The 57,671-nt window shown below is 31.3% G+C and carries 65 protein-coding genes, 2 pseudogenes and 1 other annotated feature (1 of these 68 running past the window's edge); of the genes and pseudogenes, 15 read left to right on the top strand and 52 right to left on the bottom strand.

Translation table 11 applies throughout. The features are described 5' to 3' along the window. From BN1865_RS04860 to BN1865_RS04820, 9 genes are all read right to left on the bottom strand, one after another. Window positions 1-472, bottom strand: the 5' portion of a protein-coding gene (locus tag BN1865_RS04860; protein WP_050636134.1) for a MerR family transcriptional regulator. Its footprint begins 446 nt before the window's first position; the window shows 472 of its 918 coding nt (coding positions 1-472); the start codon lies at window positions 470-472; the stop codon falls past the left edge of the window. Between the two features lie 45 nt (window positions 473-517). Further along, window positions 518-709, bottom strand: coding sequence for a hypothetical protein (locus BN1865_RS04855; RefSeq protein WP_050636133.1), 192 nt, complete (start codon window positions 707-709; stop codon window positions 518-520). Window positions 710-730: 21 nt separating this feature from the next. Further along, window positions 731-1,342, bottom strand: coding sequence for a phosphatase PAP2 family protein (locus BN1865_RS04850; protein WP_050636132.1), 612 nt, complete (start codon window positions 1,340-1,342; stop codon window positions 731-733). Beyond that, complete coding sequence (gene epsC / locus BN1865_RS04845) at window positions 1,314-1,850, bottom strand: serine O-acetyltransferase EpsC (protein WP_050636131.1); 537 nt, start codon at window positions 1,848-1,850, stop codon at window positions 1,314-1,316. Before epsC ends, BN1865_RS04850 begins: the two co-directional genes overlap by 29 nt. Before the next feature lie 70 nt (window positions 1,851-1,920). Next, window positions 1,921-3,345 (bottom strand): MATE family efflux transporter, encoded by a 1,425-nt coding sequence (locus BN1865_RS04840; RefSeq protein ID WP_050636130.1) that lies wholly within the window; start codon window positions 3,343-3,345, stop codon window positions 1,921-1,923. A gap of 42 nt (window positions 3,346-3,387) precedes the next feature. Then, complete coding sequence (locus BN1865_RS04835; RefSeq protein ID WP_050636129.1) at window positions 3,388-4,074, bottom strand: phosphatase PAP2 family protein; 687 nt, start codon at window positions 4,072-4,074, stop codon at window positions 3,388-3,390. Then, window positions 4,074-5,090 carry a glycosyltransferase family 2 protein gene (locus BN1865_RS04830; RefSeq protein ID WP_050636128.1) on the bottom strand — a complete coding sequence of 339 codons (1,017 nt, stop codon included), beginning with the start codon at window positions 5,088-5,090 and terminating at the stop codon, window positions 4,074-4,076. Before BN1865_RS04830 ends, BN1865_RS04835 begins: the two co-directional genes overlap by 1 nt. Window positions 5,091-5,099: 9 nt before the next feature. Beyond that, on the bottom strand, window positions 5,100-6,260 hold the full coding sequence (glf, locus tag BN1865_RS04825; RefSeq protein ID WP_232780332.1) for a UDP-galactopyranose mutase: 1,161 nt from the start codon (window positions 6,258-6,260) through the stop codon (window positions 5,100-5,102). A gap of 34 nt (window positions 6,261-6,294) precedes the next feature. After that, window positions 6,295-6,849, bottom strand: coding sequence for a GNAT family N-acetyltransferase (locus tag BN1865_RS04820; protein WP_050636127.1), 555 nt, complete (start codon window positions 6,847-6,849; stop codon window positions 6,295-6,297). A gap of 200 nt (window positions 6,850-7,049) precedes the next feature. Between BN1865_RS04820 and BN1865_RS18565 the strand changes: the two genes are divergently transcribed. Continuing rightward, window positions 7,050-7,442 (top strand): helix-turn-helix domain-containing protein, encoded by a 393-nt coding sequence (locus BN1865_RS18565; protein WP_050636126.1) that lies wholly within the window; start codon window positions 7,050-7,052, stop codon window positions 7,440-7,442. After that, window positions 7,442-8,449 (top strand): ISNCY family transposase, encoded by a 1,008-nt coding sequence (locus BN1865_RS04810; protein WP_050636125.1) that lies wholly within the window; start codon window positions 7,442-7,444, stop codon window positions 8,447-8,449. The genes BN1865_RS18565 and BN1865_RS04810 overlap by 1 nt, the downstream gene beginning before the upstream one ends. Before the next feature lie 75 nt (window positions 8,450-8,524). Here BN1865_RS04810 and BN1865_RS04805 read toward each other — a convergent pair whose 3' ends face one another. Both BN1865_RS04805 and BN1865_RS04800 read right to left on the bottom strand, forming a co-directional pair. Beyond that, entirely contained in the window at window positions 8,525-9,430 is a 906-nt protein-coding gene (locus BN1865_RS04805; RefSeq protein ID WP_050636124.1) for an exonuclease domain-containing protein, read from the bottom strand. Further along, entirely contained in the window at window positions 9,427-10,017 is a 591-nt protein-coding gene (locus BN1865_RS04800; protein WP_050636123.1) for a ribonuclease H1 domain-containing protein, read from the bottom strand. Before BN1865_RS04800 ends, BN1865_RS04805 begins: the two co-directional genes overlap by 4 nt. A gap of 116 nt (window positions 10,018-10,133) precedes the next feature. Here BN1865_RS04800 and pepT point away from each other — a divergent pair, with 116 nt between their 5' ends. Continuing rightward, entirely contained in the window at window positions 10,134-11,369 is a 1,236-nt protein-coding gene (pepT, locus tag BN1865_RS04795) for a peptidase T (protein WP_050636122.1), read from the top strand. A gap of 28 nt (window positions 11,370-11,397) precedes the next feature. Next, complete coding sequence (locus BN1865_RS04790) at window positions 11,398-12,288, top strand: diacylglycerol/lipid kinase family protein (protein WP_050636121.1); 891 nt, start codon at window positions 11,398-11,400, stop codon at window positions 12,286-12,288. A 21-nt stretch (window positions 12,289-12,309) separates the two neighbouring features. Here the strand turns inward: BN1865_RS04790 and BN1865_RS04785 are convergent, their stop codons facing one another. The 9 genes from BN1865_RS04785 to BN1865_RS04745 all read right to left on the bottom strand — a co-directional run bounded on the left by BN1865_RS04785 (window position 12,310) and on the right by BN1865_RS04745 (window position 18,872). Next, the gene (locus BN1865_RS04785) at window positions 12,310-12,504 is read right to left on the bottom strand and encodes a PspC domain-containing protein (RefSeq protein WP_050636120.1); all 195 of its coding nucleotides are present in this window, start codon (window positions 12,502-12,504) and stop codon (window positions 12,310-12,312) included. Then, on the bottom strand, window positions 12,504-13,292 hold the full coding sequence (locus tag BN1865_RS04780; protein WP_050636119.1) for a DUF4097 family beta strand repeat-containing protein: 789 nt from the start codon (window positions 13,290-13,292) through the stop codon (window positions 12,504-12,506). The genes BN1865_RS04785 and BN1865_RS04780 overlap by 1 nt, the downstream gene beginning before the upstream one ends. A 1-nt stretch (window position 13,293) precedes the next feature. Further along, complete coding sequence (locus BN1865_RS04775) at window positions 13,294-14,040, bottom strand: DUF1700 domain-containing protein (protein WP_050636118.1); 747 nt, start codon at window positions 14,038-14,040, stop codon at window positions 13,294-13,296. Further along, the gene (locus tag BN1865_RS04770; RefSeq protein ID WP_050636117.1) at window positions 14,033-14,359 is read right to left on the bottom strand and encodes a PadR family transcriptional regulator; all 327 of its coding nucleotides are present in this window, start codon (window positions 14,357-14,359) and stop codon (window positions 14,033-14,035) included. The genes BN1865_RS04775 and BN1865_RS04770 overlap by 8 nt, the downstream gene beginning before the upstream one ends. Before the next feature lie 75 nt (window positions 14,360-14,434). Beyond that, the gene (locus BN1865_RS04765) at window positions 14,435-15,175 is read right to left on the bottom strand and encodes a helix-turn-helix transcriptional regulator (RefSeq protein WP_050636116.1); all 741 of its coding nucleotides are present in this window, start codon (window positions 15,173-15,175) and stop codon (window positions 14,435-14,437) included. A 176-nt stretch (window positions 15,176-15,351) separates the two neighbouring features. Next, window positions 15,352-16,233, bottom strand: coding sequence for an ROK family protein (locus BN1865_RS04760; RefSeq protein ID WP_050636115.1), 882 nt, complete (start codon window positions 16,231-16,233; stop codon window positions 15,352-15,354). Between the two features lie 69 nt (window positions 16,234-16,302). After that, the gene (locus tag BN1865_RS04755; RefSeq protein WP_050636114.1) at window positions 16,303-17,538 is read right to left on the bottom strand and encodes a metallophosphoesterase; all 1,236 of its coding nucleotides are present in this window, start codon (window positions 17,536-17,538) and stop codon (window positions 16,303-16,305) included. A gap of 77 nt (window positions 17,539-17,615) precedes the next feature. After that, window positions 17,616-18,242, bottom strand: a complete 627-nt coding sequence (locus BN1865_RS04750; RefSeq protein ID WP_050636113.1) for an HAD family hydrolase — start codon at window positions 18,240-18,242, stop codon at window positions 17,616-17,618. Between the two features lie 117 nt (window positions 18,243-18,359). Next, complete coding sequence (locus BN1865_RS04745) at window positions 18,360-18,872, bottom strand: nitroreductase family protein (RefSeq protein ID WP_050636112.1); 513 nt, start codon at window positions 18,870-18,872, stop codon at window positions 18,360-18,362. A 195-nt stretch (window positions 18,873-19,067) separates the two neighbouring features. On the opposite strand from BN1865_RS04745, the gene BN1865_RS18705 reads away from it, so the two are divergent. After that, complete coding sequence (locus tag BN1865_RS18705; RefSeq protein WP_232780331.1) at window positions 19,068-19,298, top strand: helix-turn-helix domain-containing protein; 231 nt, start codon at window positions 19,068-19,070, stop codon at window positions 19,296-19,298. Here BN1865_RS18705 and BN1865_RS04740 read toward each other — a convergent pair. Together BN1865_RS04740 and BN1865_RS04735 are read right to left on the bottom strand one after the other, a co-directional pair. Continuing rightward, entirely contained in the window at window positions 19,291-19,509 is a 219-nt protein-coding gene (locus BN1865_RS04740) for a YciI family protein (RefSeq protein WP_198527237.1), read from the bottom strand. The genes BN1865_RS18705 and BN1865_RS04740 overlap by 8 nt on opposite strands. A gap of 295 nt (window positions 19,510-19,804) precedes the next feature. Then, window positions 19,805-20,688 (bottom strand): annotated as a pseudogene (locus BN1865_RS04735) (virulence RhuM family protein). A gap of 583 nt (window positions 20,689-21,271) precedes the next feature. On the opposite strand from BN1865_RS04735, the gene BN1865_RS04730 reads away from it, so the two are divergent. Genes BN1865_RS04730 through BN1865_RS04720 form a run of 3 tightly spaced genes read left to right on the top strand, consistent with a single transcriptional unit; the run spans window position 21,272 to window position 23,164 of the window. Continuing rightward, window positions 21,272-21,730: a helix-turn-helix domain-containing protein gene (locus BN1865_RS04730; RefSeq protein ID WP_232780330.1), complete on the top strand. Its 459-nt coding sequence runs from the start codon at window positions 21,272-21,274 to the stop codon at window positions 21,728-21,730. Then, entirely contained in the window at window positions 21,699-22,430 is a 732-nt protein-coding gene (locus BN1865_RS04725; RefSeq protein WP_050636110.1) for an ABC transporter ATP-binding protein, read from the top strand. Before BN1865_RS04730 ends, BN1865_RS04725 begins: the two co-directional genes overlap by 32 nt. Continuing rightward, window positions 22,427-23,164 carry an ABC transporter permease gene (locus BN1865_RS04720; protein WP_050636109.1) on the top strand — a complete coding sequence of 246 codons (738 nt, stop codon included), beginning with the start codon at window positions 22,427-22,429 and terminating at the stop codon, window positions 23,162-23,164. Before BN1865_RS04725 ends, BN1865_RS04720 begins: the two co-directional genes overlap by 4 nt. A 20-nt stretch (window positions 23,165-23,184) precedes the next feature. Here BN1865_RS04720 and BN1865_RS04715 read toward each other — a convergent pair whose 3' ends face one another. Continuing rightward, complete coding sequence (locus BN1865_RS04715; protein WP_050636108.1) at window positions 23,185-24,237, bottom strand: FUSC family protein; 1,053 nt, start codon at window positions 24,235-24,237, stop codon at window positions 23,185-23,187. Between the two features lie 146 nt (window positions 24,238-24,383). Here BN1865_RS04715 and BN1865_RS04710 point away from each other — a divergent pair, with 146 nt between their 5' ends. Continuing rightward, a complete protein-coding gene (locus tag BN1865_RS04710) occupies window positions 24,384-24,818 on the top strand; it encodes a MarR family winged helix-turn-helix transcriptional regulator (RefSeq protein ID WP_050636107.1) in 435 nt (144 codons plus the stop codon). Between the two features lie 119 nt (window positions 24,819-24,937). On the opposite strand, the gene pflA is transcribed toward BN1865_RS04710, so the two are convergent. From pflA to BN1865_RS04695, 3 genes are all read right to left on the bottom strand, one after another. Next, entirely contained in the window at window positions 24,938-25,696 is a 759-nt protein-coding gene (gene pflA / locus BN1865_RS04705; RefSeq protein WP_050636106.1) for a pyruvate formate-lyase-activating protein, read from the bottom strand. A gap of 64 nt (window positions 25,697-25,760) precedes the next feature. Next, window positions 25,761-28,013 (bottom strand): formate C-acetyltransferase, encoded by a 2,253-nt coding sequence (pflB, locus tag BN1865_RS04700; RefSeq protein WP_050636105.1) that lies wholly within the window; start codon window positions 28,011-28,013, stop codon window positions 25,761-25,763. A 272-nt stretch (window positions 28,014-28,285) separates the two neighbouring features. Beyond that, window positions 28,286-28,630, bottom strand: a complete 345-nt coding sequence (locus tag BN1865_RS04695) for a PTS transporter subunit EIIB (RefSeq protein WP_050636104.1) — start codon at window positions 28,628-28,630, stop codon at window positions 28,286-28,288. Between the two features lie 80 nt (window positions 28,631-28,710). Between BN1865_RS04695 and BN1865_RS04690 the strand changes: the two genes are divergently transcribed. Next, the gene (locus BN1865_RS04690; RefSeq protein ID WP_050636103.1) at window positions 28,711-29,916 is read left to right on the top strand and encodes an FtsW/RodA/SpoVE family cell cycle protein; all 1,206 of its coding nucleotides are present in this window, start codon (window positions 28,711-28,713) and stop codon (window positions 29,914-29,916) included. On the opposite strand, the gene BN1865_RS04685 is transcribed toward BN1865_RS04690, so the two are convergent. Together BN1865_RS04685 and BN1865_RS04680 are read right to left on the bottom strand one after the other, a co-directional pair. Further along, a complete protein-coding gene (locus tag BN1865_RS04685) occupies window positions 29,913-30,746 on the bottom strand; it encodes an RluA family pseudouridine synthase (RefSeq protein ID WP_050636102.1) in 834 nt (277 codons plus the stop codon). The two genes, BN1865_RS04690 and BN1865_RS04685, sit on opposite strands and share 4 nt — an antisense overlap. Beyond that, entirely contained in the window at window positions 30,743-31,519 is a 777-nt protein-coding gene (locus BN1865_RS04680) for an NAD kinase (protein ID WP_050636101.1), read from the bottom strand. Before BN1865_RS04680 ends, BN1865_RS04685 begins: the two co-directional genes overlap by 4 nt. 77 nt (window positions 31,520-31,596) lie before the next feature. On the opposite strand from BN1865_RS04680, the gene BN1865_RS04675 reads away from it, so the two are divergent. Next, window positions 31,597-32,157: a CYTH domain-containing protein gene (locus tag BN1865_RS04675; protein WP_050636100.1), complete on the top strand. Its 561-nt coding sequence runs from the start codon at window positions 31,597-31,599 to the stop codon at window positions 32,155-32,157. A 6-nt stretch (window positions 32,158-32,163) separates the two neighbouring features. Here the strand turns inward: BN1865_RS04675 and BN1865_RS04670 are convergent, their stop codons facing one another. From BN1865_RS04670 to spx, 4 genes are all read right to left on the bottom strand, one after another. After that, window positions 32,164-33,039 (bottom strand): YitT family protein, encoded by an 876-nt coding sequence (locus tag BN1865_RS04670; RefSeq protein WP_050636099.1) that lies wholly within the window; start codon window positions 33,037-33,039, stop codon window positions 32,164-32,166. Beyond that, complete coding sequence (locus BN1865_RS04665; protein WP_050636098.1) at window positions 33,036-33,776, bottom strand: copper homeostasis protein CutC; 741 nt, start codon at window positions 33,774-33,776, stop codon at window positions 33,036-33,038. Before BN1865_RS04665 ends, BN1865_RS04670 begins: the two co-directional genes overlap by 4 nt. Window positions 33,777-34,205: 429 nt before the next feature. Next, on the bottom strand, window positions 34,206-35,162 hold the full coding sequence (locus BN1865_RS04660; RefSeq protein WP_050636097.1) for a N(4)-(beta-N-acetylglucosaminyl)-L-asparaginase: 957 nt from the start codon (window positions 35,160-35,162) through the stop codon (window positions 34,206-34,208). Between the two features lie 206 nt (window positions 35,163-35,368). Further along, window positions 35,369-35,824 carry a transcriptional regulator Spx gene (gene spx / locus BN1865_RS04655; RefSeq protein ID WP_050636096.1) on the bottom strand — a complete coding sequence of 152 codons (456 nt, stop codon included), beginning with the start codon at window positions 35,822-35,824 and terminating at the stop codon, window positions 35,369-35,371. A gap of 104 nt (window positions 35,825-35,928) precedes the next feature. Beyond that, window positions 35,929-36,129: a binding site (T-box leader), on the top strand. A 36-nt stretch (window positions 36,130-36,165) separates the two neighbouring features. Between spx and trpS the strand changes: the two genes are divergently transcribed. Further along, a complete protein-coding gene (trpS, locus tag BN1865_RS04650; RefSeq protein ID WP_050636749.1) occupies window positions 36,166-37,155 on the top strand; it encodes a tryptophan--tRNA ligase in 990 nt (329 codons plus the stop codon). Window positions 37,156-37,191: 36 nt separating this feature from the next. Here trpS and BN1865_RS04645 read toward each other — a convergent pair whose 3' ends face one another. The 5 genes from BN1865_RS04645 to BN1865_RS04625 all read right to left on the bottom strand — a co-directional run bounded on the left by BN1865_RS04645 (window position 37,192) and on the right by BN1865_RS04625 (window position 39,969). Further along, entirely contained in the window at window positions 37,192-37,767 is a 576-nt protein-coding gene (locus BN1865_RS04645) for a flavodoxin family protein (protein WP_050636095.1), read from the bottom strand. Next, window positions 37,760-38,404 carry a TetR/AcrR family transcriptional regulator gene (locus tag BN1865_RS18920; RefSeq protein WP_050636094.1) on the bottom strand — a complete coding sequence of 215 codons (645 nt, stop codon included), beginning with the start codon at window positions 38,402-38,404 and terminating at the stop codon, window positions 37,760-37,762. The genes BN1865_RS04645 and BN1865_RS18920 overlap by 8 nt, the downstream gene beginning before the upstream one ends. Window positions 38,405-38,525: 121 nt before the next feature. Beyond that, window positions 38,526-38,852 carry a hypothetical protein gene (locus BN1865_RS04635; protein WP_050636093.1) on the bottom strand — a complete coding sequence of 109 codons (327 nt, stop codon included), beginning with the start codon at window positions 38,850-38,852 and terminating at the stop codon, window positions 38,526-38,528. Continuing rightward, window positions 38,849-39,313, bottom strand: coding sequence for a helix-turn-helix transcriptional regulator (locus BN1865_RS04630; RefSeq protein ID WP_050636092.1), 465 nt, complete (start codon window positions 39,311-39,313; stop codon window positions 38,849-38,851). Before BN1865_RS04630 ends, BN1865_RS04635 begins: the two co-directional genes overlap by 4 nt. Window positions 39,314-39,402: 89 nt before the next feature. Further along, complete coding sequence (locus BN1865_RS04625) at window positions 39,403-39,969, bottom strand: hypothetical protein (RefSeq protein WP_050636091.1); 567 nt, start codon at window positions 39,967-39,969, stop codon at window positions 39,403-39,405. 184 nt (window positions 39,970-40,153) lie between these two features. Here BN1865_RS04625 and BN1865_RS04620 point away from each other — a divergent pair, with 184 nt between their 5' ends. After that, window positions 40,154-40,993 (top strand): undecaprenyl-diphosphate phosphatase, encoded by an 840-nt coding sequence (locus tag BN1865_RS04620; protein ID WP_050636090.1) that lies wholly within the window; start codon window positions 40,154-40,156, stop codon window positions 40,991-40,993. Between the two features lie 15 nt (window positions 40,994-41,008). Here the strand turns inward: BN1865_RS04620 and BN1865_RS04615 are convergent, their stop codons facing one another. From BN1865_RS04615 to BN1865_RS04575, 9 genes are all read right to left on the bottom strand, one after another. Continuing rightward, window positions 41,009-41,323 carry a hypothetical protein gene (locus tag BN1865_RS04615; protein ID WP_050636089.1) on the bottom strand — a complete coding sequence of 105 codons (315 nt, stop codon included), beginning with the start codon at window positions 41,321-41,323 and terminating at the stop codon, window positions 41,009-41,011. 10 nt (window positions 41,324-41,333) lie between these two features. Beyond that, window positions 41,334-41,711, bottom strand: a complete 378-nt coding sequence (locus BN1865_RS04610; protein WP_050636088.1) for a RidA family protein — start codon at window positions 41,709-41,711, stop codon at window positions 41,334-41,336. 76 nt (window positions 41,712-41,787) lie between these two features. Then, complete coding sequence (locus tag BN1865_RS04605; RefSeq protein ID WP_050636087.1) at window positions 41,788-42,567, bottom strand: MurR/RpiR family transcriptional regulator; 780 nt, start codon at window positions 42,565-42,567, stop codon at window positions 41,788-41,790. Next, window positions 42,533-43,321, bottom strand: coding sequence for a MurR/RpiR family transcriptional regulator (locus BN1865_RS04600; RefSeq protein ID WP_050636086.1), 789 nt, complete (start codon window positions 43,319-43,321; stop codon window positions 42,533-42,535). The genes BN1865_RS04605 and BN1865_RS04600 overlap by 35 nt, the downstream gene beginning before the upstream one ends. Before the next feature lie 90 nt (window positions 43,322-43,411). Further along, window positions 43,412-44,314 (bottom strand): ROK family protein, encoded by a 903-nt coding sequence (locus tag BN1865_RS04595; protein ID WP_232780329.1) that lies wholly within the window; start codon window positions 44,312-44,314, stop codon window positions 43,412-43,414. After that, window positions 44,311-45,705 carry a 6-phospho-beta-glucosidase gene (locus tag BN1865_RS04590; protein ID WP_050636085.1) on the bottom strand — a complete coding sequence of 465 codons (1,395 nt, stop codon included), beginning with the start codon at window positions 45,703-45,705 and terminating at the stop codon, window positions 44,311-44,313. Before BN1865_RS04590 ends, BN1865_RS04595 begins: the two co-directional genes overlap by 4 nt. Continuing rightward, complete coding sequence (locus BN1865_RS04585; protein WP_232780328.1) at window positions 45,695-46,687, bottom strand: alpha/beta hydrolase; 993 nt, start codon at window positions 46,685-46,687, stop codon at window positions 45,695-45,697. The genes BN1865_RS04590 and BN1865_RS04585 overlap by 11 nt, the downstream gene beginning before the upstream one ends. Further along, a complete protein-coding gene (locus BN1865_RS04580; RefSeq protein WP_050636084.1) occupies window positions 46,672-47,760 on the bottom strand; it encodes an SGNH/GDSL hydrolase family protein in 1,089 nt (362 codons plus the stop codon). The genes BN1865_RS04585 and BN1865_RS04580 overlap by 16 nt, the downstream gene beginning before the upstream one ends. Further along, window positions 47,744-49,057 (bottom strand): PTS sugar transporter subunit IIC, encoded by a 1,314-nt coding sequence (locus BN1865_RS04575; RefSeq protein WP_050636083.1) that lies wholly within the window; start codon window positions 49,055-49,057, stop codon window positions 47,744-47,746. Before BN1865_RS04575 ends, BN1865_RS04580 begins: the two co-directional genes overlap by 17 nt. A gap of 156 nt (window positions 49,058-49,213) precedes the next feature. On the opposite strand from BN1865_RS04575, the gene BN1865_RS04570 reads away from it, so the two are divergent. Next, window positions 49,214-50,359 (top strand): helix-turn-helix domain-containing protein, encoded by a 1,146-nt coding sequence (locus BN1865_RS04570; protein ID WP_050636082.1) that lies wholly within the window; start codon window positions 49,214-49,216, stop codon window positions 50,357-50,359. A 20-nt stretch (window positions 50,360-50,379) separates the two neighbouring features. On the opposite strand, the gene BN1865_RS04565 is transcribed toward BN1865_RS04570, so the two are convergent. The 3 genes from BN1865_RS04565 to BN1865_RS04555 form a co-directional block, all read right to left on the bottom strand. Next, a complete protein-coding gene (locus BN1865_RS04565) occupies window positions 50,380-51,279 on the bottom strand; it encodes an ROK family protein (RefSeq protein WP_050636081.1) in 900 nt (299 codons plus the stop codon). Between the two features lie 4 nt (window positions 51,280-51,283). Then, window positions 51,284-52,375 carry a DUF871 domain-containing protein gene (locus BN1865_RS04560; RefSeq protein WP_050636080.1) on the bottom strand — a complete coding sequence of 364 codons (1,092 nt, stop codon included), beginning with the start codon at window positions 52,373-52,375 and terminating at the stop codon, window positions 51,284-51,286. Window positions 52,376-52,493: 118 nt separating this feature from the next. Continuing rightward, window positions 52,494-53,987, bottom strand: coding sequence for a hypothetical protein (locus tag BN1865_RS04555; RefSeq protein WP_232780327.1), 1,494 nt, complete (start codon window positions 53,985-53,987; stop codon window positions 52,494-52,496). A gap of 179 nt (window positions 53,988-54,166) precedes the next feature. Here BN1865_RS04555 and BN1865_RS04550 point away from each other — a divergent pair, with 179 nt between their 5' ends. Then, a complete protein-coding gene (locus BN1865_RS04550; RefSeq protein WP_050636078.1) occupies window positions 54,167-55,330 on the top strand; it encodes a helix-turn-helix domain-containing protein in 1,164 nt (387 codons plus the stop codon). Between the two features lie 4 nt (window positions 55,331-55,334). Here BN1865_RS04550 and BN1865_RS04545 read toward each other — a convergent pair whose 3' ends face one another. The 3 genes and pseudogenes from BN1865_RS04545 to BN1865_RS04535 form a co-directional block, all read right to left on the bottom strand. Continuing rightward, window positions 55,335-56,069, bottom strand: a complete 735-nt coding sequence (locus tag BN1865_RS04545; RefSeq protein WP_082189900.1) for a GDSL-type esterase/lipase family protein — start codon at window positions 56,067-56,069, stop codon at window positions 55,335-55,337. A gap of 152 nt (window positions 56,070-56,221) precedes the next feature. Then, window positions 56,222-57,016, bottom strand: a complete 795-nt coding sequence (locus BN1865_RS04540) for a hypothetical protein (RefSeq protein ID WP_050636077.1) — start codon at window positions 57,014-57,016, stop codon at window positions 56,222-56,224. 139 nt (window positions 57,017-57,155) lie between these two features. After that, window positions 57,156-57,671, bottom strand: a pseudogene (locus BN1865_RS04535) (polysaccharide biosynthesis C-terminal domain-containing protein); the annotation flags it as partial.

Below are 57,671 nucleotides of genomic sequence, written 5' to 3'. Positions count from 1 at the left end.
AGAATTGCCCAGATAAAAATGAAATGATTAAAGTTAATAACCACATGATTCCTACTGATTCTCGTTGAAATTCAAAATGAATCAATTCATTATATTCATCAGTATCATATAATTCAATTGTATCATTAACTGCCTTATAAGCTTCATCAATTGAATATTGATCATTAAATACATCATTTGCATAATCCAAATAACTTTTCTTCATTTCAATGAAATGAATATCTTTATCATATTCTTTTTTCTTTTCTTGAAATAATTCATAATGATGATTCATTAAAATATCTTCTATTTCATTTAAAGAAAATTCTAATTTTCTTAAAAAACATATTTTCCCTATGATTTCAATTTGCTTTAAGTCATATTCTCGATAACCTGACATATTCCTTGTCGGATGAATTAATCCTTTTTCTTCATATATTAATAATGCTTTTCTTGTCATACCATATTTTTCTATGACTTCTTTTATTGTCACGCTCATCACCTCATACTTATATTAAACCTATCCCTCAGGGATAGGTCAAGATATTATTCCAATATTTCCTCTTTTTGTATTCCATAAATCTAATAATCTTTGAATATAATAAATAGTCATTTTTTCATACCATTCTCCTGTCTTTAAATCAACCAAACAAAAGAGATTATTTTCTCTTTCTACAATCGTTAAATCATAATAATAAAGACTGGATTGTATATCAACATCAATAGACATAAAAATACCCCCTGTTTTATTCTATGAACATGGGAGTATTTTATGATATTTAAGAAATGGAATCACTGTACATAATGAAGTTATAGAAAATAAAAATCCCCCAATAACATCACTTGCAAAATGAACACCCAAATAAATACGTGTCACACCAATCATGAGAGGAAAACACATCATAAAGATTGAAAATACCTTATGTTTCTCCCACAATAAATAAGCAATCATACCAAAGACAGCCATTGATGTCATAGCATGAGCGGAAGGAAAACTATAACTTGTTTCCTTCACTAAATGAACAACTGTTGGTCTTGGTCTTGCAACAAGATATTTAATCACCTGATTCACAATCGCCATCAATGCTACATGAATACTTATTAAACAGCCTTTTTGAAAATGAATTACAAGACAAATCAAGCAAATCAAAACAATTCCAACAGTTGATCCTAAAAAAGTCACAGCAATCATAAAACTTGTCATTGTATCACTTTGCAAAGTATGAATCACCTGATAGATATATTGATCCATGATTGTTAATTTTCCACTGACAAAAAGTCCTAAATAAATAATCAAAAGTATCCATGATAAAATCATATATTGATATTTTATCCTATAAGTCTTTATCAACTCTAATACCATTTTCTTTCACAATTCTTCCTGGTACTCCAACAACTGTACAATTTGGTGGAACATCCTTTAACACAACTGAAGAAGCTCCAACAATACTGTTATCTCCAATTGTCACATCACCTATAATTTTTGCCCCAGCTGAAATCATCACATTATTATTTAATGTTGGATGTCTTTTGACCTTATGTTCACCAGTTCCAACACCACCTAATGTTACACCCTGATATAAGATACAATCATCACCAATAATTGTTGTTTCCCCAATCACAACACCCATTCCATGATCAATAAAAAATCTTCTACCGATGGTTGCTCCTGGATGAATTTCTATCCCTGTTAAAAATCTAGCAAACTGACTTAAAAAACGTGCTAACATTTTCAAATGAGCATTCCATAAAAAATGATTAATACGATAAAAAAACATCGCATGTAGCCCTGGATAATTCAAAATAACATTCACTCTATTTCGAGCAGCTGGATCCATCTCTAATATTCTTGATATCAAACTCTTTTCCATCACTCTCACCCCTTTGTTTTACATATTTAACCACAAATATGCAAAAGAAACAATTTAAGTTATAATTTTTTTATTCTCCAATTATTTCATCTGGCTTCTTTAATTCCTTGCGATAAAAACGAATAAACATAAATGTTGTAATACAAGCTGCTAAAATATCTGACACAGGTTCTGCAAATAAAACTGCAAAAACACGTGATCCATCATGAACCATTGGAGCAATCGAATGGGACATCATTGTTGCAAATCCACTACCACCTAATAAATAAGGGAAAACATAAATTAAAGGAATTAATAAAATAATTTTTCTTGTAATAGCCATCCAAACAGAAACTTTTGCCTGCCCAAAAGCCATAAATGCCTGTTGACATGCAATCTGTGCCCCAAACATTCCTGCCCCTATTAAAAAGATACGTAAAGCCCATGAAGAAAACTGAATTGTTTGTGCATCACTTGCAAAGATTGAAACAAAGAAAGATGAAAAGAACATTGCAATAAAACTTGCAGCAAAAGCAAAACCTAAACATAATTTAAACATTAAATGAAAGGTTTCTCTTACACGTGTATAATTTCGTGCTCCATAATTATAACTTAAGATTGGCTGTGCTCCCTGACAAAGACCCTGAAGAGGCAATGTAATAAACTGCCAGATACTCATTAAAATAGCCATTGTCGCAACTGCCATTGTTCCACCATAAATAAGTAACTGATTATTAAATGAGATCTGTAACAGACTTTCAGTTGCCGTTTGAACAAATGGTGAAATTCCTAACGCTACGATTGAAAAAGCAATATGCAACTTCGGTACGAGATATTTTTTTCTAATCTTAATAATACTTTTTGTTCCAAACAAGAAAATCAATACCCAAACAGCGGAAGCTCCCTGAGCAATAATTGTTGCGAGAGCAGCACCAGCAACTCCCATATCAAAAACAAAGATAAAGAGAGGATCCAAAACAATATTAATAATAGCACCAATAACAACAGTATACATTCCCATCTTAGCAAATCCCTGAGTGTTAATATAAGCATTCATTCCTAATGTAATTTGAACAAAGATTGTTCCTAATGCATATATACTAGTATATGAAATTGCTGGCACAATGGTTTCTTCATTTGCCCCAAAGATATACAATAATGGTTCATGGAAAAAAAGAATAATAAGCGTTAAAATAATCCCAACAATAATCAATAATACAAAACTATTGGTCATAATTTCTTCAGCTTTTTCTTTTCTTTGTTCACCCATTTTAATCGCACATAATGGTGCCCCACCAACACCAACCAATTGCGTAAAAGCACTCACAAAAGTGACAATTGGTAAAGCTACTGATAAAGCAGCCATAGCAACAGTTCCATTATGCATTTGACCAATATAAATACGATCAACAATGTTATATAAAATATTCACTAGCTGTGCAATAATTGATGGAATAGCAAGTGAAAATAATAATTTTGATATTTTTTCATGAGCTAAATTCTGATTTGTAGCCATAAATTTCCTCCTTTTTGAAAACATAAGAAAACAGGTAAAGACTTACCTGCTTACTTTGCTAAAGTTTTTAGATAATCGTGGTCTTTTTTCATCAACCCGCTCTTCAATCTTAAACACATCTAATTTATAAATGAGAATATAGAGAACGATAGCCAGTACCCCAGCTGAAACAGCATCTAAAATAGAATGTTGTTTAATAAACATTGTTGAAAGAGTAATCATTAATGCTGACCCATTCGCAAATATTTTCATAAAATATGAAGAGTGAAAATCCTGACATTTGACAAGTGCAATTGCACAACCAATAGAATTAAAAACATGGATACTTGGAAATACATTTTGACTCTTATCAGCTGTATAAATAAAATTCACAAGGAAAGTAGATAAAGGACTTCCCTGAATATTGAAAGGACGATGATCAAAACTCGTTGGATAGACTGTAAAGACAATTAAACATATTGTCATACCAATAAATAAGAATGCAACACATTTATAAAAGTCCTTTTTATGAGTAAAAAATAAATAAGCAATAGTTCCAGCAACAAAGAGGAACCAATAAACATATGGATAGATAAACCATGATACAAAAGGAATAGCCTGATCTACTGTTGTATAAATATCATGAAAGCCCATGTTTCCTCTTTGTTGAAGACCAAAATACCATGGTAAATAAATAATAAAATAAAGAAAAACCCATGCATGTTTATATTGTTCTAATATTTTTTTCATTAATTAAACCCAAATAACTTTCTAGATATACCATATCCTGTTGTAATCAATTTCTTACCTACAAAACTATCCATTTCCATAAGAGATCCCAATGTTGTATGTTTCACAGCTTTATATAATTCTGGATTTTTCATCTTTAAATACAACCATAAATCATCTCTTTTTTGAAGATGTTCAGGTGTTCCTGACTTCACCAAAAGAACTGTTGAAACAGTTGTAATCATAGTTAAATATTTAACCATATAATTACGTAATTTACGACTCTTTAACTGCATAACATCGCAACAATCAATCATCATCTTATTTACTTTAATCTGTTGATCAATACGTGAAATCATGACTTTTTCATTCACTGATTGATCTTCTCTACCAATATAATAACGATATAAATCTACATTTAAATAATATAATGTCACAACATAAGGAAGTGGCTGATAAACAAATAAGTTATCAACATAGAATGTATGTTTAGGTAATTCTAAATTACAATTTCTTAAAAGTTGTGTACGATAAATAACACTATGCATTAATAAATTCTGCTGTGGATAAAAATGCTTGATATCATACCATCTAAAAGTTCTATTTTGTGGTAATGCATTTGTATATTTAATCACACTTGATTTATTTTCACTTGGTTTTTCATAAACATAATTTGCTATTAACATATCAACATCATTATCTTTTTCATGTAATTGTTTAATTGTTTCTAAAACTTTAACAAGTGCTGACTGATCAAACCAATCATCACTATCTAAAACTTTAAAATATAATCCCGTTGAATTTTTAAGTCCAGTATTGACAGCCTGACCATGACCACCATTTTCCTGATGAACACATTTGATAGTTTCTGGATATAATGCTGCATACTCATCACCAATACGTGCCGTTTCATCCTTTGAACCATCATCAACAATAATCACTTCTACATCATCTTTTAAAATAAGACATGATTCAATGGCCTTATTCATATATTCCTGTGAATTATAACAAGGAATGGCAACACTTAAATATTTCATAATGTCCTCCTATAATTGTTTTGTTAAAGCTAAAGCTTCTTCGACAATTCCATCAATATTATAATATTTATATTGAGCTAATCTTCCTAATAAATGAAAACGAGAGAATGGTTTCACCATATCAACATATTTTTGATGCATTGCTATATTTTCTGAATTTAAAATAGCATAATATGGAACTTGGCGATTATCCTTATAAACTTCTGGATATTCTTTAATAATTGTTGTTCCATCGATGACCTGTCCAGTCAAATATTTAAATTCAGTAATACGCGTATAATCCTCACTGACTGTATAATTAACAACCCCTTTAGATTGATAATAATCCTCAGGGTAATGTTCAAAATCAAAACGTAATGAACGATAAGGCAATTGGCCTAACTGATTATCAAAAAATTCATCAATCGCACCAGTAAAAATAATTTGCCCTGTAAATTCCTGATTTTTATAATAAATTTTATGATGATCAAAATCAAATGTAAGATCCAACTTAGCATCCCTATTCAGTTCTATTTCAATATTTTCATGATCAAGCATATTTTCAAATAACTTTGTATAACCTTCTAATGGCAATCCCTGATAAGTATCCTGAAAATAACGATTATCATATGAAATCAATACAGGAACACGTGCTGTGACGCTTTGATCAACTTCTTCAGGTTTTTGGTTCCATTGTTTCATTGTATATTTTAAGAAAATATTTTCATAAACATATTGAGCCACTTCCTGAATACCTACAGAATCACTCTTTTGTAATTCTAAAATAGGAACTCTTGCATTTTCACCATATGTATCAATCAATTCCTGTTTGAGAAGTTGTCCTTTTTCCTCTCCAAAAACAATCATCAAAGTATTCAAATTAAAAGGAATCGGAATAATTTTCCCATAAACATTCCCAACAACTTCATGACTATAATCATACCACTTTGTAAAACGTGATAAAAAATCATAGACTTCTTTATTATTTGTATGAAAAATATGTGGCCCATATTTATGGACTAAAACACCATACTGATCATATTCATCATAACAATTTCCACCAATGTGGTTTCTCTTTTCAATAATTTTAACTTTATGCCCTCTCTCTGCCAAGACACGTGCAACACTACTTCCAGCAAAACCACTACCTATAATTAATGTATCCACTTTCTCACCTCTAGTTTCTATCATACCATATTCTCTATCACTTGAACATACTGTTTTCTTATATCAATTCAAAATATGTTGATGAAAGCAATGAAAATGGAATAACTTCCTGAACATCATTCTTATCACCAATTGATTTTTCCATCCAAATCACATCATGCCATTTTTCAAATTTATAACCTACCTGATGAAAACATCCAATCAATTCAAATCCAAATTTCTGATGAAATTTTTCACTCTTTTCATTTGGATAAGTAATACAAGCATAAACATTTTGAATATGCATAGCTTGTAAAATATTGAATAATTTTTCATATAATGCTTTTGCGATAGATTTCCCGTGATAATCTTCATCTAAATAAATAGACAATTCACTATCCCATAGATAAGCATGTCGTTCACGATATAATGATGCATAAGCATACCCAACAATACGTCCATCCATTTCTGCTACTAAGTAAGGATAATTCTCAAGTGTTTTTTTGATTCGTTTTGCCATCTCTTCAACTGAAGGAATCACATATTCAAAAGTAATATTTGTATTCTTTACATAGGGTGCATAAATTCTTTGAATATCTTTGGCATCACTGACTTTAGCCACTCTTATGTTCATCTTTTCCACCTCTAAAATCTTTTCAATTATACATCAAAATAAACATTGGTGCAATGTTACAATACAAAAGATTTTCTTAAGTCTAATTCAAATATGATAATGTCTTAATATATCAAAGTTGATTTTGTCTCAATAAGTTAAATAATTAATTTGAATTTATGTTACACTATAACCTCAATGTTTTACTCCAGGAGGTTATGATGAGAAAGGTTGATTTAAGAATGAATGAAGATAAGAAATATAGAATTATTAAAAAGCTTGTCGAATCAAATGGCAATAAGAAAAAGGCTGCCATGAAACTGAACTGCTCTACCAGAACTATCAACAGATTGATTTTCAAATACAAAGAAATGGGAAAGGAAGGCTTTGTTCACGGCAATCGCAATAGGCTTCCGGCTTCCACTATTTCTTTTGCTCAAAAAGATTTCGTCAAGAAAATTTATGTTGCCGAGTATTCTGATGCCAATTTCTCACATTTCACTGAAATCCTGAATGAGGACTTTGGTATTTCTGTTAGTGATACAACTATTCATAAATGGCTTAGAGAAGAAAATGTCCTTTCTCCCAAGGCTCACAAAAAAAAAGAAAAATAATGAAGAAAATACTGAAAGCTGAGCAGAAATCCACCTCTTCTCAAAAGGTTCAAAATGAGATAAAGCTGGCAATTGCCACTATTGATGACAACAGTGCTCATCCCCGCAGACCAAGATCCAAGTATTTTGGTGAAATGATTCAAATGGATGCCTCATCCTTTGAATGGATTTCCGGTCAGATCTGGCATCTCCATTTAGCTATTGATGATGCATCCGGAGAAGTTGTTGGTGCCTACTTTGATTTCCAGGAAACTCTTAAGGGCTATTATAACGTTCTTTATCATATCCTTATCAATTATGGCATACCTGCTATGTTCTACACTGATAGACGGACTGTGTTTGAATATAAAAGAAAAAACAATGCCCTTGATGACGAGGATACCTTTACACAGTTCTCCTATGCATGTCATAACCTTGGCATTGAAATAAAAACAACGAGCATCGCTCAAGCCAAAGGCAGAATAGAAAGACTTAATCAGACATTTCAGTCTCGTCTGCCTGTTGAATTAAGACGTGCTCGTATCACCAGCATAGAGGACGCCAATGAATTTTTAAAATCCTACCTAAAAAAATTTAATGGTCAGTTCGCTCTATGCCTTAATACTACCAAATCCGTCTTTGAAAAACAACCAACTTTGGAAGAAATCAACTGCACTCTTGCAGTCCTCTCACCAAGAAAGATTGATTCAGGTCATAGTATTCGCTATAACAACAAGATTTATCTGCCAGAATCCGAGAAGGGGATCCCATTTTACTTCAAAAACAAATCAGATTGTATAGTTATAGAGGCATTTGATAAAAATCTCTATGTCAATGTGCTTGATAATATCTATATCATGAAGGAAGTCCCTCAGCATGAAGTTCACTCAAAAGAGTTTGATGGTGAAATCGAGAAACCAAAACAAAAGAAAAAATATATTCCCCCAATGAATCATCCATGGAGGATAGACAATATTTTACAATATCATGCAAAACAAAAGCACCAGTATTATGGTGCTAATGTTTAACTATTTTTGAGACATTTTCAAAATTGATTGACATGTTACAATACAAAAGATTTTCTTAAGAAAAAAGAAACAAATTTATTTTTTTGTTTCTAATAACTTTAAATATTCACTTTCATGTACAATTCGTAAATCTTGTCCTTGTTTCATCAACTGCAATGCTTTTTTAACCTTTTTATTTTCTTTTCCAAAACGAACTTTATGATACCCCTCTTTACCAATAACCAGATAATTTGTTTGAGTACTCACTTGATGAGATGGTAATCCACTGACTTGCTTTGTTTTCTCTTCAAGAATTTCTTTAGGCATTGATAGTTTTCCTGTAAAACACACCGATTGATGATATAACAGTGCATCTTCTCTTTGAACCATATTTAAAAGCTGGGGTGCAACTTCAGCTGAAATAATATTACGATAGTAATTTTCTTTCATTTCTCCAAAATCTAAATGAAATTTTTGATGTAATTCTAAAATATTTTCACAATTTTCATGTTTCATCATTTCAATTAATAATTGCGCACAAGCCAATGCATCATCTAAAGCCTGATGAGCCTGAAATTCAAAGCCAATCATTTGAGATAATTCTTTTAAATTATATTTATGTAATTGGGGATAGACCAGATGAGCTAAAACATTTGTACACGACATTTTCAGTTGTGGATAAGGAATTTTATTTTGTTTGCAGGCAGCTCGTAAATTCATCATATCTCCTTGAATATCATGAGATACAACAATGGTATGTTCAAAATATTCTTTGATGTCTTGCCACACTTCACAAAATGTTTTTTCTTTATAAAGGGATTTAGGTTTGATTTGATGGACTTTATAACGATAACTATCATAACTTAAATTTTTTGGTTTAATTAATGAATAGTACGTGGAAACAATTTCTGTATCAACAACTTCTACGATTCCAATGGCACAAATACTGGCAGGATCTTGATTTAAAACTTCAATATCAAAAACAGTTATTCTATCACTCATTGAATCCCAACAGCCTTTTTCGCTAAAGTATCTGCCATTTCATTATAGAAATCACCACTATGTGCTAGCACTTTAAAAAACACAATCTTGATTTGTTGACGACTTTCCTGAATAAACTGCTGATAAGCAATTGTTCCTGGCTTATTGGCTTTCCATTCCTGATTCGCCCATTTTTCAATTCCTGCATAATCATAATAGATACATATCAGTGGATAATGGTGTTCAATGGCATATTGAATGGCTCTATGTGCTCCAGCGATTTCTCCCGCCACATTACGCATAGAAACATGATCAGGATGATTGCCTTTACCATAATACTTCGCTAACACTTCCTGCCCATGTAAGATAACACATCCATATCCATATTCTTTGGTCTTTTGATTATAGCTTCCATCTACATAAGCAATTAATCCATCTTGGTCAACATTAATGGCTGAATTCTCTTCTAAATATTGTTGTGCTTCTTTCTGGCTGGCAAATGATTTATACACTGCCCCTTTAAAACCTTTGACTTGTATCTCACATTCACCCCAAGAAGAAAAGATACCCGTCTGTCTCCCTTTTTTAACTGCATAATATTTACCCATCGTTAAAACCTCCATGCTCCATTATAATGATTAATATCACTTTTGGCTAGTATAATTACAATTATATTGTGGTCAAATTCAATAATTGATATAATATGAGAGAAAGGAAGACCAATATGAAAATAGAAAATAGATTTTTAAAATATATAAGTTTTAACACACAATCTGATCCTTACTCTACAACTTCTCCTTCTTCTACAAATCAAAAAGAATTAGCTGAATTTTTAGTAGAAGAAATGCGTATCTTAGGATTAGTCAATGTACAAATGAATGAATATGGTATTGTCTATGGAACAATACCTTCAAATAATCACCATCAAGGTGATGTTATAGGTTTTATTGCTCACATGGATACATCTCCTGATGCCAGTGGTGACAATATTCATCCACAAATTATTAGAAATTATGACGGTCAGAAAATTACACTCAATCCAACAACTTCTTTAGATCCTCAAGAATTCACTGATTTAAAGAAAGTCATTGAACATGATATTATAACAACCGATGGAACAACTTTGCTTGGTGCTGATGATAAAGCTGGGATTGCTATTATTATGAGTATGGCTGAGTATATGTTTAAACATCCTGAATTTAAGCATAATGATATTCAAATTGCTTTTACGCCTGATGAAGAGGTGGGACGTGGAACAGAACATTTTGATTTAGCTATTTTTAATGCAGATTATGCATATACAGTTGATGGTGGCGATATCAATGAATTTTATTTTGAAAACTTTAACGCTTATCAGGTTTTGGTTGATATCACTGGAAAAAGTATTCATCCAGGCTATGCTAAAAATAAAATGGTCAATGCTTTAGAAGTCGGTATTGAATTTGATCAGCTTTTACCACTGAATCGTCGTCCTGAATATACAGAAGGATATGAAGGTTTTCATCATCTTAATCATATGCAGGGAAATTGTGAGAAAGCTCATCTGGAATATATTGTACGAGATCATCATTTTTTAGAACTTAAAAATCAGCTTAATGATTTTAAACGTATTCAAGCTTATTTAAATAGTCGTTATGGTTATGAATTAATTAATATCACAATGCATGAACAATATTTAAATATGAAAGATGTTCTTGTTGATCATTTATATATTGTTGAACAAGTTGAATTAGCAATGCAGGATGTAGGTTTGAATCCAACGATTGTTCCTATTCGAGGAGGAACTGATGGGGCTAGACTCTCATTTGAAGGTTTACCTTGTCCAAATATCGGAACGGGTGGTTTTTATTGTCATGGACCTTATGAATTTGTTTCCATAACAATGATGAAAAAAGGTGTTGAATTATTATTAAGGCTTATTAGAAATAATGTTTATAATAAAGCAGATATGCCTTTTTAATACTATATAATCCAGGGAGGTGTTGATAATGAGATGTTTATTTATTGTGAATCCAAGTTCAGGAACAAAAACAATTCAAAAAAAGCTTGATCAGATGATTGGTCAAATGATCTTACAACAAATTGTCAATCATGTTGATGTCTTTTATACGCAACAAAAAAATGATGCTCTTGATAAATGTTTATCCTTACAAGATGAAGATTATGATTTTATCATTAGTGTTGGTGGTGATGGAACAGTTAATGAAATTATTAGTGGGATTGTTAAAAAGCATCTCAATATTCCTCTTGCTATTTTACCAGGTGGAACTGTTAATGATTTTGCTAATCATTTGAAATTACCACATACAACTGATCAATTTATTGAAATGATGAAACATAGACATATTATGAAAGTTGATGTTGGTCAGGTGAATGATGGTTATTTTGCTAATGTTATTGCTGGTGGAATGTTTAGTGACATTAGTTTTCAAGTGAGTAAAGCTGATAAAGAACGTTTTGGTCCATTGGCTTATTATATCAGTGGAATACGACAGTTACCATCACAGTTAAATACATCCTTGCATTTAAAAGTCAAAACAGAAAAAGAAGAATTTGAAGAAGATGCAAGACTTTTCATGATTACAAATACTTCACAAGTTGGTGGATTTAAAGATATTACGCCACATGCTGATATTCAAGATGGTGTTATGGATTTATTAATTATTAAAAAATGTTCACCTGCTGAAATGATTGCTATATTTAAAGATTATAAATTAAATACACATGAAAAAAATCCTTTTGTTAAATACGTACAAGCAAAAGATATAACAATTGAATGTGATAAGGATATTATCTATGATGTTGATGGAGAAGAAGGAACAACTTTTCCTATTCATGTATGCGTAAAAAAACAATCACTTCACGTGATTGTTCCCTAAAGTTATCGAAAGATAACTTTTTTATTGATATGGATTTTTTGGAATAATAATTGCACCTACTAAATAAGCCAATAAACCTGATCCCCAACCAAAAATCAAGACAACTGCAATCAATCTCACTATTGTTGGATCAATATCAAAATATTCTGCAATTCCACCACATACACCACAAATCATAACATCTCTTTTTGATCTATATAATCTTTTACTATTCATTATAAATCCTCCATTTCTACATTGACATTTCCTAAACCACAATCAATATCTAATTCTATTTTACCATCTGAATCATAAGACTCACGATCAGCAATACCTGAGTATGATGAATCTCCAACACGAACATGTCCTAAACCAACACTTACACGTTTGTGGAAATCAGCTTGACGACCACGTAAATTTAAATTCACATCACCAGCACCAACATCTACATTCACTTTCTTTTGCACTGTTGCATCTTTTATTTTTGTTTGCCCCATAGCAGTGTTCAGTTTTAAATCATTGCATTCTAAGCGATTCACTTGTAAACGACCTGCTGCTGTATCTATTTTCACTTCATTAGCAACCAAATCATGGACTGATAAATCACCAGCACTCATATCAATTTTAACAGTCTCTAAATCCTTTTTTTCAGGAATATAGATATCTATTATAGCACTCTCATAATGGCGATTTAACCAATAATGAGGCTGCTCAATCACTATTTTATCACCTTTTTGAAAAATATCAAACCCACTATATACTTGACGCGCTGTAATTTTTATTCTATCTATATCCTGACTTTGATGAAATTGAACAGTTCCTTTATGAATCTGAATTGAAAGTTCATCAATATCATAAGAAGCAACAAAATCTTTATAACTCATTTCACTTGCACTCCATCTTAAATTCAAACGACTCAAAAATCCAACTTCACCTAATTCACTTAATCCACCTATACTTAATCCAGCAAAAATCAAACAAACTCCTATCAAAAAACTTATTAATACTTTATATATTGTTTTCATATTATGCTCCCCTTGGATGGAATATTTTACTTAATCCATCAGCAATCGCATTCACTATTGTTGGAATACAATCTTTAAAAAACCAAGATGCTATTTTTCCAAAAATCGTTCCCAATCCTGCTAAAAAACATCCAATTCCCATATATATTAATCCTGCACCAGGCATTGAAAACAAATAGAAGATACCCATCATAATAAAGATAAATGCTAAAATATGAAATAAGAAAGTTAAAATCCAAAAACCAAATATAAAACATAGAAAAACAATCAACACCGAAAAACCAATTCCAAACAAACCAAACGCTCCACCAAAAATCCCTTTAAAAAGACCTATAAAAGAAAATGAGAAAGGTACACATGCCAAGACAGCCAAAACAATCAATATTAATCTATCTCTTGAATCCATTTCATTCCATCTATTACGAACATGACTTTCCTTTTGTGAAGATGTTTTCTTTTTCTTCTCTTTTTTATCTACATCAATCACTTCATAATTTTTTGAGTAATCATCATTAGAAAAGCCACTGCTACCAGCATAGATATGTTCATCAAAATGACCTTTTAAACCATCTTTAATAATCGCTGCAACACGTGCAGGATCCCCTAATTCACTGATAACCTTTTGTTCATTCTCTTGACCTGCTTCATCAAAATAATTTTCATAAAATGCCATCGCTTCTAGACGTTCATCTTCATTAATGTCCTGCAGTAAAAACTCTAATTCCCTCATAAATTGTTTTCTATCCATTTTGATATCCCCCATCAAATAAATTATTGATTTTTAAAGTATAATCATGCCATTCTCGTTTGTACATATTCAATTGAACAACTCCTGTAGCTGTAATTTTATAATAGCGACGATTTCTACCTTGAAATTCCTGATCATAACTTTCCAAACATCCATCTTTTAATAGCCGTCTCAAAACTGGATAAAGTGTCGATTCACTGACACTAATCACAGCCTGAACATCTTGGGTAATTTTATATCCATATGTTCCTTCTTTTTCTCTTGATACGACCGAAAGCACAACTGCATCCAATAAGGCTGCACCAGTATTAAATATCATTCAACCACCTTCATTTCATATAATACTATACGACATATAATATTATATGTCAATACTCTAAAGAAAAAAACTTCTTTAGAAGTTTTTTCGATGATCAATATATTGTGCAATGGCATAAAAACACGGAATTGTTAAGAAAATGACCCATGTTGGATGCCACATAAACTTTGTAAAACCAACCCATAAAAAAATCATAACCGCTAAAATAGGATATGCAAAATAACTAAGTTTTCTTTTTTTCACGGCAGTCACAAAACTATAAATCAATGGAATAATGAACAAAATAATCCAAGCAGGATGCCATAACCCTGTTAATAATCCATAGATAAGATACCCTAAAAATAATATGACTCCAAATGGAAAATCATAACGATGTTCATGTTTAAACTCTTTCCAGTCATCATGATCATATTGTTTTCCATTAATATAAACGCCTTGTTCATCAATATCAACTTTATCACCATGTTTTTCATGAACATGAATACCTTTCCATGACACATGCACTTCATCCCCATCTTCCTCTTTAACATGGATACCATCAAATCCAACATGAACATATTTAGAATTATCTGTTTCATTCGTTTGATCATTGTTCTTTTCTTCTTGAGCAGTTGGTTCATGCAATAATAATTCATCTAAAGAGATACCATAAAGTTTTGCTAATTCAATTAAATTATCAGTATCAGGTGATGCCTCTGCTCGTTCCCATTTACTGACTGCCTGTCGACTAATACCTAACTCTTGAGCTAACGCTTCTTGAGATAAACCTTTCTCTTTTCTTAATTGTAATAATTTATTTGCGATTTCTATATTCATAAATAATTCCTCCCTAAGCACCCCTATTATAATGTAATAATCTCAGTTGCGACCACCCATTTCAGGTTGAAACAAGGAAACTATTGGTTGCGAAAGCCATATTTCTTATGTTTTATTGATATTTTTACATTATTTCCCTGGAAATGACGCAGTAAAAGAAAAAGGGATTTTCTCCCTTATCTTTCTTTAGCAAGCTTAGCAAGAGCTAATGCTCCACAAACGCCAGCATTATCCCCTAATCCAGGATAAACGATATAATCTTTAATTTTATCTGTTGTGATTTCATCTTTTTGTACATAACCATTTAATCTTTCTTGAAGATAACGATGAATCATTGGAAATAATTGTTTTTGATGCATAACGCCTCCACCCAAAATAATCTTCTTAGGTGAAATTGTCAAAATATAAATAGCCAATGCCTGAGCAATATACCATGCCTCTAAATCCCATGCAGGATGATCTTCAGCCAATTCACTACCTTTTACACCCCATCTTGCTTCAATAGCAGGACCAGCAGCTAACCCTTCAAAACAAGTTCCATGATAAGGACATTTTCCAGCATAATGATCATCATCTCTCACTGTCATCATCATATGTCCCATTTCAGGATGCAACAAACCATGAACAAGATTTCCTTCCACGATAGCACCGCCACCAATTCCAGTTCCAATTGTTAAATACAAAGCACTATCCAATCCTTTTGCTGCACCAAAATAAGCTTCACCTAAAGCAGCACCATTAACATCTGTATCAAATCCAATTGGTAAGTCAGGATAATGTGCTTGAATAGCACCTACAATATTATAATTTGTCCATCCTGGCTTAGGTGTTGTTGTAATATACCCATATGTTGGACTCTTTAAATCTGGATCAATCGGTCCAAAACACCCTAATCCTAACGCTTCAATATCTTTACCATCAAAAAACTTAAAAATATTTTCTACTGTTTCTTCAGGTGAAGTTGTTGGAAAAGCATCTCTTTCAATAACATGACCATTTTCATCACCAATGGCAACAACAAACTTTGTTCCTCCTGCTTCAATTGCTCCTAATCTCATTTCTTTTTCTCCTCCTTCACTACCTCGCATTTATTTTATCATGTTTATATATAAATAAAAAGCACTATATTATGAAAACTTTAATGTCAAATTCTGTGAAGATTCCTTCTCATTTAACATACTCTCTAAATATTGACGATAAAAACTATCTAATCCCATCTGTTTATCATAGAAATAAGAATAACCTGCCATATTCTTTATTTCATCAATATGTTCATTCATCTCACCGGCAAAGAAATAACGATTTGCTTTCACTAAAACATCTAACATAGCATCACGTCTTTTTTGATCCTTAACAGTTTCAAAAGATTCCATAAAGCGATTTCTTGACACTTCATCAAAATATTGATTTGCATCTTTTGATATTTTTAAAGAATGAGTCTGATAATTCATAGCTGTTGCATTGAGTTCTACAATTCCATATTGTAATGGGGCATCTAATAAAGATGATGAAGCAATATCATAGATTGTATTTGCTTTTTTTATATTTTGACAATGAATATGTCCACTGAAAACAAAAGGAACATGATATTGCTCAAATAATTCTATTATCTTTTGATTATCCCTAATTGTATATCCTCGATTTAACAATTCATTATGATCTACTAAATTATGATGCATCGCAATAAGAGGACGACGATTTTCTTTTTCAATCTGACCTAGTTCTGTTTGTAACCATGAATATGTCTTTTCGCTTAACAGTCCACCTATATCCAATGCTGTTTGTGTTGTCTGTTCATGAGATGTTGTATCCAACATAACCAATGAATAATCGTCATTCAAATCAATACGATAACTCAATGAATTTTCATGTTTATTAACAGCTATATCATATCCTAAATCCTGATAAATATTTTCAAAATCCTTAGCATCTGTTTTTGCAACTTCCATATAGTCATCTTTACCATAACCTTTTGCATTGATATTATCTACATCATGATTACCAGGTAAAACCGCAACATGAATGCCCTCATCTTTTAACTTCATTAAATGCTCTGCCAATCCCTGATGACTACCTTTTTCACCATTAAAAGATAAATCACCAGTCAAAATAATCAAATCTGGTTTTTGAATTTTCATTTCAGCAACAAATGCATCTAAAATCTTATCAGCATATGTTACCATCTTTCCATCACTATACATCATACTTTCTTCAAACCATTCACATTCTTGATAATAATCTTTTAAAAAATAGTGAATATCACTTGCAATAACAAGTTTTAATTCCTGATGAGCAACCAAAGGCTTTTGAACACAAGCACATAAAAGCATCAAAGTCACAATCATACTTATTATCTTTTTCATTTTCTCACCCCATTCATGATGTTATCAATTTTTGAAGTTTAAAGGCTGTCTTTTCATCAGAATCTTATATCTCTATTTTATAGTAATTCCAATAAATCAAGTGGTTGTTCAAAAACAAATGCTGCATCTTTCATTTCCTCTTTATTAACATTTCCCCACTTTGCATATCCAAAATCAATATGTGCATTTAAAGATGCCAATTCATCTGATTTTGCATCACCAATATAAATCGCTTCTTCAGGATTCACTTGTAATCTTTTTAAACATTCTAATAGCGGTTGGGGATCTGGTTTATGTTTATCTGTATCATCTGCCAATATTGTTGCCTGCATATATTTATCTAACCCTTTTTCTACCATATCAATTTGGTATTGTTCTTTTGTTTTGGCTGAAACAACTGCTTGAATAATACCTGCCTTTTCAAACTGCTTAAAGACTTCTTCAAATCCATCATAAAGTGATGCCCCTTCTTCATATTCATTGACATACTTTACCCATCTTTCATAAGTTTTTTCTTTATCCTGAATATGGAGTTCCTCCATGACCTTCATTCCGGGATAAGAGGCAAACTTTAAAACATCCTCAAAAGACCAATCTTCTCCTAGTTCTTCTTTTATAATTTTCATTAATGGATACATATTCATATTTAATGTATTTAAAACTGTTCCATCAATATCATATATAATCGCTTTATACTTTTTCATTATCATTTCCTATCCTTTTCTTTATTTTCATATAATCCTTTACAAACAACACACATATTTTCAAGACGCAAAAACAGTTGAAGATATCAATCAACTGTTCAAAATAACGCATCTATCTTAAACATAGAATACTCTACCTGTCTTGATTTCTGTTTTTTCTTTCTCTTCTTTAGCATATCCAAGAATACAAAAACCGATGCCTTCAACCTCTTCTTCAATACCCCAGTCCTTCAAAAGTTGCTGACCTTCCTCACTAGCAAAAATTTCCTTAGCACGATGTATCCAACGTGAATCAATTCCCATTGCCCATGCTGCATTCATAAGATTTCCCATAGCAAGACTGCCATCATAAAGATAAGTTCCTTCTTTTTTTGCAAGCACAATAATAACATCCCGAGCTCCATAGAATGGATCAAATGGCATATTCGCAATTGCCCCATTCATATCAGATAATTTTTTAACCATATCCTGATGCGTCACTACCACAAATCGTGGCGTTTGCAAATTCATACCAGAAGGTGCATTCAATCCAGCAGCAACAATCTCATCAATCAATTCTTTAGGAACATGTTTTGTCTGATAACTCTTACAACTTTTTCTATTTATTAAATTTTTTACTGTTTCATTCATCCAAAATTCCTCCTTGTTTATCTATAGAATAATTATACTGCTTGATGATTTTGTTCACAAGCAAAAGAGCACATTCATTTTTTTATATAAAATGAATGATTGTGTCAATCAAACGTAACAAAAGTTGTTATTGTGGGTTGGTGGATTCATCTCAAAAGTAGTATATACTTATAGATATAGGGAGGTATGAAAAATATGATTAGTAAGAATTTAATGTTTTTATTAGAAGATGTTGCTGAAAAAATTGGTAGCTCTCGTCAAGCCGTCGCAAAATGGGAAAATGGCGAGACAAACTTTAATTTCAATCACATATTTATTTTATTTATTCAACAAGCAATTTATCTAAAGTGTTACTTAACAAAAAATCATTATTCTCATTTGCTTCAATTAGTTCATGAATCTCATATTCAAGATAATATTAATTAATTGTAAATGGATCTAAATTTGCTATTTTATCTGCCTCTTTAAAACTATTTGCTTTTATGATCTTCATGGCGTCATTATTATCTGCAAATGGACCGCACAAAAATAAAATGCCTAATTTATTTAATTCTCTCAAATGATTAACATGCGATCTTAATAATTCAGCTTGCAATTCCCCCTTTCTTTTATTTCGTAAAATAATAAATTTTTTCACAATAAAATTTCCTCCTATTAAACTTTAATTTACCTTTTTCATATCAGATACTATTCAAATTTGTTCCAATATGTTATTTTGCTGACCTATTCGAGTTAATACACTCTATTAGAATAGCTTTTATGTACTCATATTTTATGTATTTTTCTATTTTGCGAATTAATAATATTAAAATAAAAGCACTTCCCAAGATTTTAGTATCAACTTGAAAAAATCACCTTTAAACATTATCAGTTAAACACCACTGTCTTATAAAATCATAATTCTTTTCCAATCAAAATCGCAATGTATTGAATTACTTCAAATTATCAAGTTTTCTAATGACTTCTAAATAATCCTTTTCAACATCACTTAATGTCTTTGCTTTATATTTCTTGTACTCTGTTTCAGCTTTCTTCATAGCTTTTTGATGTGAAATCAAACCATTACCAGTTAGTAATTGTTCTCCAGTAACCGTTAGAATGTTGTCTAAGTGTTTTATCCAATCTTCCATTGTCATTACTTGTTCTCGCTCAGCCTGTCTTTCAGCAAAATCAAGATATCCTGATACTAGCTGTCCCATTGCCTTTAATTCTTTTTCATTTAAGTAATTCTTTGCGATTTTAGTTTCTTTTAATGTCGGTTGATTACCAGAAAAAGTAGTTAATCCCATGAATTCTTTTTCAGCATCAGCTCTATGATAGATAACTTCTGCAGCGTTTCTCCATGAATTGCATAATGAATTTTATTTTGTACTTTTCTAAAGAATTGAATAGATACATCAGCTGTTGGATCATAATCAATACTTGTGGCATATATTTCAAGTATCTGTCTATAAAATACTTTTTCTGAAGCACGAATATCACGAATTCTTTCAAGTAATTCTTTGAAGTATCCGCCACCACCTAATTCTTTTAAACGATCATCATCAAGAACAAATCCTTTTTTCATATACTCCTTAATAAGATTTGTTGCCCAAATTCTAAATTGAACTCCTCGCTTTGATTTCACACGATATCCCACAGAGATAATAACATCTAGATTGAAATATTCTATATTTCTTTCTACCTGTCTATCACCTTCATTTTGAACTGTTGCAAATTTTGCAACAGTTGCTTCACGAATAAGTTCTCCTTCATCAAAAATATTTTTAATATGTCTTGATATAGTTGATTTATCTCTTTGAAACAAAGTGGACATTTGATCTAATGATAACCAAACTGTTTCGGAATTAAATGTTGTTTCAATTTTTACCAATCCGTCTTCTGTTGTATAAATTACCATTTTTGAATTATCCATCTTCAATCACTCCTACTTTCACTTTATAATAAATGAATATGACTATTTTCTTCTATTCACCCAATTTCACTTACGGTTAATTATTGAATGTTTTTTATCTCACTTTCAAGCATAGCAAAATAATGCAATAAGTAAAATTTATTTTGATAAGTTTCACCTTGTAAAGAAAAAAGGTCATCATAGAAACTTCATACGGTTTCGTACAATTGAACTTAAAACGGTTTGTTTATATAATGCTTCGATGAGATATTGAAATAACTTGATATCTTTTTTTATTTCCTCTTCAAATCATTTTAACTTCCTATTTTATTATACAGCGGGATGATTTTGTTCACAAGCAAAAGAACACATTCGTATTTTATTCACTACAAAGTATACAAAGCAGATATCTTGTAAATCAAAGATAACAAAAGTTGTTATTATGGGTTGGTGGATTCATCTGAAAAGTAGTGTATACTTATAAATATAGGGAGGTATGAAAAATATGATTAGTAAGAATTTAATGTTTTTAAGAAATGCACATCACTTCACATTAGAAGAAGTTGCAGAAAAAATCGGGGTATCTCGTCAAGCTGTTGCAAAATGGGAGAATGGAGAGACTGTTCCTGATTTGATGAATTCCATAGCTTTATCAAAATTATATGGAGTGACTATTGATGATTTAGTCCATCATGATCAAGATCAAAAAGGATATGCTGTTCCACCAATAGGAAAACATATTTTTGGGAATGTTACTGTTGGTGAACGTGGGCAAATTGTGATTCCTAAAAAAGCAAGAGATATTTTTGATTTTCATCCTGGAGAAAGTCTGATTGTCTTAGGCGATGAAGAACAAGGTGGAATTGCCCTTGTTAAAAGTACAGTATTTATGAAAATGGCTGAAGAAATTTTAGCTATGGGAGGTATTTCTAATGATAGCCATCAAAACGACCCATCTTTGTAAAAGTTATCAGCATATCAATGCTGTTACAAATCTTAATATAGAAATTATGGATGGAGAACTTTATTCATTATTAGGAGTTAATGGTGCTGGAAAAACAACAACATTAAAAATGTTATCATGTCTTATCAAACCGACATCTGGCGATGCACAAATTTATAATTATGATTTACTTACACAATCACAAAATATTAAACAAATTATCAATATATCACCACAAGAAACAGCGGTTGCTCCAATGTTGAGTGTTCAAGAAAATTTAATATTTATGGCTGAAATCTATGGCTTTGATAAATTGACTGCAAAGCAAAAAACAAAAGATATTATGGATACTTTGCAGTTATCTTCAGTTGCTCATCAAAAAGCCGGAACACTATCTGGAGGATATCAAAGACGCTTATCTATTGCAATGGCAATTATTAGCGAACCTAAAATTTTATTTTTAGATGAACCAACATTAGGATTGGATGTCCTGGCTAGACGTGAACTTTGGAATTTGATTGTTCAATTAAAAAAACAAATGACAATTATCCTCACAACGCATTATTTAGAAGAAGCGGAATCTTTAAGTGATCATATTGGTATTATGAATCAGGGAAAACTGGTAGCAAGTGGTAGCGTTGAAGAACTGCTTCAACAGACAAATACAATTTGTTTTGAAGATGCATTTGTGAAGTTAAGTCAACAAGGAGGCATTTTATGAAAACACTTATTTTTGCCAAAAGAAATGCCAAAGAAATCTCTCGAGATATTCTTAGTATTATTTTTGGAATTGTCTTTCCAGTTATATTGTTACTCTTATTAACTTTTATCCAATCTCATATTCCAAATAATCAGGGGCCTTTTGCAATTGAAAAACTAGCACCTGGTATGGCTATTTTTGGACTTTCCTTTATTTCATTGTTTAGTGGATTATTGATATCTAAAGACCGTAATAGTTCATTTATGATGCGTTTAATGAGTTCACCTATGACATCTAGTCATTTTATTCTAGGCTATATACTGCCCTTAATTCCAATGGCTTTATTAGAATCAATCGGTTGTTTTATCTGTGCAGTCTTTCTAGGATTACCATTAGATATATCCATTTTCTATGCAATTATTGCATCATTACCTGCTGCTCTTCTTTTTATTGGCATTGGTATCTTGTGTGGTGCCCTTTTCAATGAAAAACAAGTAGGTGGAGCATGTGGTGCCTTGCTTACCAATATCAGTGCCTGGTTATCAGGTATTTGGTTCGATACATCATTAGTGGGTGGCTGGTTTGAAAGTTTTGCCAACATGTTACCATTTGTTCACGCTGTTAATGTCGGTCGATTAATCATTGCCCATGATTATGCACATGTTTTTGGAGAACTTATATGGGTTATTGGTTATGCAATCATTATTATTGCAATATCCATTTATGTTTTCATGAAAAAAACACATAAATCATAAAAATATGATTTGAACCCCTATCATCTAGGTGGATTCAAATCATACTTTTTTATTTCTAAACGATCAAAAAAATCATCAGTTTTTTGTTTCATATATGCGAGTGATTTTAAATGTAAATTTCTTATAAGCTTTGTTATCATATAAATACAAAGAACAATTAAAATTCCAGCAATTAAACAAATCATACGATTTTCAATAGCTGTTTTCGTATCTAAAATAACCAATGAAGCATTTAACGCACTCACAGCATTTATCACTTGTTTGTACTTATATTCAGGTAGAAAAAATCCCATATACCCTAGAAACATGACAACCAATATAGCATACTGTTGAGGAATGAGATATTGAAAAAAGATAAAGAAAAGAACAATTCCTACTAAAGTCCCAACAAAACGATGCTTAATTCTTGTTAGTGTTTCTTTAAATTCTAACTGTGTCAATGACATCACGACAATACTTATCCACAATGGTTTGCTAATATGAAATAATGTTCCAATAAGCATTGCTATAGAAACACCAAAAGCCATTCGCAATAAATAACTACGATTCACCTGACAACGTAATATTTGCTGTTTAAATCCTATCTCTCCACCATATCCATGACGATACCAATTCAATAAGACACATCCACCAACAAATAATCCTCCAATAATTCCTGAAATAGCACGCATGGGGAATTGGTTCCAGGAAACAAGCGTTGATTGACTAAAAACAAAACATAAAAGAAAAGTAATGTTTGTCTGATATTCTATTGGCTCTGTTGTTAATAAAATAATGAAACTTAAGAATAGGAAATCACAAATAAAAGCCAACCATGGATTTATCATACTGATTTGTGCAACAAACGAGCTGCCACCATATAATAAAACAATAATCCAAAACATTGTCATCGGTTTTATATCCAGATGACACATTGGCAACATAGTAAATCCAACACCAATAGCAACACCTAATAGCGTATTTTCAATTCCAAATAATACCTGAAATAAGGTTACAAATCCTACGCTTATCATAAAACGAAAAGCATTATAAAACAATTGTCCAATAAAACTCTCTTTATGAAGAAACATCATCAATCATCATCCTTTCTTTTGACTTGATTTTTAAAATCAAATCCATTATGATTAATATATAGTAAATAAATATTAATAGTAAACTTTTATTTACTATTATAACAATATTCATTTAAATGTCAATATTCATAATAGGAGGATTATCAATGAACAGCACTTTACATAAAAATATTATTCACATTCTACCGCACTGGCACTATAAAATAGAAAGAAGTATTAAACAAAATCAAAAAAATAAAAATGTTAGTTATGAAACATATTTTTGTCTTTTGATACTTGAAAAACAAGGTGATATGAAAATGAGTGAAATTGCTAAACAATTACGCTTAAGTAAACAACAAGCAACACAAATGATTGATAAACTTTATCAATATCAACTCATTGACCGTAAAAATGACCCTCTTGATCGTCGCAGTATTCTTATCTGCATTAATCAAAAAGGTCAACAATTTATAAAAGATAATCCCTTAGATACAACTGCACTTCAAAAACAAATCCAACAGCATCTTACCTTAGATGAACAAGCTGAGTTTAATGAAGCTATTGCTGTTTTATTAAGATTATTAAAAAAATGGGATTAAATTTTTTATAGTGATTCATCATTTTTCATGATCATCACTTTCTTATTAAAAATTGATAAGCAAAATACTCAAATTCAAATAAAAAGTATCTCAATTTTTCAATTGAGATACTTTTATGCTTATTTATTTTTAAACCCTTGATAATCTTGAACATGAAGCAATTGATTTGCATTCGCTATACGTGTAGCATCCGGTGGATTAATTCCTTCTAATGGATAATCAATTCCTAATTCTTTCCACTTAAATGTACCTAATGTATGATAAGGTAAGACTTCTACTCTTTCTACATTATTCAATGATTTAATAAAGCTATCTAAGGCTTTTAAATCTTCATCAAAATCACTTCTTTGAGGAACAAGAACATGTCTAATCCATACAGGTTTTTGAATATCTGAAAGATATTGAGCCATATCTAAGATAGGCGCATTATCTTTTCCAGTTAATAATAAATGTCTATCATTATTAATTTCTTTAATATCAACCAATAACAAATCAGTATATTGCATTAATTCTTCAAATTTTGAGAAGAAAGGTTCTGCTCTTGTAAAACAACCCCCACTCGTATCAATGCATGTATGTATTCCTTCTTTTTTAGCAAGTTTAAATAACTCTAATAAGAAATCAATCTGCATCAAAGGCTCTCCTCCACTGATTGTCAGTCCGCCCTTATCACCCCAATAACTTTGATATTTCATAGCCTGTTTTAAAGCTTCTTCAGCAGTCATTTCCTGGTACTTTTCTGATCCCCATGTATCTGGGTTATGACAAAATTGACATCTTAAAGGACAACCATGTAAGAAATAAATATATCTTACGCCTGGTCCATCTACTGAACCAAAACTTTCAATTGAATGAATTCTTCCTTTTTTCTTTTCCATTTAATCTCCTATAAAAACAGCCTCTATAAAAGAGACTGTTTCATCTTTATCAAATTCTTAATGATTACATATGATCATGACAAGTTCTAGCGATAACATCTAATTGTTGTTCTCTAGTTAAGTCAATGAATTTAACAGCATATCCAGATACACGAATTGTGAAGTTTGCATATTCTTCTTTTTCTGGATGTTCCATAGCATCATATAATTTTTCTTTTCCAAATACATTTACATTTAAGTGATGAGCACCTTGTCTAAAGTATCCATCTAAAACAGTAACTAAGTTGTTAACTCTTTCTTCTTCATCATGTCCTAATGCATCAGGATTAATTGTTTGTGTATTAGAAATACCATCTAATGCCCATTCATAAGGAAGTTTAGCAACAGAGTTTAATGAAGCCAATAAACCATTTTGTTCTGCACCATAAGATGGGTTTCCACCTGGAGCTAAAGGTTCCCCAGCTTTACGACCATCAGGTAATGCACCTGTTGCTTTACCATAAACAACGTTAGAAGTAATTGTTAAGATAGAAGTTGTTGGTTCACTATCACGGTAAGTATGATGTTTCTTAAGTTTAGTTAAGAATGTTCCAAGTAACCATACAGCAATATCATCTGCACGATCATCATCATTACCATAACGAGGGAAATCTCCTTCTACTTCATAATCAATAACAAGACCATCTTCATCACGAATAGTTTTTACTTTTGCATATTTGATAGCACTGATTGAATCTACAACATGAGAGAATCCAGCAATACCAGTAGCAAATGTACGTCTTACTTCAGTATCAATTAAAGCCATTTCAGCTGCTTCATAATAATATTTATCATGCATATATTGAATTAAGTTCAATGTATTAACATAAATATCAGCTAACCATTCCATCATTTGGTCATAAGCATCCATAACTTCATCATAATCTAAATATTCAGATGTAATTGGACGATATTTAGGAGCAACTTGGTCTTTAGATTTTTCATCTACCCCACCATTGATTGCATATAATAAACATTTTGCTAAGTTAGCACGTGCTCCAAAGAATTGCATTTCTTTACCAGTTTGAGTTGCAGAAACACAACAACAAATTGAATAGTCATCTCCCCATACAGGTCTCATAACATCATCATTTTCATATTGAATTGAGCTTGTATCTACAGAAATCTTAGCAGCATATTTCTTAAAGTTTTCTGGTAAAGCTTCAGTATATAATACTGTTAAGTTTGGTTCTGGAGAAGGTCCCATGTTTTCAAGTGTGTGTAAGAAACGGAAATCATTTTTAGTAACCATTGAACGTCCGTCAGTTCCAAGTCCAGCGACTTCAAGTGTTGCCCATACTGGGTCACCAGAGAATAATTGATTGTAAGAAGGAATTCTTGCAAACTTAACCATTCTACATTTCATAACGAAATGGTCAATTAATTCTTGTGCTTGTTCTTCAGTTAATAATCCATTATCTAAATCTCTTTGGATATAGATATCTAAGAAAGTTGACACACGTCCAACTGACATAGCTGCACCATTTTGTGTTTTAATAGCAGCCAAATATCCAAAGTATAACCATTGAACAGCTTCTCTAGCATCTTTAGCAGGTTGAGAGATATCGAAACCATAAGCTTCAGCCATCTTTTTCATACCACCTAATGCTTTATATTGTTCAGCAATTTCTTCACGTTTACGGATAACGTCTTCTTTCATTGATCCGCTACCACAGTTATTGAAATCTTTTAATTTTTCTTCCATTAAGAAATCAATTCCGTATAAAGCAACACGACGATAATCACCTACGATACGTCCACGTCCATAAGTATCTGGAAGTCCAGTAATGACTTTATTACGACGTGCTTTTCTAATTTCTGGTGTATAAACATCAAAAACACCTTGGTTGTGTGTTTTATGGTATTCAGTAAAGATCTTGTGTAATTCAGGATCTGGTGTATAACCATAAGTTTCACAAGCTTGTTCAGCCATTTTAATACCACCATAAGGCATAAATGCTCTTTTTAATGGCTTATCAGTTTGTAAACCAACAACTGTTTCTAAATCTTTCATACTTTCATCAATGTATCCAGCACCATAAGCAGTTAATCCTGATACAATGTGAGTTTCCATATCAAGAACTCCACCTTTAGCACGTTCTTCTTTTTGAAGTTCCTGTAATTTTCCCCATAATTTATTTGTTGCTTCAGTAGGTTCAGCCAAGAATGAAGCATCACCTTCATAAGGTTTATAGTTGTTTTGGATGAAGTCACGTGTATTCACTTCTTCTTTCCAAATTCTACCCTTGAACCCTTTCCATTGTTCTTTCTCTAACATGTTTTTTGTTTCCTCCTTGAAATTAAATTCCTCACCCATTATAGCACTCTTACTACTTATGCACAATGAAAAATGACACTTTTTTTGATGAATAATCAGCCATTTTCTATGAGTTAGAATGCTTGTTTCTGAGTATTATCTTTGCGACAACTTCACTATAACAAATATCCTTTGTTTCGTCCATTCATTTGCTCTATTTCCTTTATAATTTTTTCACAAGATATCAAAAAAAAGAATAAACATTTCCTTAGAGTTATGTTTATTCCTTCATTTTATAAATACTTTCTTAAATCATCTTCAATAAGTACTGATTGTTTTCCAAAAATCATTGAAAGATTATCTTTTCCTTCAACAATTCCACTTGCTCCTAATGCCTGAATCGTTTCTACATCAATTTTCTCATGCGATTTCAACGATACTGTTAATTTTGATGGAGAACTTTTAACAGCAGTAATGTTATCTTTTCCACCTAATGCTTCTAACAGTTTTTGAATATCTACAGTTGAGCTTACCTCTTGTTTTAAATCTTTATTTTTAATAAAACGTGTAAAACCATAATAAAGTAAAATAAGAGCTAAGGCAATTCCAATAAATATCAAAACATATTCAAATTCCATATATTCACATCCTTTTTTGATTGAAGTATTTCTTTTTTATAGTATACTATAAGATGACAAAAAAAGAAAGGAGCAACAAAGTGGAAAAAATAAAAAAGCTATGTCTTAACCAACCATTAATTCCAATTGTTTGTATATTAGCAGCCATTAGTTGCTTTGCAATCTTAAATGCCGCTCCTTTAATATCAAATAAAGTTGGGAATCCTGATACCCTATGGTTAAAACAAGGGGTGTTTTATGTTATATCTGCTGTTCTTGTTTTTATTATCTATAAAGTTGGGAATGAACAGATTTATGATAAAATATGGTTGATTTATGGTGCATTAATGGTTTTCCTTATTATTTTGGCTATAGAACACTTTATTTATACAAGAATATGGACTGGTCATCACATTATTCCATTTGTTAATACTGCAGGTGGTGCAACATCATGGTTTAATTTCCCTGGTTTTAGTTTTCAGCCATCTGAATTTATGAAAATAGCAATTGTCATTGCTCTTGCAAGAATTACAAAAGAATACAATGATTATTATTTGGTAAGAACTTTTGAAACTGAATTCAAATATATTTTAAAATGTATGGCCGTTGTTTTACCACCAGCTCTGCTTGTTTATTTACAAAATGATACTGGAGTTGTATTGATTATATTAATTGGTGTTGCTTTTGTATTATTTTCTAGTGGATTACGTGGGCAATGGTTTACTGTTGGATTTATTTTAGTTGCTATTGTGATTGGTATAGGTGTCTATTTATTTATATATCAGCCTGATATTTTTGCAAAGTTTATGAGCGGACATAAATCAGATAGGTTTTATGGCTGGGTAGATCCGGAAGGAACGGTTGGTAATCAAGGTTTTCAATTATTTTACTCATTATTATCTTATGGAACTGCTGGCTGGTTTGGTCATGGTTTTCAACAGGTCATTAAAGTCTTTCCAGAAGCCCAAACTGATTTTATCTTTGCTGTTATTTTAACAGACTATGGTTATATTGGTGGATTATTCACTATTTTAGCTATTGTAGGACTGGATTTAGTTATTTTAAAGATTGGCTTTGATTCTACAAATGATCATGATAAATTCTTTACTATGGGAATCTTTGGTATGCTCATCTTTCAGCAATTATGGAATATGGGTATGATTTTAGGATTACTTCCTATTACTGGAATCACGCTTCCATTTATATCCTATGGTGGTTCATCATTATTATCATATATGATTGCAATTGGAATGTTTATTGACATGAATAGTCAAAATAACATTGTTAAAAATAGACTAAGACTCTAAAGGGAAACATTTCTGTTTCCCTTTTTAATAACCTTTATTTGTTTTGTCACTGGATGTTGAAATGCAACCATAACACTCTCTAAATCAAATATTCCCTGTCCATCACCATATAGTTCATCCCCTATCAATGGATGACCAATAGCCTTCATATGAACTCGAATTTGATGAGTCCGTCCTGTTTCTAAAACAAACTCTACTAGCGATGTATCTTGCTTATAATCAAGGCACTTATAATGTGTACACGAATCCTTTCCTCTTTCATCAATAATTCTTGTCATCCCCTGACCTTCACAATAAATAGGTAAACGAATTGTCCCCTGCTCAACACGACCATGAACATGGGCTTGATATTGCCGATAGATATGCTGAAAATCTTTCATCATACAATCATGAATATCTCGATATTTAGCAACTATCAACAATCCGGATGTATCTTTATCTAAACGATTCACAAGATGAACTGTTGAAGGAAGATGAATTTGCTGATAATAATATGTCAAGGCATTTGCAAGGGTATAATAAGGATGGGCTTTTGTGGGAATACAAGGAAGTCCTTTGGGTTTATGAACAACCAATAAATAGTCATCTTCATAAATAATTTGTAATGGAATATTGACCGCTTTTATTTGATTGATTTCATCAGGATATAAGAAGGTGACAACCTCTCCAGGCTGCAATAAATATCTCACAGTACGATGAACATTATCTACAAGTATATCCCCGCGTAATTTAATATCCTTTAAAGTTTTTCGACTCATTCCATGCTGATAAGCAAAATCATCAATTCTGATTTGAGCATGTTGAGCTTCTACAATCCATTGTCTTTTCATTCACTTAAATACGCTCTTTTGAGTCTTTCAATATAAGGAACACGTTTGTATTGAACAAATCTTGCTCTTTGCTTTGCTAAAGATATATCAACAGATCCTGCTCCTTTTAAATCAACAACCAATGTATCAATTCCTAAAATAGAACCATCAAAATTCTCAGATTCTAAATGAATAATATGCGTCCAATCTAAAATAAGTGGTGACCCTAAAGAACGATAAGCATTATGATGTATCCCAGCAATTTCACTTAACTGCATTAATCCTGCTCCAGAATTAATAACTGCTCCCCCTAATGATTTATTATAAGCAGTTGACCCTGAAGCTGTTGATACACATAAACCATTTCCCCTAAATGTTTCAAAAAAATCACCATTAATATAAACTCCCAAAACTTGTGAGCGACGATTATTTTCTAATCTTACTTCATTTAAAGCCATATATGTTTCATCATGTGTTTTCACTTCTAATAAACAACGATTATAAGTTTTAAATTCATCTAATCGTATATCATGAACCAGATCCATATATTCGTCCTTTTGATAATCCGTTAAAAACCCTAGCGTTCCACTATGAATACCAATAAAAGAAACCTGATCTAATTGGTGAATATACTTATGTACACTATAAAGAACTGTTCCATCCCCACCAACACTAATCACAAGTTCTGGATTGTCTTCATCATAAGTCATAAAAGTATCAAGTTCCTTTTTTATTTTCTGTTCTAATTTTTTTGAACACTCATCAAGTTTACAAACAGTTGCATACCTTTTCATTTTTTCACCCACTTTTCTTTATTATATAATAATTGAAATATAATTCAATAAAAGATAAAATAAGAATGGTGATAAGAATGGAACATATAGAAATTGAATATAAGATTTTACTTACAAAAGATATTTTTCATCAAATTTTAAACGACTATCATAGTCGCATTAAAGAGGATTATATCCAAATCAATGATTATTTTACTCATCCTCTCTTACAACAAAAAAAATACATGCTACGTGTAAGAAGTAAAAACAATCAATATGAAATGACTTTAAAAAGACCTATCAATGATCATCGTATCGAAACCAATATTCTTTTATCAGTTCAAGACAAAGAACATTTTTATCAAAATCATGAACTTCATAATGAAATTGTAGATATATTAAAAAAAGAAGGAATTGATTTGAAAGATTTAAAACAACAATTTTCTTTAACAACACATCGTTATGATATTGAATTTGAAGAAGGTATTTTATCACTGGATGAAAATACGTATCTTCAGCAAAAAGATTATGAACTAGAATTTGAGGTTTATCATGAAGATACAGGTTATATTAGATTTTTAGAAATTATCAAGCCATATCATCTTCAGTATATCAAAAACTGTGATAGTAAAATCAAAAGAGTCTTAGATGCCATCTAAGACTCTTTATTCTATTGGTGCCTGATAAAAACCACCAAAGAAATTTTCAGTTTTTAATACATTGACAATCACTTTTGGATCGACTTCTCTCATTAAATCAATAATATCCTGAACTTCATAACTTGAGACAACAGTATGCAGTAGATTCATTGGTTTTTGACTATATCCTCCCATTGCATCAACACATGAAATACCATGACGATAGTGTTGAACATAGGCATCAATGACTTTTTGAGCATGTGTTGTTGTGACCTGTAAAGTGACACGTTCATAGCGATGGTAGAACGAATCAATTGTGCGGGTAGAAATAAACTGAAAAAGAATGGAGTATCCAGCATGTTCCCATCCAAACATAAAACCAAAAATAACCAAAATAACTGTATTGAACAAGAAGACATACTCCCAGATAGCTCTTCCTTTTTTATTAGAAACATATAAAGCAATAAAGTCTGTTCCACCTGTTGAAGCATTGCCTCTTAAAGCAATAACAGTTAATAAACCATATGCAAAACCACCAAAAGCGATGTTTAATAAAACATCATCAAAAATAGGTGAAAAATGAATAACTCTTAAAAAGAAACTGGCTAAAAAGACTTCTAATAAAGAAAAGAACGTAAATTTAGGACTAATACTCTTATAACAAATCATGGCTACTGGAACATTTAATAAAATCATTCCAAGTGAAGTTGAAAAAGAGAAACCTAAATATGTAGATGTTATTTTTTCAATCAATAAAGCTACACCTGTAAATCCACTTGACAGAAGATCAGCAGGCTGAATAAAAACCTGAATCACATAAGCCTGTAAAAAAGCTGCAACAATTACACAAACAAGTGTAATCAACAATCTTATCTGCTTATTTTTTCTTAAATTTCTTATCATAGACTATTCACAATCTTCTCCACGAATTCCTGACTCACAACATCATAATCCATTTCATGAGGATGTGTTGCATAACCAAAAGATACAGCATGACATTTCGTTGTTGGATCATTGACCCAATCTTTGCAAGAACTATGAACTTGGCTAATCCCTGTATCATTCATCATTTCCAAAGCATTGTCAGCATTGATGCCACTACCTGCCAAGATTTCAATTTGATCTCCATATTTCATTTGTAAATCTTTAATCAATTCTTTACCATCTACTGCCTTAGGTTGAAGTCCACTTGTTAAAATACGGTGAACACCCATATCAATTAATTTTTCAATGGCTTGATAAGGATCCTTAACACAATCAAAAGCACGATGAAAAACAACTTCTCCATCAAATTCTTTCACAATATTAATGATTTGTTGTGTTTGTTTTACATCAATATTTCCATTCTCATCTAAACATCCAAAGGCAATTCCATCTGCTCCATGTTCCATCATCAAAACCGCATCATTTTTCATCACTTCAAATTCATCATCAGTATAATGAAAACCTGCTCCTCTTGGACGTAACATTGCTATAACTTTTAACTCTGTATTTTGCTTAGTCAGAATTAAAGTTCCTAAACTTGGTGTTAAGCCACCTAAATAAAGTCCACTATTGAGTTCAATACGTGATGCTCCACCACGATATGCATTCAATGCATCTTCATAACTGCCACAACAAATTTCAACTATTCTTTCCATGTCTTGACCTCCTATATGTTTGCAAGATAATAGATACCAGGAGTGTATATTTTTGTATTTGTATGGATATCCTCACTATTCATTGATTGAGTTAATGACTTATATCTTTTCATAAAACAAGTATTCACAAAAGTCAGAAATTCATCCAAATTATTTTTATCAGTAACCATTCATATTGAAGATAATATTTCAATCTCTACATTCAGTTTACTCATCATAACCTCAAATCATACGCACTGGTTTCTTTAACCTCTACCTATAATAATTTTAACGCATAGTGAACATATAAACAACTTAATATTGATTCTTTATTATCCTTAGAACAATAATTTCATTTCCTCTATAACCATTCCTATTCTTTATTTAAAATTCTCATCTTTTGAACAACTTCAAAATTTGTTTATCAATGACTGCAATATCTTTTTTACATTATTTCTCTTCTAAAGGTGCCATTCTTGTTTTCATATAGTTATCTAACCATTCTTGACTTGCGACTTCATGCTGGCATTTTCCATCAATGAGCTTTGTTAAATAAACAATCGGTTTTTGTGACGCAGTTGCAACAGCAAAAGAAAAACCTTCAATATTTGTTGCTACACCCCATTCACCTTTATTATTCATTGCAATTAAAGATAAGTCTCCTGCACTTCCTCTTCTTTGTTTTAATGTTTTATCTAATTCTTGAACAGCTTTTTCACATGCAGCTTGTGGGTGCATTCCCTCTTTCATCAGACGAACAATTTCATAAGAAATACAGCCTTTCATTAAATCTTCACCTAGACCCGTTGCGCTTGCACCACCAACAGTGGAATCTACATAAAAGCCAGACCCAACGATTGGAGAATCACCAACACGCCCCTTCTTCTTCATAAACAATCCACTTGTCGATGTTGCAGCTGTCATTTTTCCACTCATATCCAGACAAACCATCCCTACTGTATCATGTCCAGCATAAGGCTTAATCACTTGATCCTGAACTTCTTTGACACGATTTTTATAATGAATTTTGGCACGATCTGTTAACATGTTTTTTCTTTCAAAACCTTCTTTATGAGCAAATCTTTCTGCACCTTCTCCAACTAACATGCAATTGACTTTTTCTTTTGCTAATCGTCTCGCAATCGAAACTGGATTTGCAAAATCTTTAATAGCTGCAACTGCTCCAATATCAAAAGTATTCCCATCCATAAAAGCAGCATCCAATTCAACTTCCATATCCTCATTAGGAAGCCCTCCATAACCTACTGATTTATAATACTCAAAATCTTCAACTGCTCTAATGGCAGTTTCAATTGCATCACCAGCATCACCATGATTTTCTAAAATTTCACTTGCTTCACTAATTCCTTCTACTGCCATACGCCAAGTAGCAATAATACCCCACATAATTTTAACCTCCTTTAACAAATAAAACTGAGAATATCCCAGTTTTTTCATTTTCTTCATAACTTTTTTTGATAGTCATTTACTCTATCCTCTAATGATTATTTTACTTGAGGTCCAAATAAAATGCAATCAGGATTTAAGGTTTCAAAATTTTTTGAAATTGTTTCAATTAAAAAAACAGGCAGAATATAATCTGCCATGTTATTTTAATCTTGAGGGCAGTCCGCCTGTTTATCTTTATAGTATTCTGTTTTGATATCTGTAAACTGTGGACAGAAATCACTATTATCGCATTCTTGCAACCTTCTTAACTCTCGTGGAATAAACGCTCTTATTTCTTCAGCATTATATCCAACCTGGAAACGTCTTTCATCAATGATGATTGGTCGTTTTAAAATCGATGGATTCTCTTGAATAAAATGAATCAGTTGATTAACTGACATATCGTCTATATCAACTTGATTTTCTTTTATAATTTTAGATCTCTTAGAAATAATATCATCTGTTCCATTTTCACTTCTTTCTAAAAGTTCTCGTAATTCTGTTTCTCTTAAAAGGGTTGAAAAGATGTTTTTTTCTACATAAGGGATTTGGTGTTCTTTTAACCAAGCCTTTACCTTACGACATGATGCACAACTTGGTGCTGTATATATTCTAATCATAATATCATCTCCTCGCATTTCATATTATACATCATTTTGTTTATTTATGAAATTCTTTTTTCGATAATCTCTTGATTTTTAGCAGAAAGACTTCTATAATGACAATAAAGACAAAGAAGGAATGAAGTAATTTATGTTGAATGAATATAGAGAACTTGTGGTTGGTGAAAACAAGTCATAGACATAGATGAATTGGGATTCTGGAGTCATAAATAGCAAGAGTTATTTATCGTTAATCGCGTTAAGATGAAAGTGCATATCAAATGATATGAATAAAGGTGGTACCGCGTTCAAACGTCCTTTTTATAAGGATGTTTTTTTATTTTAAGGAGGAAATAATGATGAAAAGAATGTTAAGTGGAATTAAACCAACTGGTCGTGTAACTTTAGGAAACTATATTGGGGCTATTAAGCCATTTGTTTCTTATCAGGATGAATATGAAATGTTTATTTTTATTGCCAATTTACACTCAATGACAATCTACCAGGAACCAAAAGAATTAAGACAAAATACAAAAGATTTGATTGCTTTATATATTGCTGCTGGATTAGATCCTGAAAAAGTGACACTCTTTTTACAATCCGATGTCTTAGAACATGCTCAACTTGGTTGGTATTTAGGATGTATGGTCTCTATGGGTGAATTATCTCGTATGACACAATATAAAGATAAAGCTTCAAAAAACGAAGTTATTGGGGCTGGTATTTTCAATTATCCATCACTTATGAATGCTGATATTTTAATGTATGATCCTGATTATGTTCCAGTCGGTGAAGATCAAAAACAGCATGTTGAATTATGTCGTGATGTGGCAGAAAGATTTAATTCACGTTATAGTGAAACATTTAAACTTCCTGAACCTTTAATTGCTAAAGTGGGAGGAAGAATTATGGATTTACAAAATCCAACTAAAAAAATGTCTAAATCAGATGAAGCTGGGAAAGGAACAATTTATATTCTTGATGATATTAATGTTTCTAAAAAGAAAATCAAATCAGCTGTTACTGACAGCGATGGGCATATTCACTATGATCCTCAAAACAAACCTGGTATTTCCAATCTATTAGAGATCTATTCTATTTTATCAGGAAAAACAATTGAGGATATTGAAAAAGAATATGATGGAAAAGGTTATGGTGAATTTAAAACTGATTTAGCCGAAATCGTTGGTGCAGAACTAGAAAACATTCAAGCACGCTATAAGGAAATTACAACAGGTAGTTATTTAGATGATGTCTTAGAAGCTGGTGCCAATAAGGCAAGACCTATCGCAAGAAAGAAATTAGCGAAAGTCGAAAGAAAAATTGGAATTACAATCAAGAAAAGATAAAGGAATCATTATTGATTCCTTTTTTCATATCTTCTTTCATTCTTCTAATATTTTTTTGACTTTGTTTTTTAATTTTTGAGATATTTTTAAATTACCTTTATAATTTGTCAAAACAATCTTTCCCAAATAACTCAATCCAGCTGTCTTAAAAAACTCTTTCATAGCCCGAATTGTTCCTCGACTTTGACCACATAAAAATGAAAATGGAAAAGGTGTATTGCAGGCTGTTATAAGAAAATATTTTTGTTGAGAAGACAGACGAGGCTTAGGAAATTGACCTGTCTCCTCCATCACAACACCTAGTAAACGATCAAACATATTTTTAACAATAGCTGGAACATTTGCCCAATAAGTAGGAGCAGCTAAAATAACCAAATCACATTCTTTTAATAATTCAGCAATTTCACCAATATCATCCTTTTGAATACACTCCTTTGTACTCAGACATCTTCTACATCCTCTGCAATATGCAATTTCTTTTTCATAGAGATTGACTTTATTAATGTCCCATCCCTTTTTCTTTGCTTCTTTTAAAATATAATTCAATAGACTTCCTGTTGCTCCATTATGATGTGGGCTACCTAAAATGGCTAATAATCTTTTTTTACTCATTTTTCCCCTCCATAGTTATAGAACGATACAATGTATCAAATCCATATTGTAAAAAACTCTGTTTAGATAAATGAAGTTCTTGTTTAATATATAATTCCTTTTTTACTCCTAATTGAATAAGCCCTGATAACATTCCCCAAAATGCCATAATGGTAGAAATGATCTGAATATCTTTTCTTAACTCTCCATTTTGTATTCCTTCTTGGATAAATTGTCCAAGTTTTTCATTTATGCTTTCTCCTACCCGAAATGTTTCCTGTTCTTCTGCCACACAATGACTCTTTTGCCAATTAATATTAATTTCATCAAGTACCATTTCAAAGTAAAAGGGAAATTGTTCCTGATAATGAACTAATGACTGACAAATCATTTCATAACGTGCTTTAGCCTTCTTCTCTTTTTCAAGTGCTGATGTTATATATTCATCTAACTTTTTCATACTTTCAAGAACCAATAATGCAATAATTTCTTCTTTATTTTGAAAATATACATATAATGTTGCCTTGCTGTAACCTGCTGCTTTGGCAATATCATTCATAGATGTCTGTTCAATTCCTTTACTCATAAACAGCTGATGTGCAGATGTTGCAATATTCTCTCTATGAATATAACAAGGTTGTTTTTTTCGTCTTCCCATTTCTGTCCCTCCATTAATTAAACTCTCGGTTTAATTATATGCAAATCATCCTCATTGTCAACCTTAACATGCAATCAATTTCTTTTCTAAATTCAAAAAGAAATTGGAGAAAAACAGGACTTTAATGACTTTTTTCTCCAATTTCCTTAACATCTTTGATCATTGATATACGTAACATTTTTAATATTTCTTTTTTAGATTTTTGAATCGAAATTAAAACCCATTCATCATCAATATCTTTTATAATTCCCTCAACACTATAAGGGATATCGATAAGCCATGATGGTTCTTTCATAACAATCTCACATTTTTGTTGAACCAATCCAGCTAACATTTGTCTTACCATAATTTCTTCTTTTGTCATACCTTCACTCTTATTAAGTTTCTTAACTTCTTTTAAAATACAACAAGCAACAATAAGTGTCAGAATAATCCCAATCCCACTCATAAATTATCCTCCATAATTTCAAAACCATTGACATCTGATAAATCAATTAATTTTATCACTGATTCTTTTTTAAAGAGTGAATGTGATGCAGTACGTTGATATTCAACTTTTATCCAATCTTCATTGACATCAATAACTTTAACTTTTGAACTATTCGATGCATCAAATAATAACGAACTATCATAACATTCAAGAATACAAGTCTTTCCAATTAAATAAGAAAGCAAATGTAAATCTTTATAACTTTTTTCTTTGGTAACAACTTCTACATCATTTTCAGCAAGATCATCTAAACTCACATTATATAACTGTGCTAACATTTTTGCTTTATCAATTCCTGGGACCCCTTGTTCAGATTCCCAGTTTGATATTGTCTGTCTTGTTACTGAAAGTAAATCTGCGACTTCCTGTTGACTATAACCCTGTTTCTTTCTTAATCGCATTAATTTTTCACCTAACATAATATCCCTCCAATGTACTTTTATTATAAAGAAAAAAGACATGATTGCCTAGCAAATTTCTTTAGCAATATGTCTAATTCTTTTAACATTTAACGTTTTTGAATCAATTCACGATATAATAATTCATGTAATGAAGAATAGCCTTTATCAATCTTATTCTTTAATGCTAAGTATTGTTCACTAGGACCTTCTTCCTTAATATTTAATTGATCACACAACTCTAAAAACAATTCATAATGAACTACAAAAATTTCATCAATAACTTCTTCAATACAAATCTTCTTCATTCTTTCCTCTCTTGTTAAACCAAATTCTTTTTCATAAGCCTCTTCAATAATACGATATTCAAAATAAGTCAATCCTAAAGACATAATAATATGATTAATCATTTCTCTTTGAACATATGAAACGGTTCCCCTACGTGCTATTCTTTGATCTTTTATTTCAATAACAACACTATAATGTCCATCTCCAACTATAAAATGTGTATCTTCACAATTTTCTATACACATTTGGGCATAAATAAAATCATGTAATTGTTCTAAAGTCACACGATAAATAGGAAGATAATAAAATTCTTCAAAACAATCATCATCTTGCCATTCATAGGGTTCCAGTAACTCTTCATCATCATATACAAAATTAACTAAAAACATATTTAACCCCCTGTTTTCTATTTTATGTCTAGTATTCCTTAAAAATGATTAAATATAATTCTTTCTAGGTTTTTTTAGAAATTTCATATATAATGAATATAGTAAAAACAATGAAATGAATTTCATTTTTATCCATATAAAGTGAACAATTTATGATTGATATCAATATGAGAGGGGTTATCTTATGGATTTATTGCAAAATATTTTAGTTTATGGAATTTTAGGAGCCATTCAAGGGTTTAGTGAACCTATTCCTATTTCGAGTAGTGGTCATTTGGTTATTTTTAAAAGTATCTTTCAACATTTTGGTTGGTCATTTCCAACGACCGATATTACTTTTGAAGTTCTTGTGAATACAGGTTCATTATTAGCCATTATGTTTTATTATCGTAAAGATATAGCTAGACTCTTCATGTCTTTCTTTAGTTATATTTTTAAAGCTGACAAAAGAGATGAAGTGCTCCCAGATTTTCGCTATTGTATGTTGTTGATTGTTGCGACAATACCTGCTGCTATTGGTGGAGTTTTACTCAATGATTATATTGAAAATGCTTTTTCCAATGTTAAACTTGTAGGTTGTACTTTATTAGTGACTGCCGTCTTTTTAATGCTCATTCATAAATATGGATATAAAGGAAATAGAACGAAAAGAAAATTAAATCTATGGGATGCTTTACGTATGGGGTGTTTCCAATTAGTTGCCTTATTACCAGGAATATCTCGTAGTGGTTCTACAATTACTGGTGGTATGTTAGGTGGTCTTGAACAAAAAACAGCAAGAGATTTTTCTTTCTTTATGTTTATGCCTGTTAGCTTAGGAGCGATTGTTTTAAAACTAAAAGATTTTATAGCCAGCCCAACACTCACAACATTATGGTTACCTTATCTTATTGCTTTTATAATTAGTGGAGTTGTGACTTATTTAGCATTACAATTATTATTTAGTATTCTTAATAAACGTAAAATGAATTATTTCTCTGCTTATTGCTTAGCTATGGGATTATTTACATTAATCGTACTTTAAAAGATGATTGAGTTTTCAATCATCTTTTTTGAAACTTTTTTCTTTTTGCTTTAGGTATATTGAGATTGCTTTTTGATAAATTCCTTTTTGTCTGAGAAGATGTATATAAAATTCATTATCTTCATCCAACTGTTCTAAATCTATCCAACAACAAAGATAATCTTTTTGATCCACTGTTGGATATAACCATTGTGAATTTACCAAAACAGGATTCTTATATCCTTGTTTTCCTTTGTTTTTCTTAATATAACTACGAATATCCTCATCAGCGATTTCACTATGTCCATCAGCATAATACACCCTTAAATATTCATCATAACGTTCTATCAATATAACACTATTATGACTTAGCGACAATAACTTCGACTTCAATAAGTGCACCTTTTGGAAGTTTTGCAACCTCTACTGCACTTCTCGCAGGATATGGTTCCACAAAATATTCTGCATAAATACCATTGACTGTTGCAAAATCATCCATATTATCTAAAAATACAGTTGTTTTCACAACATCTGAAAAATCAAGTCCCTGACTTTCTAATAAACCTTTGACATTATCTAATGCTTGTTTAGCTTGTGCTTCAATACCTTCTGGCATTTCTCCTGTTTTTGGATCCAATGGGATTTGTCCAGAAAAGAAAATCATATTTCCTAAATCAATTCCTTGGCTATATGGACCAATGGCTCCTGGAGCCTTATCTGTTTTGATAACTTTTTTCATTTCATATTTCCTCCTTGTTTTCTATATAGTGTATTATATCAAAAATATTGATGTTATTCCAATATCTCTATCATAATTATGATAATACAAATTGTTGATGTTCTTTTAATGAACAATATTCTAAATATCTTAAAAACAACATATTAACAATCAGAAAAAAATGACCTGTACAGCAATAACTCTTATCTTGAAAACCAGTATGAAAATAACTGGTTTTAAAGCCAATATATTCACTAACATGCTGTGATAAAAGATTGCCATTATCAATTCCAATACCAATTGTTTTTATTTTCATCTTTTCTAGAACTTTAGAAAGTAAAACAATTGTTTCATTATCACCAGATAATGAAATCAAAATAAATAAATCATCTTTGCTTGCACGATTTAAAACAGTGTCTAACTCAGTTCTCCCTTCAATGACATGCATGATCTTATGACGATAAGCAAACTCACGATTAAATTCTTGAGCTGCATGAAATTGAACTTCTCCAGTAGCATAAACATATATTCTTTTGGCTTCATCAATCAATTTAAGCAAGTGGTCAAAATCCTGATTACCCATCATATCCAATGTTCCTTTTAATTCATCAGTCACTTTACGCATAATTTGACTATCAAAATCAAACTGTCGATTGAGACTCCATTTTAAATAAACCTTTAATTCACTATATCCATCTAAACCAATCTTTTTACAAAAACGAATAATACTTGTATGTGAAACATTACAAGAATGAGCCAATTCTTGTATAGACATTTTTTGACATTCTCTTTTGTGATGATAAATATATTGCCAGATATATAAATCATTTTCATTTAATTGATCATAGTGAGAGTTCACGAGTTCTTCGATTGTCATTATTCATTTTCCTTTCATAATAATCTATATATTTGACAAGGATAAAATCAATGAGAATAAAATAATTGACTAATCCTTCATGACGTGGACCGAGTGGATTTAAAATATTAGGTACATCCACATAAAAAGATTCACTTGCAATATGGGATAAAGTATTATCTTTTGTTGCAGTAATAGCAATAATCGGAACACTTTTGGTTTTTAGTTTTTTAGCAAAATCTAATAATTGCTGATTTTCACCAGAATAAGAAATCATAATGATGACATCATTGCTTGTCATCATACTTTCAAAAGCATATGTCTCATTCATTGACTGAATTGTAAAAAATAATTTTCCAACCTCTAAAAAAGATCTTTTTATCTCAGCCGCCACATTATTTTGAATACTTCCAGTTCCATAGACATAAGCATTTTCCGATTGCGCAATCATTTCAATAACATGGGTTAAATCTTTTTTCTTAATAATATCCATATATTCATGATATGTTCGATAAACTAACTCTAACCCAGTTTGCTGATGTTGATGATTTTGATTATCAATACGTAAATAGACCTTTAATTCTGTATATCCCTTTAACCCTAATCTTTGGGCAAATCGCATAATGGTTGTTCGTGATACATGACATCGTAATGCTAAATCATCAATTGATAACTTTTCACATTCTTTACGATGAGCAGAAATATATTGCCAGATATATAAATCATTTTCATTTAATTGATTATAATTTTTATTAACCAATTCCTCTAAACGCATTGTCATTCCTCCCAATTATTTCTATTATACCATAAAGATATGTACATATATATGTCATTTTTAGCAAAAGAAAAAGCAAGAAACTTCTCTTTAGTCTCTTACTTTTGATTGTTGTTTTTGAAAATGATAGTATGCTCCTATTAAATTTGCATCATTATGATAAAAGCATGGCACAATATCTAAACGCGGCATTGTGACTGGCAATGAATCATAAAAAGCTGTCATAGCCTTTTGAATTCCTTGTATAAAAATAGGGTTTTCACTGACTCCACCACCAATACATATACGAGATGGATCTAACATCATCTGCATATTAAATAACTGTATTGCGATTTGATAACAATACTCATGAAATAACTTCACAGCAATTTCATTTCCATCTTGAATCCATTGAAAAACTGTTTTGCCCTCTTGAAATGGCACCTGCATAGTATCACAGACACGTCTACAAAAATGTCCAATTCCACCAATATGTCCTAAAACTGCATCCATTCCTTTGGCTTTCAAATCATCACATATTAACATTGAAACTTCTCCTGAAAAAAGATGAGTTCCTTTATAAATATCATGATTCATAATAAAACATCCACCAACTCCCGTTCCAAAAGTTAAAACAATTCCATTTTCAATATCTTGCATATGTCCACTCGCCATTTCAGCAAGGGCTGCACAACGTGCATCATTTTCTAACTCTACTGGTACACCAAAAAATTTTTCATATTTCTCCTTTAAAGCAACACCATGATGATATGTTAAAGAACCACCTTGATAAATATACCCTTTTTCAACATCAATGGTTCCTGGCAGTGACATACATATACCAGCCTTTTCATCTCTTTCCTGTTTCCATATTTCATGAATGACTTCCATAAAATCCTCCTGAGAAGTATAAGGTGTTGGTTTTTTCCCTTGTTTTAAAATATGACCCGATGCATCCATCCAAGCATATTTTATGAAAGTTCCTCCTGCATCAATACTTAAATATCTCATCATAAAATTTCTCCATTACTTTCAATCACCTGTTTGTACCATTCAAATGATTTCTTTTTTCTTCTTTTTAAAGAGCCATGACCTTCATCATCTTTATCAACATAAATCATACCATATCTTTTTTTCATTTCTCCAGTACCAGCTGATACAATATCAATTGGTGCCCATACTGTATATCCGATAAGATCAATATTTTCTTTTTCTACAATATCTTTCATGGCCTGAATATGCTTTCTCATATACTCAATACGATAATTATCAATAATCTGTCCCTCTTGATTCATTTGATCATTATAACCTAATCCATTTTCTACAATAAAGAGTGGCTTTTGATAACGTTCATAAAGAATACGCATGAGATAAACGAGACCTTGTGGATCGATTTGCCATCCCCACTCACTTGCCTGCAAATATTCATTCTTTAAACCAGTCACAATATTTCCTTGTACCTTCTCTCCTTCGTTTAAATGAGAAACAACTTGTGATGAGTAATATGAAAAACCTATATAATCAACAATACCTTTTTTTAAATCCTCTTTGTCCTGCTGAGTTATATCTAAATCGATATCATAATGCTGAAAATAACCTGGATAATATCCTCTCACTTGGACATCACAAAAGAAGAGCGTTCCATCTCTTAAATATTCCTGAGCTGCTAATATGTCCAAAGGATGACATGACTTTGGATAACCTACAGTTGTCATGACCATACATCCAACTTGATTTTGTGGATCAATCTGATGTGCCAGTTGAACTGCTTTTGCACTTGCAACAAATTGGTGATGCAATGCCTGATAAGCGATTTGTTTTGCATTTTCACCTGGCTGTATCATAACCCCAGCAATCATTGGAATTTTAACTGTACTATTAATTTCATTAAATGTCATCCAATAACGAACAATGCCTTTATATCTTTCAAAAAGAACTTTTGCATAACGGGTATAGAATTCAATCAGTTGTCGATTTCTCCAGCCCCCATACTTCTTCACAAGATAGAGAGGCATCTCATAATGAGAAATAGTCACAATCGATTCCATTCCTTTCCTTTTTAATTCTGCAAATAAACGGTCATAAAATTGTAAGCCTTCTTCATTCGGTTCACTTTCATCACCATTAGGAAATATTCTGGACCATGCAATAGATGTTCTCAAACATTTCAATCCCATTTCTTGAAATAAGTCTGTATCTTCAACATAACGATGATAAAAATCAATCGCTTCATGATTCGGATAATAACGCTCATCTTGAATATCAATTGTCACTTGACGAGGATGATTCTTGCTGCCAGCAGTTATGATATCCATAATCGATAATCCCTTACCACCATCATCATAAGCACCTTCACATTGATTCGCGGCCATTGCCCCACCCCATAAAAAATCTTTATTTAACATTTTCATCTTCCTCTTTTAAAATATGTTTTAAGAAAATCAGAGTATCTTCATAAACCTGCATTGCTTCTACTGGAAACTGACGATATTCAAACTGAAATTCATGTGACATGTCTTCATAAAATCTTGTTTTCACATAGATTCCTTTCTCTTTTATAGCGTCAGCAAGTTTTTGACCTTGCCATAAAAAAGAGAATTTTTTCCCATCACAAATATAAGTAGGTGGAAAACAATCATGAACATGATATAGTGGTGAAGCCCATCGTTTCTCTTCTCTACGCCACCAGTATTTATGTCCTAAATAAGACCAACCTATATATTTCATAAACAGTCGAAACTGCTTGAACTGATCTTTTTGAAAATCTTCACAAAGATCATAAGGTCCACAAAACAAGAGCAGTCCACTCATTGACAATGAATTATGCAATTGAATATTGACTTTTTGTATTAAATCTTCATTTTGATACATAGAAGCATATGAAGCAACAATATTTGCACCTGCTGAATCTCCACCTAATACAACATCATTAATGATGATATTCTCTAATTTAAGTTTTTGTTGTATATAAGATAAGAATTCATCAAGCTGTATAATCTGTGTAGGAAAACTATATTGAGGTGCATAAGCATAATTAATTGCACAAACACCATAACCTTGATTTGCTAGCATAGGTGCAAAATTTCGGACACCTTGACTTGTTCCTGCAATAAATGATCCGCCATGGACCCAGACAATCAAATGTTTAATAGATTTATTTTTAGGCAAATAGAGATCATAAGTTGCTTGAGGATATTTTGAAGGATAAGGGAGGTTAGGTAAAATATGAACACCTTCTTTGATATCTTCGATATTTTGAGGACCTTTTTCTTTTTGTTCTTCTTTCTTGGAGCGTAATAACCATACAAATGGATATGGTGTCCAAAAAACAAAATAAATACCTACAACTATCAAAATAAGAATGATAATCATTATATATTTAAACATTGACTCATCTCCTTTGCCATTTTATTTCCACCTATTTCACTAGGATGTAAATAATCACCTATATGATTTTCTTGAATGTATTGGTTTTGATCATCTAACAGTAAATCATCAAAATTGATACTATTTATAAATGCATATTCAATCCATTCATTTATTTGTAAACGTATCTTTTCTTTTGGTAATGTCCAATCTGAATTTCCTATAAATGGTGTTATGCCACACCATAATGCTGGAATATCTGAAATCATATTTTTTAATAACAGATATCCCTTTTTCATCTCTTCAATCTCTGGTAATTCACTTATTTGTGCACAGAATGTTCCTGGCTGATAAAGATCATTAATACCAATCGCAATCATGATTTGTTTTATTTGATGACATTCTAAAGCTTCTCTTTGAAAACGTTCAATACCTGCAATTCCAAAACATTGTTTATCAATTGTTATATTTGTATAATTCCTACCATATAAATCAACAGCCTCTAATTGTCTTAATAACCGATTTCCACTTAAACCTAATTGGATAAAACTGTATCCTTTTGTCAATGCTTTTTCTTGTAAGATGCTTGTATAATGACCCTGTTCAACAATTGAATCACCAAAAGCACAAAGACATCCTTTTAACGAAGAGCCAAGTAATTCTAAACTGCATAATCCATAAATCTGATTTGCAGAAGCTACAAATACATCATAATCCTTTGATTCAAAGCCCGATGCACAAGTATATCCTTCGTCACTAAGAATATCATACTCAATGACCAAATGAGACTGATTGATATAGTTAAGATCTAATGCATCACTCCATATAGAACTCTGTGATGTTAATTGATATGTTTGTTGAGTCTTAAAAGTTATGGGATATTTTTTTGATTTTCCTTTTTCATAACAATAAACATTTTGTATTGTTATGGATTGGGTATCATAAAAAGCTGCAAATCTTAATCTTATCTTTTGACTTTTGGGTATTTCTTTTAGATAAATGGTATGGTGCTGCGGACATTTTTGAGAGAGCAGTCTTAAGCCTCGTTGCGCACGACTCCACCATGTCACCCATTGATTATTCTGAAATGACATGTGCTTCTTCATTCGCCTTTTCTAATTCATATTCATGACGATCAGCGACCTTTAAAAACGGATACCACATCAAGAATGTAATCACAAAACAAACAACCATAATAATGGCGTAATTCAGTCCACCTGCTAATGGCATTTTGATAAATATTGGTGTTGTCCAAGGCAAAAGTGACATAAATGGATTCAATGTAATGGGTAAAACAGTTGCGGCTAATCCCCAAGTCACAAATCCACATATAATTTGAGTGAAACACTGTGGAATCATAAACATTGGATTCATAATAATAGGCATACCAAACATAATCGGTTCTGTGATATTAAACAAAGATGGAATGAAAGATAATTTTGCTAATTGTTTAAACTTGGCTGATTTCGCTTTAAACATCGATCCAATGACAATTCCCATAAAGCCTGATGCCATCATTCCACCATAAATAACAGATGGTAATAAATAAGGAAGTTCTTGATTGTTTTGAAACGCTGTAATATTTCCCATGACCATTGTTAAACTAATGACCCCTAGTGGTCCTTGTAAAACAGCATTATGAATACCAAAGAACCAAAGAATAGCTAATAATCCCATAATAATGATAATTGAAATTGGACTAGCTACCATTGAATTCAATGGTGCATTAATCACTTGTACAAAGAAATTAATAATATCTCCGGCTGGTGTATAACTAAATCCAACTCTGATGGCAAAAGCCAAAACAAAGATAATTGTGACGACAAAAACTGGTGATAATGATTGTGATACCATTGGTGGTACACTATCTGGTAATTGAAATGATAAGTTTTTACTTGAAAGATATGCGTATAATTTTGTCACTACCAAAGCAACAATCATTCCAATAAATAAACCTTGTCCACCTAAATAATCAAGTTTCAAAGCATTGACAACACTTTCAACAGCTTGACCATTTTCCATAACTGTTGTTGTGATTGTTTGTGGAATAATCATAATAAAGAAGGCCAATGAAACAATTGCTGCATTTCTTTCATTTGTTTGCAAACGTTTCGCATAAGCCATTGCTAATGAGTAAATAACATAAAGAGTTAAAACCCCTGTTGCCCCATTGGTAATCGCATTCACATGTTCCATCAAACCAATCTTTGTTAAATAATCTGTCCATCCAGGAACTGGGAAATTCCCAATAATTGTGATAAAAGCAATACCTAGTGTAATAGGACTTGTTCTAATAAAACCTTCCATTAATGCCCCTAAGATATTATTCTTAGTTAGCTTTTCAGCCAGTGGCATTAACTTTTCATTAATAATCTGTTCTAATTTGTTCATAAACTCAATCCTTTCTGCATCAATCCTGTTATCAAAGTGAAAAAACATGGCCATATTGTAATCGCTTTACTTTGTTGCAAATCCATTATATAATAGCCAAAGAAGTATATATATCATATTTTTAATGTTTTTATAATAATTTTAAGGAGATAACTTATGAAAATAGAAACTCTCAAAAAAATCATTGATGCCTTTTATCAGCGTACATATATCCCTATTAGCCTCATTGATCAACAACAAAAACTATATTATCCTGCCTATTCACCACTTTATTTACATCTTCATGATTTTCCTTATTTAACAAAAAAAGATCAACATCCTCTCCATATCATCAACACCTATCAGGTTCTATTGGCTTCATTTGATTATGAAGAATATACACTCCTCATTGGTCCATGTATGTTACTTGGTGCTTCTCAAGAAAACAATTATTATTTTAGTCAATTTCAAATATATACAGCGACTGAATCAGCAGATAGTTTTGTCAAAACAATGGGTATGCTCTATTCTTTGTTAACACATGAAGATATTGATATTACACAAATACCGATTCAATATTTAAGAATCAATCCAAAAGCTATGAGTGCTAAGGAAATTTTTGAAAAGAATTTATATAATCGTCGTGTTGAAGATTCGACCCGTGATTCTTATCAGTTTGAATTACGTTTTTTAGATTATGTAAAAAGAGGACGTAAAGATAAAATTGACTGGATATTTTCACAAATGGCAAAAACATATATTGTTTCATTGGCTGATAATTCTTTAGATACTGTTAAGATTAAATTTATTTCTATTGTCACCCTTATGACACGTATGGCTATTGATAATGGTGTTCCTTTAGAAAGTGCTTTTGGACTTTCTGATGCACTGATTCAAAATCTACCACATATTCATACAGTTGAAGAATGTATACAGTATATTAAATATGCCAGTTATGAATTTATTGAACTGATTCGATCAACCGCAAAACAATGTTCAACTCTTATTAATCAATGTTTAAGTTACATTGATACTCATCTCTATGAAAAAATTACACTTCAGGACTTAGAAGATTTAACAAATCATTCTTCAGTTTATATTTCAACACGTTTTAAAAAAGAATTAGATATTTCTTTTTCACAATATCTTTTAGAAAGAAAAATAGAAGAAGCTAAACATCTTCTTCTATTCACTGATCATTCTTTTCAGGAAATCAGTACTTTATTAAACTTTACAAGCCAAAGTCATTTCACGCAACGTTTTAAGCAAGTGACCCAGCAAACCCCAAAACAATTTCGTCAAAAAAATTTCCAATACCTCTAAAAACGCACATTGTGCGTTTTTTATATATCTGTATGTCGTCTTAAAAATGAATAAACTGCTCCTATCATTCCAGCATCATTTTTAAACTGACAAGTTTTTATAACTGGCATATCAACTAAACTTAAAACATGATACTGTTGACAGATATGATGATATTCCTTATCAATCGCTGCCATCACTTCCTGATTCTCACTGATCCCTCCACCGACAATTATTGTATGAGGAGCAATCATCACTGCTATATTGACAAACAATGCAGCCACAGCATGATAAAAATCTTCTAAACAATTCTGTGCTATAGAATCTCCATCTTGCGCGCGTTTGATAATTTCTCTTGCATCTAATACCCGCTGCTTTACACGATAACTGTAATGGCGACATAACCCTGCAACTGTAGCAGCATGAAATGAAAATGACTGTTCATCATATTGATGAGGTTCTAATCCCACCAAAGCAACACCAAACTCACCAGCTAATCCACCTAATCCGCGCTGAAGCTGCCCATTCATATAAGTCGCTCCGCCAACTGCTGTTCCAAGCGTCAAACAGACAAAATCATTTTCATTTTTGGCTGTTCCTAACCATTTTTCTGCCATCGCTGCTGCCTTCGCATCATTTTCAACAATGACAGGTAACCCTAAATAATCTTCAAGTTCCTTTTTCACATGACAATTTAAAAAGCAATGAATAGCACCACTTGTTTGCGCATAACCATCTTCTTTAATAACCCCTGGCATACTCAAACCTACCCCTTTGATGTGATAATCCTGTCCTTTGATAAAATGATTAATCTGTTGAAAGAGTTTTTCTTTTTCTAATTGTGTCTTTTGATTTTCACTTATAAGGATATCTCCATCCTCATTGATAATTCCCATTTTTATTCTTGTTCCACCAATATCAATTCCTACATAATAATTCATGATTTCACTCCTTTTCTAAAAGTTGAAAACATTGAAATGGTTTTAAACATTCTAATAATATCATATCTTCATGTCTTACTCTTCCAACAACATTAATACGTGCATCAGCTTGACGATCAGTTAAGGCAATTTGTACCTCAGATTTGTACTGTCCATAGTTTTCATTCAATATTAATAGATCTCCACGTTGAATGTCTTTTGGAATCTTATGAGCGGGTAATGAACACTGATAATAACGCTGTCTGTTTTTACTAGAACGAATAACATATTCAGAAGCATCACCCCGATATTCATGAATATATTTCAATAACATCTCTTTCTCTAAATCCGTTATATCATCATTTATTTCAATATAAAGTGTATCTATTTGAGAATGATAGACCTCACTTACTGTTTTTAATTCCTCTTCACTTGCATAAGCATTGCCAATAAACCAATCGTCAATCATATCTAGCATCTTCATGTGTCTCGCTTGAACTTCTATAGGTAAATCTCGATGCATTTCTAATGTACACAGCCCTTCCGATATTGGCCATGGTGAGACTTTTGCCTGTTGTGATGTTAAAAATACTGCACTTGAAAGATGAGCATTTTGAAACTTTTGACTACATCTCATAAAAGATTGAAGAGATAAACCTGTATATCTTTGTGGATAAAAGTTATGTGAACCCTTTAAATATTGTTTTTGTGGATGATAAGAAGAAATGAGATCAAGATAATTGGTTTCTTTACTCATATTGACTTCAATATGAATATGATAAGGATTATGTGTCATCATAGCTTCTATTCTCCCATCATAACCACTATCTAACCTTAATGTATGGACACCCATTTTAGCAAAATAAGATAAATCATCTTCTTTTATTTTTAAATATTGAAAGACCATAGGATGGATATCTAATGTCACTTCCATTTGTAATTCATTCGCATATTGAATACTTTCTTTTAATCTTTGAATAGATTTTTTAGGATTTTCAATATCAATTTGTAATAAACTCATAAAGACTCTTTGATACCCATATTTTTTTGCGAGTGAAAGATAGTTCTTATCTTCTTCAATTGTTGTTTTATCTGGATATAATGCAATACCAAGCATAATCATGCCTCCTTCTTTTAAGAACAGTTTAACAGACTCTTTCATCAACTTTTATCATAATTTTCATCTTTATATTATATTTTTAATATTATAAGAAAAACTCTCAAAATGATGAGAGTTATTTTTCTTTTCCTCCAACTGTAGAATACAATTGGTTTGTCCCTTTTTTGAGTGTTTTAATGCCTTCATAAAGACCATTCATTGCATCATTAACCCCAGAATTCCCATCTTTAATGGCTAATGCACCTTTCATAAGATCGGCTTTTATCTCATCTAGTTTCTGAATTCCTACATAGAGTGTATTCATTCCTAGTAAAAGAGGTGAACTCGTTTGATGTAATTGTGCTAAACTTTGCATCAAAGTTAACGATCCCGCTTTCAGTGATCCTCCTACTTGACTTAATTGACTTGAACCTTGATAAAGTTCATGAATTCCTGATGTCAGTTTTTGAACCCCACTATCCAATACATCAGTTCCATTTTTCAATTCATTTGCTCCATGATTTAATACTTTTGTCCCTTCATAAGCAGTCTTTACACCATTCACATAAGTTTCAATACCACCTTTTTCTTTTTCAATCACATTCATCATACCATCAATTCCCTGTCCTAAAGTATTAGCAGCTGTTGGTAATGCTGATAATGATTGGACTCCAGCATCAATATACTGGTAATTTTGATTTAATTGTGACATCCCAGCAGATAACTGCCCTGTATAAGTTTTCATACCTGATAGTGTTGATGATGCACCATCTAATGCTGTGTTGGTTGCTACATATGCACCTGCAAGTGCTTGAAGCATATCTTGAGCTTGAGGTAAAGCTAATGCGGCACTTGGATTGGTCGCTAATAATTGGGCAAATTGATTTAATTCTTGTGAACTATAAGCTGTTTGTTTTAAACCATTCATTGTTGTTTCTAAAGTTAAAACTGTACTATTGACACCATTTGCTATTTGACTCATTCCATTTAATGATGTTTTCACAGTTGAAGAACCTTGCATTAATTTTTGAATATCTGCTTCACTAGGAACAACAGTTAATCCTTTTTTTAATTGTGTCAAACCTTCTATCATCATATTGGGTGCTGATAAAAGTGCTGATGAATTCTCATCCAATACCTTCATACCACCATACAATGTTTTGGTTCCTTCACTTAATTTCTCTGCTCCAGTTGATAACCCACTTGTTCCTTGTTCTAAAACAGTAGCACCCTGATCAAGGACTTGAATTCCCTGATTCATTCCATTCACTGCATTTGTATAACCATATACACCGTTATATAATCCATCTGCTCCTTCTTTCAACAAAGACACTGCACCTGTATATTTTTTCATACCTTCATTGAGTTGTCCAGAGCCCTCACCCAATGCACTCACACCTTGAGTATACTGATCAATTCCAGTATATAATCCTGCACTTCCATCTTTCAGGGTTGTTGCACCATTAACCATTTTTTCTGCAACTTGTTCTAAAGCAACGGCACCATCATTCAATTGACCTGTTCCATTTTGCAATGCATTCAAAGCCATACCTCCACCTGCAATGCCACTCACAATGAGAACAGCTGCAGTTGTCCCTCCAATGATAATCTTCTTTTTTTTATTCAACATGATATGTCTTTCCCCTTTCTTTGATTCATATTGTTTTTGACAATCAATGAAAACTCATTTTTATATGTAAGTGTTTTCATTGTGTTTTTGATGCATTTAGTATACAATAACCATAAAGTCATTTATATTTATATTTTTTTGTCTATATCATTATTTTATTATTAATTAAGGAGTTTAAAATGGATGCACTGATTTCAATTATTGATGAACTATATAATACCCAACATATTCCTTGTGTTATTTTTGATGAACAATTTCAACTTATCCATCCTAAAATTACTATGATAGATTTAAAAGAATTTCTTCATGATGTCTTTTCAATGACACATCATCATGCCCATATTCTTGTCTATGACCATAGTGTTGCTTATGCCCGTCTACAAGTTACCTTTGAGAAAAGAACATATATGATTGTATGTTCTTGTATACTCAATGATTTGCAAAATCCACAACAGCAACTTCCTGATAATTGGACAAAAATTATTCCCGAATCAATTATTCGTTCACATATAGCTTCACTTCATCTCATGACATTTCAAAATTTCATAAAAATGCTTTATGAAATATGTACACACCAATATATTTCCCCACAAGATATTCACATTGACTATATCAATAAAAAACAATCAAAGAAAAAAGACGATATTTTAACACATCGTCGTATAACACAAGGGACTCCTGATTATTATCATTTTGAACAACTTTTATTAAATGCATATCGAGATGGTCATTTTTATAAAGTCAAATCATTATTATCAGAAATAGATGTTTTAGAATCTCAAAGGTTAACCCAAAATATCTTGCAGGATTTAAATTATAAGTTTATTAGTTTTATCACATTAATAACGCGTATTAATATTCAAGAAGGTGTTTCTAGTGAATTGGCATTTTCTTTATCTGATTCCATTCTTAATAAGTTATCATCCATTCATAATACACATGATCTCATTATTCTTTTTCAACAATCCATTTATGATTTTTATCAGCAAATGACTAATGCTAAAAAAGAACATTATTCATTACATATTTATAAATGTATACATTATATTGACACTCATCTTTATGATAAGATCTCTTTACGCCATTTAGCGCTGCATACTGGTTTATCAGAAAGTTATCTTTCTGTTGCATTTAAAAATGAGGTTGGTGAAACTGTGACTAACTATATCCAAAGAAAAAAGGCAGACGAAGCTGCCCGTTTGTTATTATTTACAAATAAAACGCATATTGAAATCAGTTGTTTATTAAATTATAGTTCACAAAGTAATTTTATTCAAATCTTTAAAAAATACAAACTGATGACCCCTAAGCAATATCAAGACTCACATCTCAAAGATCATTAAAATATTATTTTAAAGTTTTCATAATAGCATCTCTAATGGCAAGATAGCCTTGCATATTGGGATGTAAACCATCAAATGTGAACTCATTTTTCAATTCGCCATTTTCATTGACTAAATAAGAATTGACATTTATAAAAGTAATATTTTCTTTTACAGCAAGTTCTTCAAGCATTTGATTTAAGGAATGAATTGTTTCATTATCTCTATCTCTTAATTGAAACTTATCATATAAAGATTCTCTTTCACTCTTATTCACAGGATAAACAGCCTGTAAAATCATATGAGTATGAGGACTTTTTTGCTTTGTCAATGTAATCATCTGATGAATATTATTGATTATCTGTTGATTATCAACTTTTTGAGCAATGTCATTAATCCCCATCAGCATAACAAGATTTTTTGGTTCCATCACAAGTACTGTCTTTTCAATTCTTTTTAGCATTGTTGTGGTTGTCTCAGCACTGATGCCACGATTGATAACAGGGTTGCCAGTTTGCTTCGTATACATGGCATACAAGTCCTCAACTGGACATAGTTCCGTAATAGAATCACCAAAGAAGACTGTTGTTTGTTTCATTGATGTTTTAGATATTTCTTCATAATTGACTGTCTTATGTCTAATTTCATTTTCACCCATTGTTGCGATTCCCTGAAACAAAAAAATAGCAATCCCTACTGTCAATATAATGGGTATCAACATACAAACAATCCCTACTATCCAAGTTTTTTTCTTATTCATCCTTATCCCCTCCATTACTAATCATTTTAGAGAAAAAATAGATTTATTTATATCTTAATTTTAAGATAAATAGCAAAATTTTAAGATAAAACATAAAAAAAAGACAATGCATTCAGTCGTTAAATACTGACACATTGTCTTTTCTTATCAATCTATAATACAACTTTATTTATTAAATACTTTTCTGAAACATCATTTTTTGATTTCATAATGACACTCATTTCATTAACAAAATCAGGTTCATATTTATAAAAATATAAACGTTGTAATGTTTTGGTAACCATATGATACTGCTTCCCCTGATTATCTAATTCCTCGTATCCTTCAAACTCAATGTCATCAATTGACAGTAAATAAATAAACTGATAAAATACACTCTTATTTATAAACTGATCAATAAGTGCATCATCATCAAAATAGGGATAGAGATAACCAAAAAATTCAGGTCCTCCAACTGCAATTTCATAGTAATCATTATCTATAATATTCTCACAAAATGCATAACCACTAAATGCATAATCTTTAAATGTATATCCTAATCTTTGTTTTAAGTTTCTACCAGAATAATCATTATGAATTATCACTTCTTTATCATCAATATACATTTTTATATGATTTTCATAACGAAATGTTAAACCATATTTCTTTAAATATTGAGATAATGATGTTTCATGAGTTAACACATAATCCAAACCATATCCATTATTATCCTGATCTAATCTTCTTGATAAATGGATAAACATAACTTTATCAATCTCTTGATTAATATGATTTCTTACATATTCATTAAAGAAATCATATTGTTCATCTAACATGAAAACATGATGATTATTTTGAAGTAAGTTATAACATTCTTCAAGTAAATCATCTAATTCTTGTTTGTTTATATTTAATGAATCATATACTGATTGTTCTATTAAACTAATAGTTGTTGTATTGATATACATGTATGCACCTCCTCACCAGAAATCTAAAAAAATCGAGTCATATATTCTTTCTCTGCAACGACCGATTGTGATTAAAATTAATATAAAATATTATTTTTAATTGCTTTAACCATTAAAATAATTGAGATAATAAAGTTATTTATCTTTTAAAAACTCTTATTAGAATTGCTTTGTAGTATATGTAGGATAATGATATATATATTACTCCTCCAATGATTACTTTTGTACACAGCATCATTAAAGGGCTATACATATCTGGTATCAATATCAGTACGAAATACATGATAACCGCAAACACAACAAACGGCAGAGACTGTATGAAATATTTTGTTACTTTTATACTCTTTCTTACCATGAATGTCTGATACAGACAGACTGTCATTTCTGCAGCCAATGTTCCTATTCCTGCTCCAAATGCCTGATATCTAGGTATCAGCAGATAATTAATAACTACATTGACAATAGCTCCCAAAAATACTGATATAATATATATCCTATCCTGCTTATTTGGAATCAGGTACTGTGTTCTAATCACATTAGCCCATGCAACAAATATGGATGACATAACCAGCACTGGAATAATTGCTTTGCAGGCTTCATACCCCTGTCCATAGAATACAGGTACAAATTCATTGACAACTGCACTTAATCCCAG

The sequence above is a fragment of the Candidatus Stoquefichus sp. SB1 genome (genome assembly GCF_001244545.1).
Taxonomy (GTDB): Bacteria; Bacillota_I; Bacilli_A; order Erysipelotrichales; family Coprobacillaceae; genus Stoquefichus.
The sequence above is the reverse complement of the archived record's forward strand: the minus strand, read 5'-3'. Positions and strand labels throughout refer to the sequence as shown.

Excerpts from the sequence above, each read along its gene's own strand:
- BN1865_RS04730 (WP_232780330.1), top strand. The coding sequence starts at position 21,272 with ATGATTAGTAAGAATTTAATGTTTTTAAGAAATGCACATCACTTCACA.
- BN1865_RS04550 (WP_050636078.1), top strand. The coding sequence starts at position 54,167 with ATGGATGCACTGATTTCAATTATTGATGAACTATATAATACCCAACAT.
- BN1865_RS04580 (WP_050636084.1), bottom strand. The coding sequence starts at position 47,760 with ATGTCATTTCAGAATAATCAATGGGTGACATGGTGGAGTCGTGCGCAA.
- BN1865_RS04570 (WP_050636082.1), top strand. The coding sequence starts at position 49,214 with ATGAAAATAGAAACTCTCAAAAAAATCATTGATGCCTTTTATCAGCGT.
- BN1865_RS04800 (WP_050636123.1), bottom strand. The coding sequence starts at position 10,017 with ATGGGTAAATATTATGCAGTTAAAAAAGGGAGACAGACGGGTATCTTT.
- BN1865_RS18565 (WP_050636126.1), top strand. The coding sequence starts at position 7,050 with ATGAGAAAGGTTGATTTAAGAATGAATGAAGATAAGAAATATAGAATT.
- BN1865_RS04695 (WP_050636104.1), bottom strand. The coding sequence starts at position 28,630 with ATGGAATTTGAATATGTTTTGATATTTATTGGAATTGCCTTAGCTCTT.
- BN1865_RS04675 (WP_050636100.1), top strand. The coding sequence starts at position 31,597 with ATGGAACATATAGAAATTGAATATAAGATTTTACTTACAAAAGATATT.
- BN1865_RS04665 (WP_050636098.1), bottom strand. The coding sequence starts at position 33,776 with ATGGAAAGAATAGTTGAAATTTGTTGTGGCAGTTATGAAGATGCATTG.
- BN1865_RS04685 (WP_050636102.1), bottom strand. The coding sequence starts at position 30,746 with ATGAAAAGACAATGGATTGTAGAAGCTCAACATGCTCAAATCAGAATT.
- BN1865_RS04775 (WP_050636118.1), bottom strand. The coding sequence starts at position 14,040 with ATGGATAGAAAACAATTTATGAGGGAATTAGAGTTTTTACTGCAGGAC.
- BN1865_RS04710 (WP_050636107.1), top strand. The coding sequence starts at position 24,384 with ATGAACAGCACTTTACATAAAAATATTATTCACATTCTACCGCACTGG.
- glf (WP_232780332.1), bottom strand. The coding sequence starts at position 6,260 with ATGATAGAAACTAGAGGTGAGAAAGTGGATACATTAATTATAGGTAGT.
- trpS (WP_050636749.1), top strand. The coding sequence starts at position 36,166 with ATGAAAAGAATGTTAAGTGGAATTAAACCAACTGGTCGTGTAACTTTA.
- BN1865_RS04855 (WP_050636133.1), bottom strand. The coding sequence starts at position 709 with ATGTCTATTGATGTTGATATACAATCCAGTCTTTATTATTATGATTTA.
- BN1865_RS04560 (WP_050636080.1), bottom strand. The coding sequence starts at position 52,375 with ATGCTTGGTATTGCATTATATCCAGATAAAACAACAATTGAAGAAGAT.
- BN1865_RS04790 (WP_050636121.1), top strand. The coding sequence starts at position 11,398 with ATGAGATGTTTATTTATTGTGAATCCAAGTTCAGGAACAAAAACAATT.
- BN1865_RS04595 (WP_232780329.1), bottom strand. The coding sequence starts at position 44,314 with ATGATGAGATATTTAAGTATTGATGCAGGAGGAACTTTCATAAAATAT.
- BN1865_RS04680 (WP_050636101.1), bottom strand. The coding sequence starts at position 31,519 with ATGAAAAGGTATGCAACTGTTTGTAAACTTGATGAGTGTTCAAAAAAA.
- BN1865_RS04620 (WP_050636090.1), top strand. The coding sequence starts at position 40,154 with ATGGATTTATTGCAAAATATTTTAGTTTATGGAATTTTAGGAGCCATT.
- BN1865_RS04555 (WP_232780327.1), bottom strand. The coding sequence starts at position 53,987 with ATGTTGAATAAAAAAAAGAAGATTATCATTGGAGGGACAACTGCAGCT.
- BN1865_RS18920 (WP_050636094.1), bottom strand. The coding sequence starts at position 38,404 with ATGGGAAGACGAAAAAAACAACCTTGTTATATTCATAGAGAGAATATT.
- BN1865_RS04545 (WP_082189900.1), bottom strand. The coding sequence starts at position 56,069 with ATGAATAAGAAAAAAACTTGGATAGTAGGGATTGTTTGTATGTTGATA.
- BN1865_RS04600 (WP_050636086.1), bottom strand. The coding sequence starts at position 43,321 with ATGCGTTTAGAGGAATTGGTTAATAAAAATTATAATCAATTAAATGAA.
- BN1865_RS04805 (WP_050636124.1), bottom strand. The coding sequence starts at position 9,430 with ATGAGTGATAGAATAACTGTTTTTGATATTGAAGTTTTAAATCAAGAT.
- BN1865_RS04725 (WP_050636110.1), top strand. The coding sequence starts at position 21,699 with ATGATAGCCATCAAAACGACCCATCTTTGTAAAAGTTATCAGCATATC.
- BN1865_RS04590 (WP_050636085.1), bottom strand. The coding sequence starts at position 45,705 with ATGTTAAATAAAGATTTTTTATGGGGTGGGGCAATGGCCGCGAATCAA.
- BN1865_RS04840 (WP_050636130.1), bottom strand. The coding sequence starts at position 3,345 with ATGGCTACAAATCAGAATTTAGCTCATGAAAAAATATCAAAATTATTA.
- epsC (WP_050636131.1), bottom strand. The coding sequence starts at position 1,850 with ATGGAAAAGAGTTTGATATCAAGAATATTAGAGATGGATCCAGCTGCT.
- BN1865_RS04850 (WP_050636132.1), bottom strand. The coding sequence starts at position 1,342 with ATGGTATTAGAGTTGATAAAGACTTATAGGATAAAATATCAATATATG.
- BN1865_RS04670 (WP_050636099.1), bottom strand. The coding sequence starts at position 33,039 with ATGATAAGAAATTTAAGAAAAAATAAGCAGATAAGATTGTTGATTACA.
- BN1865_RS04810 (WP_050636125.1), top strand. The coding sequence starts at position 7,442 with ATGAAGAAAATACTGAAAGCTGAGCAGAAATCCACCTCTTCTCAAAAG.
- BN1865_RS04765 (WP_050636116.1), bottom strand. The coding sequence starts at position 15,175 with ATGAATATAGAAATCGCAAATAAATTATTACAATTAAGAAAAGAGAAA.
- BN1865_RS04755 (WP_050636114.1), bottom strand. The coding sequence starts at position 17,538 with ATGAAAAAGATAATAAGTATGATTGTGACTTTGATGCTTTTATGTGCT.
- BN1865_RS04770 (WP_050636117.1), bottom strand. The coding sequence starts at position 14,359 with ATGATATTTAATACTGGTGCAGCCTTATTGGATGCAGTTGTGCTTTCG.
- BN1865_RS04575 (WP_050636083.1), bottom strand. The coding sequence starts at position 49,057 with ATGAACAAATTAGAACAGATTATTAATGAAAAGTTAATGCCACTGGCT.
- pflB (WP_050636105.1), bottom strand. The coding sequence starts at position 28,013 with ATGTTAGAGAAAGAACAATGGAAAGGGTTCAAGGGTAGAATTTGGAAA.
- BN1865_RS04565 (WP_050636081.1), bottom strand. The coding sequence starts at position 51,279 with ATGAATTATTATGTAGGAATTGATATTGGTGGAACAAGAATAAAAATG.
- BN1865_RS04750 (WP_050636113.1), bottom strand. The coding sequence starts at position 18,242 with ATGAAAAAGTATAAAGCGATTATATATGATATTGATGGAACAGTTTTA.
- BN1865_RS04645 (WP_050636095.1), bottom strand. The coding sequence starts at position 37,767 with ATGAGTAAAAAAAGATTATTAGCCATTTTAGGTAGCCCACATCATAAT.
- BN1865_RS04625 (WP_050636091.1), bottom strand. The coding sequence starts at position 39,969 with ATGTTTTTAGTTAATTTTGTATATGATGATGAAGAGTTACTGGAACCC.
- BN1865_RS04585 (WP_232780328.1), bottom strand. The coding sequence starts at position 46,687 with ATGTTTAAATATATAATGATTATCATTCTTATTTTGATAGTTGTAGGT.
- pepT (WP_050636122.1), top strand. The coding sequence starts at position 10,134 with ATGAAAATAGAAAATAGATTTTTAAAATATATAAGTTTTAACACACAA.
- BN1865_RS04610 (WP_050636088.1), bottom strand. The coding sequence starts at position 41,711 with ATGAAAAAAGTTATCAAAACAGATAAGGCTCCAGGAGCCATTGGTCCA.
- BN1865_RS04830 (WP_050636128.1), bottom strand. The coding sequence starts at position 5,090 with ATGAAATATTTAAGTGTTGCCATTCCTTGTTATAATTCACAGGAATAT.
- BN1865_RS04605 (WP_050636087.1), bottom strand. The coding sequence starts at position 42,567 with ATGACAATCGAAGAACTCGTGAACTCTCACTATGATCAATTAAATGAA.
- spx (WP_050636096.1), bottom strand. The coding sequence starts at position 35,824 with ATGATTAGAATATATACAGCACCAAGTTGTGCATCATGTCGTAAGGTA.
- BN1865_RS04785 (WP_050636120.1), bottom strand. The coding sequence starts at position 12,504 with ATGAATAGTAAAAGATTATATAGATCAAAAAGAGATGTTATGATTTGT.
- pflA (WP_050636106.1), bottom strand. The coding sequence starts at position 25,696 with ATGGAAAAGAAAAAAGGAAGAATTCATTCAATTGAAAGTTTTGGTTCA.
- BN1865_RS04635 (WP_050636093.1), bottom strand. The coding sequence starts at position 38,852 with ATGAGTGGGATTGGGATTATTCTGACACTTATTGTTGCTTGTTGTATT.
- BN1865_RS04540 (WP_050636077.1), bottom strand. The coding sequence starts at position 57,016 with ATGTATATCAATACAACAACTATTAGTTTAATAGAACAATCAGTATAT.
- BN1865_RS04760 (WP_050636115.1), bottom strand. The coding sequence starts at position 16,233 with ATGAGATTAGGAGCAATTGAAGCAGGAGGAACAAAGTTTGTTGTTGCC.
- BN1865_RS04630 (WP_050636092.1), bottom strand. The coding sequence starts at position 39,313 with ATGTTAGGTGAAAAATTAATGCGATTAAGAAAGAAACAGGGTTATAGT.
- BN1865_RS04835 (WP_050636129.1), bottom strand. The coding sequence starts at position 4,074 with ATGAAAAAAATATTAGAACAATATAAACATGCATGGGTTTTTCTTTAT.
- BN1865_RS04715 (WP_050636108.1), bottom strand. The coding sequence starts at position 24,237 with ATGATGTTTCTTCATAAAGAGAGTTTTATTGGACAATTGTTTTATAAT.
- BN1865_RS04820 (WP_050636127.1), bottom strand. The coding sequence starts at position 6,849 with ATGAACATAAGAGTGGCTAAAGTCAGTGATGCCAAAGATATTCAAAGA.
- BN1865_RS04745 (WP_050636112.1), bottom strand. The coding sequence starts at position 18,872 with ATGAATGAAACAGTAAAAAATTTAATAAATAGAAAAAGTTGTAAGAGT.
- BN1865_RS18705 (WP_232780331.1), top strand. The coding sequence starts at position 19,068 with ATGATTAGTAAGAATTTAATGTTTTTATTAGAAGATGTTGCTGAAAAA.
- BN1865_RS04720 (WP_050636109.1), top strand. The coding sequence starts at position 22,427 with ATGAAAACACTTATTTTTGCCAAAAGAAATGCCAAAGAAATCTCTCGA.
- BN1865_RS04780 (WP_050636119.1), bottom strand. The coding sequence starts at position 13,292 with ATGAAAACAATATATAAAGTATTAATAAGTTTTTTGATAGGAGTTTGT.
- BN1865_RS04660 (WP_050636097.1), bottom strand. The coding sequence starts at position 35,162 with ATGTGGGGTATTATTGCTACTTGGCGTATGGCAGTAGAAGGAATTAGT.